Here is a 55,596-nt window from a genome sequence, read left to right on the forward strand (position 1 = left end):
GGACAAAAAAGAAGAGCCGCAAAAGCGGCTCTCAAGGTAAAACAGGGAGAAAAATCAGACCAATTCGCCAAGAGGAGGAACTGTCTGAGTCCAGAGCGAATCTGGATGGTCATAGTAATATGTCGTAAAGCTTAATATTCGGTTGACCATGCCTTAATCCTGGACTGCACCGCACAGATTTGTGCTGGTGCCAGGCGCCTGAAAGCAGGCTCTTTAGAAGCGGAAAAGGCTATCAGCCGCCTTGCGGCCGGAGGCCTTGGTGGCGATTTCCTCTTCCAGCCGGGCGATCTCGCCCTGGAGCAGGGTTACGCGGCTTTTCAGCTCGTCCACAGACAGCAGCGACAGGTCGCTGCCGATCTCGTGGGCGGACGGCTGCTTGGGACGATCATCGTCAAAAATGCTCATTTCGGCTCCTCCTTCCCTTTTCCGAGGGATCAGGTGCCGTAATTTACAGTTATATCGTCCTTTTTTGAAGTCTCGCCGCGTGCGAGCGCCATGCTCTCCGGCGTGATCATCTGCGCATTGGCTGATGGCATGGTCGTATAGGCGTCGCGATCACCCGCCGGCTTGGCGGCGCGGAGGCGGCTGCGGAAGATCGAATAGGCCGTGATCAGCACATGGGCGATCGCTGTGACGAAGAACAGCGAGTAGGGGCCGATGGAAGACATGACCGGGCCGCTCAGTGTCGGGCCGATGATGGTGCCGATGCCGTAGAGCAGAAGCAGCCCGCCCGAAACCTTGACGAAATCCTCCGGCGCGGCGAAGTCGTTGGCGTGGGCAACGGCGATCGGATAGAGCGTGTTGGCGACGGCGCCATAGACGACGACCATGCCGATGAGGAAGAAGGGGCTGCCGGGCTTCAGCAGGAAGAGCAACAGGCCATCGATCGCGGCGATCGCGGCCATGCCCGCCAGCACGTAACGGCGGTCGATGCGATCGGAAAGCCGGCCGGCCGGCAGCTGCATGACGGCGCCGGCAAAGATGGTCAAGCTCATCATCAGAGCGATATCGCTTTCCGAGAGGCCGGCATTGGCGCCGAAGACGGCGCCGAGCGTGCCGTATGCACCATTGGCGATGCCGACGAGCAGGATGCCGATCGAGGCAACGGGAGAGTTGCGGTAGAGCGCCTTCAGGTCGAGGCTGACTGCCTTCAGCGGCTGCGGCGAGGCGGCGGTCGACAGCGTCGTCGGCAGCATGGCGACACAGTAGCAGATGCCGCATATCATGAAGAGGATGGGCGTGTGGATGTCGGCAAAGGGCACCATCATCTGGCCGGCGACCGCGCCGATCAGGGTAATGCCGATATAGAGCGAGAAGATTGCGCCGCGGCTCTCGTTGGTGGCTCGCTCGTTGAGCCAGCTCTCGATGATCATCGACGTGCCGGCAGTGCAGAAGCCGGTCACGGCGCGCAGCGCCACCCACCAGACCGGGTCGACGATGATGCCGGTCAGAAGCGCGATGATGGCGATGACGGAGATGAAGCCCGAAAAGGCACGGACATGGCCGATGCGCCTGACCAGCTTCGGGGCCGTCAGGCAGCCGAGCACGAAGCCGGTGGCCCAGGTCGTGCCCAACAGACCGAGCGTCGTCGTCGCATAGCCTTCGGCCGTGCCGCGCACCGGCAGCAACAGGCTATGCAGGCCGTTTCCCGTAAACAGGAAGAGCGTGCCGAACAGCAGGGCCAATACGGGCAATATATTTCTCTTCATGCTCCCCACCTTCATGCGGCTCCGCTTGAGGAGCCGATAAGGCAGGAATCCCGACCTGCCTGATTTCGCTATTGATTGTGTCCCGGATTGCCGATATCGGCCTTTAGAAACAGTCTGTTGGCGCGGAAAAATGTCCGTCCTATGACAATTAGAGCATGATCGCGAAAGCAGTGCAGCGGTTTTTGGTCGCGGCTGTCCTCACTCTTGCATAAACGGGGAAAAATAGCGTGACAAAAGCCATAGCGGTGCTGCTCCTGCTCGCCATGGCGGTGCATATCATCAAGCCCCTGGGGCTGCCGGGCCTGAAGCGCAGGGCCGATTTCTGGAAGATCGCCATCTTCGCCTTTGCCATCTGGACGGTGGCATTGCTGATCAACGAGGCGTTTTAGCGTATTTCAGGCCGAGATTCTGGCGGCAGCCTCGCCATGCGCCGCTGCCTAAAGCTGGATCTCTCCACGCATGACAAAGACGCTGCTGCCCGACAGCAAGACTTCATTTACCGTGCCGGCAGATTTCCTGACATCGATGCCGATGATGCTGCGCCTTCCCATCTCCACGCCCTGCTCGATGGTGATTTTCACCTCGGCATCCCGCGCCGGCAGCAAGGCGGTCAAGTAGGCTCCGAGCGCAGCCGATGCGCTACCGGTCGCCGGGTCTTCGGTCACATTGTCCAGAGGCGCGAACATGCGGGCGCGGATGGACCATGGATTTTCAGGTGAGCGCACGTAGACAAAGAGCGAGAAGCCGGTCTTGTCTTCCTTATGCCTGGCTGCTGCCTGAGCAAAGATCGCGGCATTCGGGCATGCCATGCCGAGCGTTTGGAGGCTGTCCAGCTCCGCAAAGGCGAAGGGGAGGCCGACCGATGCGAAGGTCGGGGCATGGGTCCGGTGGAGGATCGAACCTGGGTCGATCTGCAAGCAGCCGGCAATCAGATCGTCGGCGATCGTCTCGCCGATTGTGAGGCGGCCCGGTGCGCGGATGCTTGCACCGGAAACATCGCCGCCATTGCGCAAAAGGCTTACCTCCACGAGCCCGGCATCCTCTTCGAAGACGAGGCGATCGCCGACCGGCTTCCCGAAAATCGCCGACTGTTGGCCAAGAGCGAAAGCGGTGCCGACATTGGGGTGGCCGGCAAAGGGGATCTCGGCCGTCGGCGTGAAGATGCGGACGCGTGCGGCGTGATCGGGATTGTCTGGCGGCAGCACGAAGGTCGTTTCCGAATAGCCGAACTCGGTGGCGATCTTCTGCATGGCGTCGCCGGTCAGGCCGCGCGCATCGGGGATGACGGCCAGCGGATTGCCGACGAAGCGCTCGGAGGTGAAGACGTCGACGGTGACAAAGGCAATGGTGTTCATGGCGGCTCCCGGCAGCTTCGATGGAACTGCCGGAATTTAGCCGTTGCACGCATAGGCCCGAAAGCGTGAACTTGTGTCGATGACAAGTTCACCGGAGCCGTTCCGGCACAATGCAGGATGGCTCTTCATCCGGAATTGTTTAGGAGAAAGGCCTTCTATCCTTCGTGCGGCAAGCTCGCCGCCCGCATGACGATCGTTTCAATTGTTCTGGAACTGTTTCAGCACGCTGGACCAGAGTTCGACCAACTCGGCGCTGCCGGTATCGCCCGGCTTCGCTCGTACGGCGGTGTGAACGAGAACCAGATGCGTTGTCGGATCGACGAGGATGCGCTGACCCGCCCGGCCATCCAGGAAAAACGTGCGGCGTGGACCGGGCATGAGCCAGGTCTGGTAGCCGTAGCCCCACGGGTTCGTCTCGTGATTGACCGCGAGGAACGAGCCTTGCTTGACCGGCTGCGTCGCGTCCAGCAGCCATTGGCGCGGGATGATCTGGCGGCCGTTCAAGGCACCGTCATGGGCGAGCAGCAAGCCAAAGCGGGCGTAGTCGCGGAGTGTTGCGCTGAAGCAGCAGTAGCCGACTTCCTGGCCTGTTCTGTCGACCTGCCAGTTCGCGCTGGCTTCCGCACCCATCGGCTGCCATATGCGGGTCTGGAGATAGTCCGACATCGACATATGGGTGGCGTGGGTCAATACGAGACTCAGCCCTTCCGTGTCGAGATTGCTATAGTGCCAGACCGTGTCGGGCGGGGCGACCCGCTTGTTGAACCGCGATACGGCCGTAATGGGGTCGAGCTTTTCCGGGCCGAGCAAGGAGTTGCTGAGCCGAACATTGTCGTCGGGATTGCCGAAATTTTCGGTGAAGGCAATGCCGGAGGCCATGTGCAGCAGCGCGCGGATCGGCGTGCTACCCATTTCGGTGCCTTTCAGCTCCGGCACATAGGTCTGCACGGTATCGTCAACGGAGTGAATGGCACCCTCGGAAATCGCAATCCCGATCATCATGCCGGTCAATGTCTTCGCCATGGATTGCGAGACGAGGCGGTCACGATCGGTGCGCCCATATTGATAGTGCTCGAACAGGATCGTGTCGTTGTGTGCGATCAGCAATCCCGTGGTGGGATTGGTATCGAGATATCTAGCCAGAGAGGCGGCTTCCTTGCCGAACGTAAACTTGACCGAAATCTCGGCTGCGGCGCGCAGCAGCGGCAGTGGGCGTTCGGCCGCAGCGATCGTATGCGTCGGGGCCAGCTGATCGGCGTGGCTGAAGTTACCGATCATGTTTTGCTGCTTGCCCATTGGTGGGTTTAGTGACGGGCCTGTGGGATAACCGAGTTTCTCACCATAAGCTTCGGCGTCCGGCCCGGTCGGAGAGAAGACGGGAACAGCTGCGTGCAACTGCTGGGCGTGAGCAATGCTTGCTTGAGCAACTAAGAATACAGTAAGAACGGCAACAAAACTACGCCAGGCAAGCATATGGCAACCCCTCTATTAGGCCCCTTTATTATTAGCGGGACAACCTAGTGCCGTGCTTTCGTAACATCTGTTTGACATGGTCTCATTTCCGATATCACAGCAAACCTATTCTTGTCATTGTGGCAGATGTGACTTGCTCTGTTCTGAACGTTCGGTTGGCTATTGCAGGAAAGCAAAAGAGCCCCGGTCAGATCGCGACCGGGGCTCTTTTTCATTGGAAGTGCTTGCTGATTTACTTGGCCGCCTGCAGAACGGCGACGCCCGGAAGGACCTTGCCTTCCATCCACTCAAGGAAAGCGCCGCCGGCCGTCGAGACATAGGTGAAGTCGTCGGCGACGCCGGCATGATTGAGCGCCGAGACCGTGTCGCCACCACCGGCGACCGAGGTCAGCTTGCCAGACTTCGTGCATTCGGCTGCATATTTGGCAACCGCGACGGTCGCGGCATCGAAGGGCGCGATTTCGAAGGCGCCGAGCGGACCGTTCCAGACGAGCGTTGTGGCGCGACCGATCCAGCTGTTGATCGCTTCGACCGATTTCGGGCCGACATCGAGCACCATGGCGTCGGCCGGGATGGTGTCGATCGCGACGACTTCGTTGTCGGCGCCGGCCTTGAATTCGCGGGCGACGACGCCGTCCTCAGGCAGAACGATCGCGCAGCCGGATGAAGCCGCCTCGATCATGATCTGCTTGGCGGTGTCGGCGAGATCATGTTCGCAGAGCGACTTGCCGACATTGGTGCCGCGCGCGGCGAGGAAGGTGTTGGCCATGCCGCCGCCGATGACAAGCGCGTCGACCTTTTTCACCAGGTTCATCAGAAGATCGATCTTGGTGGAAACCTTGGCGCCGCCGACGATGGCGACGACCGGGCGAACCGGATTGCCGAGGCCCTTTTCCAGGGCTTCGAGTTCCGCCTGCATGGTGCGGCCCGCATAGGCCGGCAAAAGCTGGGCGAGACCTTCGGTCGAGCAATGGGCGCGATGGGCGGCCGAGAAGGCGTCATTGACGTAGAGATCGCCATTGGCGGCGAGCGCCTTGGTGAAGGCTTCGTCGTTCTTTTCCTCGCCCTTGTGGAAGCGGGTGTTTTCAAGCAGCAGGATGTCGCCGTTGTTCATCTTGGCGACGGCGTCGGCGGCCGAAGCGCCGATGCAATCGGACGCGAAGAGAACGGCATGATCCAGAACTTCTTCCACGGCCGGGACGATGAGGCCGAGGGAGAGATCCGGGGAGGGGCCATCCTTCGGGCGGCCGAAATGGGCAAGCAGGATGACCTTGGCGCCCTTTTCCGACAGTTCGAGAATCGTCGGAGCGACGCGCTCGATGCGGGTCGCATCTGTGACTTTGCCATCCTTGACCGGCACGTTGAGGTCGACGCGAACGAGCACGCGCTTGCCGGTGATGTCGTTGAGATTGTCAAGGGTTTTGAAGGCTGCCATGGGAGGGTCCAATATTGTTGGTGGCGGAAAGTGCGCCGACCATACTACGGATGATCGGAGACGCAAGGCCAATCAGGCGTCGTTTTTTCCGGCAGTTGAATCGTTTGAAATGGCTTCATCAGCGCGTTCGCGGCGCTTGTGGAGATAGGCGCGGACGCTCTTCAAAATATCATGGAGATTGATGAAGATCGGCATGATGACGGGCGGCTCGACGGCTTCCAGCGACATGCCGACGGACTGGATGTGATCGTTTTCGTCGAGATCGCGGACGATGAGGATGATCTCACCCAAACGAATGCGATCCGCATAGTCGGCCTTGCCACCCAGGCGATGGCGCATCAGCTCGGCGATGGTGAGGCCCTTCTCCTGTTCGGTCAGCAGGCCAGGCCCATAGGCGGCATCGAGATCGGCGGCCGGGCGCAGCGGCGAGATCGAGAAGGCGCCGAAGAATTCGGCATCCTCGGGATCAACCGGTGCGCGGCTGGCGAAAAGGCGGTCGAGCAGGCGGGAATAATTGGGAGAGACGAAAAGGTAGACGATATCGTTTTCGCGCAGGCGTCCAGCATATTGATAGCGCATGGATTTGCCGTCGCGCACGATGAGCGACGGCGTTGCCCAGCGCGGGATGCGTTCGCCGCGAAGGACCGGGCTGTCTTTGACGACACGGTACGAGAGGAGCTCATGGTTGACGGTGCCGGGGAGGTCGACCTCGACCTTGTCGATCGCCCCCATGCGCGGGGGAACGATGAGGCCGAGCCTGCGCGCCATCGGCTTGATAGTCCATCCCTGGACGAGCAGCGACACCAGCACGACGATGAAGGCGACGTTGAAATAGGTCTGGCCTGACTGCAGGCCACCGAGGATCGGCATGATGGCAAGAAGAATGGAGACTGCGCCGCGCAGGCCGACCCAGGCGACGAAGCCGGTCTCGCGCTGGGTATAGTCGAAGGGCAGCAGGCAGAGCCAGACAGCGATCGGGCGGGCGATGAAAATCAGGAACAGCGCCAGCGCAACGGCGGGGATGGCGATTGCTGGAAATTCAGAGGGCGTGGCCAGCAGGCCAAGGACAAGGAACATGATGATCTGCGCCAGCCAGGTCATGCCGTCCTGAAAGCGCTTGATCGAGGCGGATGCCGGCAGCTTGCGATTACCGGCATAGATGCCGGCGACATAGACGGCCAGGAAGCCGCTGCCGCCGACAGCGCCGGTAAACGAGAAGACGAGGAGCGCCAGCGCCAGAACGAAGATCGGCGTCAGGCCGCGATCTGTTTCCAGACGGCTGACGATGAGGACGATCATCATGCCGCCGAGCAGGCCGAGAATGACGCCAAGCCCCATCTGCTGGACGAAGGTTGCGAGCATGGCGAGGTTGATGCCGGCATAGCCTTCGCCGCTTGCCAAAAGCTCGACCAGCGCCAGCGTCAGGAAGATCGCCATCGGGTCGTTGGTGCCGGATTCGACTTCCAGCGAGGAGCGTACCTTGTCACGGATATTGATGCCGCCGATGCGCAGCAGGAAGAAGACGGCGGCCGCATCCGTCGAGGCGACGATGGAGCCGAGAAGCAGGCCCTGCAGCCAGGTGAAGCCAAGCAGCCAGGTGGCGGCGAGCCCGAACAGCGCCGCCGTGACGATGACGCCGACGGAGGCGATGGTGATCGCGGGTGCTGCTGCAAGTTTGAAGGCCTGGATCGGCGTGCCGTAACCGGAATCGAAGAGGATGATGGCGAGTGCCAGAGAGCCAAGGATGTAGGCGAGATAATTGTTGGAGAATTCGATGCCGAGCCCGTCCGTGCCGGCGGCAAGGCCGATCATGAGGAAGAGCAGCAGCAAGGGAGCGCCGAAACGGAACGCAAGGAGGCTGGAGAAGGCTGCAATGAGAATAAGGACCGTGCTGATCAGCACGATGACGTAAAATGCCTCCACCTTGTCTTCCCCTTTCCGTGCGCCGCTGCTGGGGCCAAAGCCCGGAATGCCGGAAACCCCCAGTCTCCATCATGCCGCCGCGCCTGGCAAATTGGCAAACACGGAAATCGTTCGGAGGAGAGTTCAGACACCGAAACTCTTTCCGACGACTGTATCGTCATGGTGTGATGCGCACTGCCAGAACGGCAAAGCGGCGTGGAGTGCCCTGGGAGACGTCCAGCTCAAAATTTACTGGTAAATCTGGACCATAGCAGGGCAGAAGACGAAAAATATCGAAATGTTTTTAAGGCGATGCGGGGCCGTCGTAGCTCGCGTCACAGGGGTGATGGACGGGGCATTCTCCAAAATGACAATGCCGACGGCGCAGAAAACCGCACCGTCGGCATCAGGATAGATCCAGGCTCAGCCGTAATCAGATCAGCTTTGCGAAGGCAACGGCCGTGTCCGACATGCGGCTGGAGAAGCCCCACTCGTTGTCGTACCAGGAGAGGACGCGCACGAAGTTGCCTTCCATGACCTTGGTCTGGTCGGTCGCGAAGATCGACGAGTGGCTGTCATGGTTGAAGTCGCGGGAAACCAGCGGCTCGTCGGTGTAGCCGAGGATGCCCTTCAGCTTGCCGTTCGATGCAGCCTTGATGGCTTCGTTGATTTCGCCGACCGTCGTTGCCTTCTTGGAGACGAACTTGAAGTCGACGACCGAAACGTTCGGGGTGGGAACGCGGATCGACGTGCCGTCGAGCTTGCCCTTCAGGTGCGGCAGAACGAGGCCAACGGCCTTTGCAGCGCCCGTCGACGTCGGGATCATGGACAGGGCTGCGGCGCGGGCGCGGTACAGGTCCTTGTGCATGGTGTCGAGCGTCGGCTGGTCGCCGGTGTAGGAGTGGATCGTCGTCATGAAGCCGTGGTCGATGCCGACAGCGTCGTCGAGAACCTTCACGACCGGCACCAGGCAGTTCGTGGTGCAGGAGGCGTTGGAGATGACCAGATGCTCCTTGGTGAGCTGGTCATGGTTGACGCCGAAAACGACGGTCAGATCGGCGCCGTCAGCGGGAGCCGAAACGATGACGCGCTTGGCACCGGCCGTCAGGTGAGCGGCGGCCTTGTCGCGGGCGGTGAAGATGCCCGTGCATTCCATGGCGATGTCAACGCCGAGATCGCGGTGCGGCAGGGTTGCCGGGTCCTTGATCGCCGTGACCTTGATCGGCTTGCCGCCGCCAACGATGATCGTGTCGCCTTCGACCTTCACGTCGGCGGGGAACTTGCCGTGGATGGAATCGTAACGCAGCAGGTGGGCGTTGGTTTCGACCGGGCCGAGATCGTTGATGGCAACGACTTCGATGTCGGTGCGGCCGGATTCGACGATGGCGCGCAGAACGTTACGGCCGATACGGCCAAAGCCGTTGATGGCAACTTTTACAGTCATGAATGTCACTCCCTTTCACTCAGGGTGTTTATCTATTGGATTTGAGAGCGCTTGTCAGCGCCCTCAGGAAAGCTTTGCCTCGGCGGCGGCGACAACGGCTTCCGTCGTGATGCCGAAGTGCTTGTAGACGTCCTTGTAAGGAGCCGAAGCGCCGAAGCCCTTCATGCCGATGAAGGCGCCTTCCGGTCCGATGAAGGCATCCCAGCCTTCGCGAACGCCGGCTTCGACGGCAACCTTGACCGGCGAGTTGCCGATGACTTCCTTGCGGTAGGCGTCCGGCTGCTCGAAGAAGAGTTCGGTGCAGGGAACGGAAACGACGCGGGTGGAGATGCCCTTGCCTTCGAGAACCGTGCGGGCGGCAACGGCGAGTTCGACTTCGGAACCGGAAGCGAAGATCGTCACCTTGGCGTCGGCACTGCCGGCCAGCGTGTAGGCGCCCTGTTCGCAGAGGTTCTTCTCGCTGTACTCGGTACGGGCGGCCAAGAGGTTCTGACGGGTCAGTGCGAGGCCGGACGGACGGTTCGTCGTCTTGATGGCGATCTGCCAGCATTCGGCCGTTTCCGTAGCGTCCGCCGGGCGGAAGAGCTGGAAGTTCGGGATGGCGCGCAGGCTTGCGACCTGCTCGACCGGCTGGTGGGTCGGGCCGTCTTCGCCGACGCCGATGGAATCATGCGTCAGGACGTGGATGGCGCGGATGCCCATCAACGCAGCGAGGCGCAGCGGCGGACGGCAATAATCCGAGAAGATCAGGAAGCCGCCCGAGTAGGGGATGAGACCGCCGTGGAGCGCGATGCCGTTCATGGCAGCTGCCATGCCGTGCTCGCGGATGCCCCAGTGCATGTAACGGCCGGAGAAATCGGTCGGGGTGATCGACTTCATCTGGCTGGTCTTGGTGTTGTTCGACGGCGTCAGGTCGGCCGAGCCGCCGAGCGTTTCGGGAATGAAGCCGTTGATGACTTCGAGCGCGTCTTCCGATGCCTTGCGGGTTGCGACCGTCGGCTTGGTTTCAGCGAGCTTCTTCTTGTAGTCGCTGATGGCGGCATCGAAGCCGGCCGGCAGCTTGTGGTCGAAGCGGCGGGTGAACTCGGCCTTCTTGGCGGCGTCGGCTGCGGCAAGGCGACCTTCCCAAGCTTCGCGGGTGCCGACGGAACGTTCGCCGGCAGCACGCCATTCACCGAGGACGTCGTTCGGGATGACGAAGGGCTCGTAGGGCCAGTCGAGCGCGACGCGGGTTGCGGCAATTTCCTCGGCGCCGAGCGGCGAGCCGTGGACCTTGTGGGTGCCCTGCTTGTTCGGAGCGCCGAAGCCGATGATCGTCTTGCAGGCGATCAGCGTCGGGCGATCGGACTGATGAGCGGCTTCGATGGCGGCGCTGATGGCGGCCTGGTCGTGGCCGTCGACTTCGATCGTGTTCCAGTGAACCGCCTTGAAGCGCATGATCTGATCGGTCGAGTCCGAAAGCGAAACGGCGCCGTCGATGGTGATGGAGTTGTTGTCCCAGAACAGGATCAGCTTGTTGAGCTTGAGGTGACCGGCCAGCGCGATCGCTTCATGACTGATGCCTTCCATCAGGCAGCCGTCGCCGCACATGGCATAGATATGGTGATCCTGCAGCTCAGCGCCGAACTCTTCGCGCAGCTTGCGTTCCGCGATCGCCATGCCAACGGCATTGGCAATGCCCTGGCCGAGCGGGCCGGTGGTGGTTTCGATGCCCGTGGCGTGGCCATATTCCGGATGGCCTGCGGTCTTGGAACCGAGCTGGCGGAAGCGTGTCAGCTCTTCGACCGTCATGTCCGGATAGCCGGTGAGGTAGAGAACCGAGTAAAGCAGCATCGAGCCGTGGCCGGCGGAGAGGACAAAACGGTCACGGTCCGGCCAGAGCGGGTTCTTCGGATCGAAGCGCAGATATTTGCTAAAGAGAACGGTGGCGACATCAGCCATCCCCATCGGCAAACCGGGGTGACCGGAATTGGCCTTCTCGACAGCATCCATGGCAAGGAAACGGATCGCATTTGCCATCCGGTCGTTTTGTTCGCGAGAGATCATGGGTTTTTCCGCAATGTTCCGGGTTCGGGAGATGGCCGCACGCTTGGGAGGGAAGCCATCGGTTGAAAGGCGGGCAGAAGGGAGACAGACGGTCCTCTGAACTCCATTTTCAACGTCGCCTCAGACGGCTGAGACATAGCAGTTGGGGCGAGCAAGTCAATAAATCGAGGACCCAATCCGGGGCCGCTGCGGCAATTTTTTGACATTTGCCCGTTCACTTTTACAAAAGACGACAATCGTGCGACAAGGCCTGTGCAACCGATAAAGGCGGCATTCATCCACAGAATAGGGGGGGTGCCATATGACAGCCTTTATTGACGTGCTGTTGCCGAGTTGAATATTGTTGCGAAATCAGACAAGTGGCCGGATGTTTTGATTCGGGCCTTGCGCGGAGAAGCGAAGGGTATGACACCTTCAGGCAAAACGGTGGACGCGGCGCTCGCCCAATTGCGCCAGGCGCTTTCGACTTTGGAGAGTGCCGTTGACGGACGGTTCGAGCGGGAACGAGCACAGAGCGATATAGAAGGCGAGGTCCGAAGGGTTCATGCCGACCGGTCCCGTCTCGCCCAGGAATTGGACCAGGCCGAGTTCCGCGCGAACCGGCTCGAGGAGGTCAATCGTGAAGTGTCACGCCGGCTGGTTACGGCGATGGAAACCATAAGAGCCGTGCTGGACCGCTGATCCCTCGGGAGGCAGCCGTCGCAGTGCGGCAGTGATCGGAAAGTCGAATGGCACAAGTAACGGTAACGATCGATGGCAAAGCATACCGGATGGCCTGCGAAGAGGGTCAGGAAGACCACCTGACCGATCTTGCCAATCGTTTCGACCGCTATGTCATGCATTTGAAAAGCCAGTTCGGCGAGATCGGCGATCTCCGATTGACCGTGATGGCCGGCATCATGATCACAGACGAAGTGTCGGAGCTGACGCGGCGGGTCGCCGCGCTCGAAGCCGAGCTGGAATCTCTTACCAGCAGCCGGGATACGACGGTCGCGGCCAATGCCCGCGCCGAGGAGACACTCGCAAATGTCATCGACGAGGTGACGGCGCACATTCACGGCATCACCGAGAAGCTTCTGGCGCGGCCGGGCGTCGAGCAGGCTTGAGTTATTTCTGCGGAAGCCGGCAGCCGGCCTCTGGTGCGACGACGTAATCCGCTCTATATAGTTTTGGCGGTCTGCGCTTCCCGACAGGAACCACAATCCCTGGGGCCATACTCGATCCAAAGGGAGCTGTCCCTGACTAGGCCCGTGGGCCTGGACACACGGTGCCCACCTACGTTTGTAGGCACCCAGGATCGTAAACATCCATCGGTCGTCGTGGATCGCTCTTAAAATCTTCCTGGCTGATAGCCAAGGAAGGCGCCGCGCAGTTCTTTTGCCGCGCTGACGCCACTCCTCCTCCCCTTACACTTTCGATCGCAGATAAGCACCGCGCTCGAGCTCGGCCCGATTGGTCGCGCTGCGCAGCCGCAGCAGGTCCTTACGGGCGATGAGGCCGACGAGACGACCGGTCTGCGGTTCAACGACTGGGACGCGTCCCGTGTCGGCGTGGATCATGATGTCGGCGACCCGGCCGACAGTGTCCTCCGTGTGCGCGACCGGAAGAGACGTATCCGAGATCACGTCATAGAGCGATTGATCCATAAGACCCGGCTCGTTCTGCCAGCGCAGGGCGTCGGCGCGCGAGATCATGCCGACGAGGCGATCGTTCTCAGCCACGACGGGATAAAAGCGATGGGCATCCGGTCGCTCCGTCATCTGCGCCAGTGCTTCCGACAGGCGCATGGAGGCGGGCAGGGTGTCGACCTTGGCGATCATGATGTCGCGGGCGCGGGTCAGCTCGAACGGATCGATGCCATATTCTCGGGTGATGTGCTGGCCGCGACGGGCGATCTTTTCGGTCAGGATCGATCGTTTCAACAGCAGGACCGTGACGGCATAGGCTGCGACCGTTGCCGCCAGCAGGGGCACCAGAGCGCTCGTATCTCCGGTCAATTCGACGGCGAAGAAGGTGCCTGTCAGCGGCGCGCGCATCGTGCCGCCCATCATTGCCGCCATGCCGAGCATTGCCCAGAAGCCGGGATCGCCGGGCAGGACAAGACCGACCAGCCAGCCGAGCGCGCCGCCGAGGATCAGCAGCGGCGCGAGCACGCCGCCCGATGTGCCCGAGGACAGTGCCACCAGCCAGATGCCCGCCTTGACCAGCAGGATTGCCAGCACCGCGCCGACGGCGATGCGGCTGTGCAGGAGATCGGCGATGATGTCGTAACCCACACCGAGGGCGCGAGGCTCGATCAGGCCGCCGAGTCCGACGACGAGGCCGCCGAGGGCCGGCCACCACATCCAATGGATCGGCAGTTTCTCGAAGGCGTCTTCGATCTTGTAGAGCAGCGTCGTCAACAGGCCGGATTGCAGGCCCGAGATGATGCCGAGGCCGGCGGCGAGCAGAATGCCCCACCAGGAAAGCGCCATTTCGAAATGGGCGGGGAAGAGCGCGCCGCTGCCGATCAGCAACGGACGCCAGACGACCGAGACGCAGGCCGCGACGGCGACGGGGATGAAGCTGCGCGGTTTCCATTCGAACAGCAGCAGTTCGACGGCGAGCATGACGGCCGCGATCGGCGTGCCGAAGACTGCCGTCATGCCGGCTGCGGCGCCGGCGACGAGAAGGGTCTTTCTTTCGGCAGCACTGAGATGGAAGAGCTGCGCAAAGAGTGAGCCGATCGCGCCCCCGGTCATGATGATCGGACCTTCCGCACCGAAGGGGCCGCCGGAACCGATCGAGATTGCCGATGACAGGGGTTTCAGCACCGCCACCTTCGGCGACATGCGGCTGCCGCCGATCAGGATTGCCTCGATGGCTTCGGGAATGCCGTGGCCGCGGATTTTTTCCGAGCCGTAACGCGCCATCAGGCCGATGACGAGACCGCCGAGGATGGGAGCGACGACCATCCAGGGCGAGCGTGCCACCATGGCGAAGGACAGCGGCTCCGTGCTGATCTTGAACAGCCAGACGGCATTGCTGACGAGCGCGATGAGATTGATGAGCACCCAGGCGGCGAATGCACCGCCGGTGCCGACGACGAGCGCCATGGCAATCAACATCAGGACGCGCCTGTCCGTGGTGAAATCGCCATTGTCCTTGCGGGAGGCCCCGCCGGAGAAATCGTGACTGTGACTTTGTGAGGTGGGCGTGTCCTGCATTGGCGGCCTTCTGTGCCAGAGCGCTTTCGCTTTTCTTCGAACAGCGAAAGCGCTCAATCTTCCTGTTTCACGCATTCCGGACGGAAAACCGCTGCGCACGTTTCCTGGAAATGCTCTAAGCGCGCGACCATCTTTTAGCCGCTCTCCGCTTCGAGATGGCAAATATATCGTAATGCGATATAAATCAACTAGGACCGCGAATTGCGGCAATGAGGACGATTTGATGGTGCAAGGCGTGGACAAAACTCTTTCGCAGGCGGATTACGAGGCGCTGGCGACATTGCGCTACACGCTGCGCAAGTTCATGGATTTCAGCACCTCGGCCGCGCATGAGGCGGGCCTGCCGCCGCAGCAGCATCAGGCATTGCTGGCGATCAAAGGCAACGGCGCAGGAGAGGCGATGACGATCGGCATGCTCGCGGAAAAGCTGCTGATTGCGCCGCATACGGCAACGGAGCTTGTGGGACGGCTGATCGATGGCGGCTACGTCACCCGACACCCCGATCCCACGGACAAGCGCCGCCAGACGCTGCAATTGACGGAAAAGTCCGAAGAGGTGCTGCAAACGCTCAGCTCGATCCATCTGGTCGAAATCCGCGATATGGCGCCGCGGCTGATCAAGATCCTCACTCAGCTTCAAGCGGGCGTGCTGATCGAAGACTGAGCGCCGGCAAATTCTCATTCGCTCGATAGTATACGCGAAGAGCGGTGGCGTCGGTTCGCTGCTCCTCGCCGCCGCCTCAAGCTTCCAGATCCTTTTTCAGCTGATCGAGGATCGAGAGCGCATGGCCGGCATAGGCGCTGATCCAACGGTCGTGAATCTGTTTGATCGGCAAACTGTTCAGATGGTTCCAGCGTTCGCGGCCGTCCTTTTTGGCGATCACGAGATCGGCTTCTTCAAGCACTTTCAGATGCTGCATGACAGTGCAGCGATCCATGTCGGTGAAGGCCTCGCAGAGCATGCCGGTCGTGCGCGGCGCGTCCTTGAGCATGTCGAGGATTTCGCGTCGGCGACGATGCGCAAGGGCCTTGAAAATGAGGTCGCTGTCTGATTCGTTTGACATGTTATGTTTTTATAACATAATTAGACCGCCCGCAATGAAGCGATGGGGCCAAACCGACAACGGAGGAGATGCCATGACATTGAATGTTCGGATTTCAGGACGGATCGGTCGCAAGGTCGACGACGTCTTCGATGCGGTCGTCAATCCGAAGAAGCTTTCGAGCTATTTCACCACGGTTGGCGGCGCAAGCGCGCCGCTCGTCGCGGGAACGACGGTCATCTGGTGGAAGAATGCACCCGTCGAAGTCAATGAGGTGGAAGATAACAAGCGCATCGTCTTTCACTGGGACGGCGGCACCGGCGAGGATGGCATTCGCTACAAGACCAAGGTCGAGATGACGTTCGATGCCCTGGAGGATGGCGGTACGCTTGTCATCATCGAGGAAACCGGCTGGCGCGAGGACGAGGCCGGTCGCCGTGGCACCTATCTGAATTGCGAAGGGTGGACGCAGATGCTTTGCTGCATGAAGGCCTTCGTGGAATATGGGATTAATCTGCGCGAAGGGTTCTTCCTGAGTGAAATGCGCGGAGAGCCGGCGGAAGCGCCGGATCGCTGAACTCCCAAGAAGATGTGCCGAGCGTCATAAAGCTCTTCCCCGAATTGACCAATCTGCCGGTGGCCCGGCGCCGAGATGGGCGCCGGGCCAATCCGTTTGCCCATGCGCCTGACTGCTTCTTTTCCTTGACTTCAGCCGGCTCAGTCGAAGTGGGTCGAAAGGTCAGGTTGACGACGGCGGATGAAGATCTATCTTACGTTGTGGTTGCTCGGCAAATAATCGCCCCCGCCTGCGGTTCGAACGCGACGGCACGCCCGATGGAAGGCGTGGCCGGACTGATGACCGGGTGAAGAATTCCTGATAGAGGCGGCGTTCGAGCGGGGATTTGGAAGATCACTTTTGTGTGTGGATAAGCTTAAAAGCCGGGTGAATGACAAAATCCTTTAAATAATAACAGATTCATTGCTGGCGGAACGGGGCCTGCGCCAAAATTGCCTAAATTCAGAATGATGGGAGCGCGCGTCACAACGGGCTCATCGAAAGAAGTGTATACGGCTCCGCGAAGACGCGTCGTCGATGTTGCTGAATATCCGAACAGTCGGAACCGGCGAAGATCACTATAGACAGGTAGAGTATGTCGAGCCCAATCGATCTGGAAAATGCCGATGAAGAATTGGAAGAGCGTGGCGGTATCGTCGGTCTGCTGAACCGCTACCGCCCCCTGATCATCGGTCTTCTGACCATCGCCGTATTCTGCATTGCCGCCTATGCGATCTACGATCTCACCAACGAGGTGCGCTACGACGACGTCGTCCACGCCTTGACGACGACGAAGATCTCTTCGGTGCTGCTTGCGCTGTTGTTTACTGGGCTGAGCTTCGCTTCGCTGATCTACTACGACCAGAATGCGCTCGAATATATCGGCAAGCGCCTGCCGTTCCCGCATGTGGCGCTGACCTCCTTCAGCGCCTATGCGGTCGGCAACACGGCCGGCTTCGGCGCGCTCAGCGCCGGCGCGATCCGCTACCGCGCCTATACCCGGCTCGGCCTGTCGCCGGACGATATCACCCGCGTCATCGCTTTCGTCACGCTCGCCTTCGGTCTTGGCCTCGCCGCCGTCGGTGCCATCGCGCTTCTGGTCATCGCCGACGAGATCGGTCCGCTGATCAGCGTCGACGGATTGTGGCTGCGGCTGATCGCCATCGCCATTCTCGCGGCACTCGCTTTCGTTGTCTACGCCGGCCGCAACGGTCGCGAGGTGCGCATTGGGCCGGTCGCCGTCCGTCTGCCGGATTCGCGCACCTGGTCGCGGCAGTTCCTCGTCACCGCCTTCGATATCGCCGCCTCGGCCTCCGTGCTCTATGTGCTGTTGCCGGAAACCTCGATCGGATGGCCGGGCTTCTTTGCCATCTATGCAATTGCCGTCGGCCTCGGCGTGCTCAGCCACGTTCCGGCTGGCTTCGGCGTGTTTGAGACCATCATCATCGCCTGGCTCGGCAGCTCGGTGAATGAAGATGCCGTGCTCAGCTCGCTGGTTCTCTATCGCGTCATCTACAACGTCATCCCGCTTGTCATCGCCATCGCCGCGATTTCGGTGGCGGAGCTGCGCCGCTTCGTCGATCATCCCGTGGCCTCGAGCATGCGCCGCATCGGCGCGCGCGTCATGCCGCAGCTGCTGTCGGCCTTCGCATTGCTGCTCGGCATGATGCTGGTCTTCTCGAGCGTGACGCCGACGCCGGATCAGAACCTGATCGTGCTTTCCGGCTACCTGCCGCTGTCGCTCGTTGAAAGCGCGCATTTCCTGTCGAGCCTGCTCGGGCTTGCGATCATCGTGGGAGCGCGCGGTCTCAGCCAGCGTCTCGACGGCGCCTGGTGGGTGGCGATCTTCTCGGCGCTGCTGGCCCTGTTCCTCTCGTTGCTCAAGGCCATCGCCATTGTCGAGGCCGGGCTTCTGGCCTTCTTCGTCTTCAGCCTCGTCGTCAGCCGCCGCCTGTTCAAGCGGCCGGCCTCGTTGCTCAACCAGACGCTGACGGCCGGATGGCTGACCTCCATCGCCGTGATCTGCATCGGCGCCATCGTCGTGCTGCTCTTCGTCTATCGCGATGTCGGCTACAACAACCAGCTCTGGTGGCAGTTCGAATTCGCCGATGAAGCGCCGCGCGGCCTTCGCGCAGCGCTCGGCATCTGCATCGTCTCGGCGGCGATCGCGATCTTCAGCCTTCTGCGTCCGGCAACGAAACGACTGGAGCCGGTAACGGGCGATGCCGTGACGCGTGCCGTCGAAGTCGTCCGCAGCCAAGGCGTGGCAGACGCCAATCTGGTGCGCATGGGCGACAAGAACATCATGTTCTCGGAAAAGGGCGATGCCTTCATCATGTATGGCAAGCAGGGGCGCTCGTGGATTGCGCTCTTCGATCCGGTCGGCCCACGACACGAGCTGCCGGATCTGATCTGGCGTTTCGTCGAAACCGCGCGTGCGGCGGGTTGCCGTTCCGTGTTCTATCAGATCTCGCCGTCGCTTCTGTCCTATTGCGCCGATGCCGGTTTGCGTGCCTACAAGCTCGGTGAACTGGCCGTGGTCAACCTTGCCAATTTCGAGCTGAAAGGCGGCAAATGGGCCAACCTCAGGCAGACCGCGAGCCGCGCGGTTCGCGATGGACTAGAATTTGCCGTTATCGAGCCGCAAGATATACCCGAAGTCATGGATCAGCTTACCCATGTGTCCGACACGTGGCTTGCAGATCACAATGCCAAGGAAAAGAGCTTTTCGCTTGGCGCGTTCGACCTAGACTATGTGTGCTCGCAGCCGGTCGGTGTGTTGAAAAAGGATGGTAAGATCGTCGCTTTTGCGAATATTCTGATGACGGAGACCAAGGAGGAGGGGTCCGTCGACCTGATGCGTTTTTCGCCCGATGCCCCGAAGGGTTCGATGGATTTTCTGTTCGTGCAGATCCTCGAATACCTCAAAGGTCAGGGCTTTTTGCGTTTCAACCTTGGCATGGCACCGCTGTCGGGCATGTCGAGACGAGAATCGGCGCCGGTTTGGGACAGGGTCGGGGGGACTGTCTTCGAACACGGCGAGCGCTTCTATAACTTCAAGGGGCTTCGTGCCTTCAAATCCAAATTCCATCCCGAATGGCAGCCGCGCTATCTGGCTGTTTCGGGAGGTGTGAGTCCAATGATCGCGTTGATGGATGCCACATTCCTCATCGGGGGCGGACTAAAGGGGGTCGTGAGGAAATGATCTTGAAATACGCAATGTCATTGGTTTTCGCCGGCATGCTGTCGATGGGCCTGCTCGCCACGGGCGCGGCAAGGGCCGACGAAGACGATAGCAAATACGATCTGGGCATGATCCCGGCGCCGCATATCATGCGACCGCAGGGCAAGGTTTCGAATGAAGTCGTGCTGATTTCCGATCTCGCCGGTTGGGGCGACAAGGAGAAGGCGGTTGCCGACAAGCTCGTCGCCAACGGCTCGCTGGTCATCGGCATCGACTATCCGTCCTTTCTGGCGTCGCTCAACAAATACGACGTCAAGCAGAACGACGGCTGCATCTATATCGTCGCGGATCTGGAATCGCTCAGCCAGCAGGTGCAGCGCTCCTTTGCCGACAGCACCTATCAGCTTCCGATCATCGCGGGCGTCGGCGCGGGCGGCGCCATGGCGCTGACGATTGCGGCCCAGACGCCGGATGCGACCGTTGCCGGTACGCTCGCCGTCGATCCGACGGCAGGCATTGGGCTGAAGCAGGAACTCTGCACGCCGGCCGAAAAGAAGACCGATGGCGACATGGTGTCCTTCGGCCTGCAGGACGGCACCTTGCCGAACCCGATCCTCGTCACCTTCACCGCCAACGCGCCGAAGGACGGACGCGAGCATGTCGAGGAGCTCCAGAAGGATCATCCCGACGTCCAGGCAACGGATTCGGACAATACCGACACCTATGCGACGCTCGAGGCTTCGCTTGCGGATCTGATGAAGACGATCGACAGCTCCAAGTCGCCGCTCGGCCTGCCGGTCGACGTCATGGAGACGACGCCAACGGAGGACACGCTCGCCATCGTCTATTCCGGCGACGGCGGCTGGCGCGATATCGACAAAGAAGTCGGCAGCTATCTGCAGGATCAGGGCATTCCGGTCGTCGGCGTCGATTCACTGCATTATTTCTGGACCGAGAAGGACCCGCAGCAGACGGCAACGGACCTCGGACGGATCATCGACTTCTACACCAAGCGCTTCAAGGTCAAGCATGTGGTGTTGGTCGGCTACTCCTTCGGGGCCGATGTGCTGCCGGCGAGCTATAATCGCCTGCCGCAGGCTGCAAAGGACAAGATCGTGCAGATATCGCTGCTGTCGCTGTCGCAGAAGGTCGACTATGTGATCTCGGTCATGGGCTGGCTCGGCGCGACAAGCGAAGGGAAGGGCGGCGATCCCGTCACCGACCTCAAGTCGATCAATCCGAAGATGGTGCAGTGCGTCTATGGCAAGGATGACGACGAAGATGTCGCCTGCCCGCTGCTGAAGGGCACCGGTGCAGAAATCATCGCCATGGATGGCGGCCATCACTTCGACGACGATTACGAGGCGCTGGCGAACCATATCATCAATGGTCTGAAGAGCCGCCTCGGCGAGTGATTGATTGCAGCGCGCGGCAGAGGTCTCGCCGCGCGCTACCGCCTTCTTCCAATCGCGATCCCCCACCTTCATCCGGTTTGACGTTGCCGATCGCGCGGCTTTCGTGTGCCCTGCATCAGCATTCGTTTGCTTCTTGCGCCGCGTGCCGCTAGTCGGAAGAAACATCTATCGGGAGCCGGTTTCATGCCGTGCTTGCTCACCGTCCCATCCAGAAAGGTCCGTCCTTGTCCGCTGCATCGTCTTCCGCCTTCACCAAGATCTATTCCGGCTTCCTGTTCGACATGGACGGCACGATCATCAATTCGATCGCCGCAGCCGAGCGCGTCTGGGGCAACTGGGCGCGTGCCCAGGGTCTTGATGTCGAGAAGTTCATGCCGACCATGCATGGCAAGCGCGGCGTCGATACGATTGGCCAGTTGAATCTGCCTGGGGTCGATCCGATCGCGGAGGCGCTGAAGATCGAGCAGGCCGAGATTGCCGATGTCGAAGGTGTCGTCGCACTGCCGGGCGCCGTCGATTTCCTGGCGTCGCTGCCGCCGGAGCGCTGGGCGATCGTGACCTCGTCGCCCTACCGCCTGGCGCTGGCGCGGCTGGATGCTGCCGGAATTCCGGTGCCGCGCTTCATCGTGACAGCCGAGGACGTCAAGGTCGGCAAGCCTGATCCGCAGGGCTATATTCTCGGTGCACAGCGCCTCGGCCTCAGCCCTTCGGAATGCCTGGTGTTTGAAGACGTTATGGCCGGCGTCAAGGCGGGCGAGGCGGCCGGTGCCGATGTGGTGGTCATCACCGCCACGCATTCGCATCCGATCGAGACCAATCACACGACACTGCAGAATTATGAAAATGTTCGCGCGCATGTGGATGGCGACGGAAAATTGTCGATCATTCGCAAGGGCTGATCGCGCCGGCTCCTTGCTGCGACAGCCGCATGTCGCATTCGCGCTTTGCAATGCGCTGCCGGCTCATTATGTTTTCGTGATATCATAGATGTTTGCGAAGATCCGATGAGCCCTAGAGAGCTGAAAGCCCAATATCGCAAGGAGCGTCTTGCCGAGCGCGACGCGATCGCGCCGGAAGAGCGTATCGAGAAGGGGCTTGCCATGGCCGATCATGGCGATGCCATCGATGTCGAGCCGGGAGAGATCGTTTCCGGCTTTCTGCCGATCCGGTCCGAAGTGGACATAAGGCCGTTGATGGCCCGCTTGCGGGAGCGAGGCGCGCGGCTTTGCGTGCCCGTCATCGTCGACCGCAGCACGATCGTCTTTCGCGAACTTCTGCCCGGCGCCCCGCTTGTCTCCTCCGGTTTCGGTACGTCGGGACCGGGGCCCGATGCGGCCGTGCTCGATCCCGATGTCATGCTGGTGCCGCTTTCCGCTTTCGACAAAACGGGTCATCGCATCGGTTATGGAGCCGGCTATTATGACCGTGCGATCGACCGTTTGCACCAAAAAGGCTTGAATCCGCGGCTGATCGGCATTGCATTCGATTGCCAAGAAGTGCCATCAGTACCGGCTGAGCCGCATGATATCCGTCTTGACGCGATTTTGACCGAGAGCGGACTCAATTTCGTTTCGGAAGTGATTGGATAGGGAATGCGGCTGCTTTTTCTGGGTGACATGGTCGGCAAGACGGGACGGACTGCGGTATGGGATCGCCTGCCGGGGCTCGTGTCCGACCTGAAACTCGATTTCGTCATCGTCAACGGCGAGAATGCCGCCGGCGGCTTCGGCATCACCGAGGATATCTTCCTCGAAACCATCAATGCCGGCGCCGATGTGGTGACGACGGGCAACCATGTCTGGGACCAGAAGGAGGCCGTTGTCTTCTGCGAGCGCCACGACCAGTTCCTGCGTCCCGCCAACTATCCGGCCGGTACGCCCGGCCGCGGCTCCGGCATCTATTATGCCCGCAATGGTGCCCGCGTGCTTGTGGCCAACATCATGGGTCGCGTGTTCATGCATCCGGAGCTGGACGACCCCTTCAAGTCTGCCGAGGCCATTCTGGATGCCTGCCCGCTGAAAGAGCAGGCGGATGCGATCATCTTCGATTTTCATGCGGAAGCGACCAGCGAGAAGCAGTGCTTCGGCCATTTCGTCGATGGCCGCGCCAGCTTCGTCGTCGGCACGCATACGCATGTGCCGACCGCCGATGCACAGATCCTGAATGGGGGCACCGCTTATATGTCGGATGCCGGCATGTGCGGCGACTATGATTCCTCGCTCGGCATGGAAAAGGAAGAGCCGCTCAACCGGTTCATCTCGAAGATGCCGAAGGGACGGTTCGAGGCCGCTTCCGGCCCGGCGACCATCTGCGGCGTTGGTGTCGAGATTTCCGATGCGACGGGATTGGCCAAAAAGATCGCGCCGCTGCGGCTCGGCCCGCGCCTTGCGGAAACCATTCCGGATTTCTGGCGCTGATTGCTGCGCGCTAATTCATCGTTCTCATGGGATGACGTGATTGTGAGCAATCGCGTCTGAATGTCGCTGGACCTGTTTCGGGTCATGCCGCATCCTTTCGCCACTGTCTGGCTTGAGGGGATGGCATGATGCCGCGATTTCCTGTCCTTGCCGTATTCTTCCTGGCGATGATCTTTAGCTCGGGCGCAACGGATGCCCAACAAAAGCCGGTGCGTCCGCAGCCGAGCCAGTGTCAGGCGATCGCGCAGTCTCTGCCCAAGGCGACATTCGCCAGTTTTTCTCCCCTCGGCCCGACGCTTGCCAATGATCCCGTCAATGGCGACGTGAAAATCACTTTCCTCGGTCACGCCACGCTTTTCATTGAAACGCCCGGCGGCGTTTCCATCGCCACGGATTATAGCGGCGCCTATCCGCCGCCTTACACGCCCGAAGTTGTGACGATGAACAAGGCGCATCCAAGCCACTACACTTTGACACCCGATCCGGCGATCAAATATGTGCTGCATGGATGGAGCGATACGCCCGGAGAGCCGGCAAAGATCCGCATGACCGTCGGCGACACGCTGATCCGCAATGTCGTGACCGACATTCGCTCCTGGGGCGGCGGCATCGAGGCCAATGGCAATTCGATCTTCATCTTCGAGGTGGCGGGCCTCTGCATCGGCCATCTGGGACATCTGCATTTCGAGCTTACCGACCAGCAATATGCCGAGATCGGCCGGCTCGACGTGGTGATGGTGCCGGTCGATGGCGGCCTGACCATGGGGGCGGACAGCATGAGCCGCGTCGTCAAGCGGCTGCGTTCGTCGCTGATCCTGCCCATGCATCGCTGGGGACCGCCGATCGACCAGTTCCTGGCGCTTTTCGGTCCCGATTTCGATGTCGGCTATGCGCCGACGCCAAGTGTTACTGTGTCCGTGAAGACCTTGCCACGCAAGCCGCTGATCTATGTGCTCAAGGGGCTTTGACGATTTTCGTTGGGATATGCATCGCGCCTATCTATGCAACCTCCACTCGTCATGATTGATTGCGCTGTACCATTGGGGGAAGCGCATGAACCGAGTTCTTTTGACTGCAATAATGGCTGCGGCGCTATCGGGTTGTGTCTCTCCAAACCCGGTCAGCACGACATCCGATGGCTACCGCATCGAGAAATTCAGTCACGGATCGGTTTTCGTCGGCAAAAGCAGCGATCCGTTCACGCCCGGCACTTGGAGCGTCGACTGCCCGATCGACTCGATGACCGACAAGCGGGATTGCAGCATCTCCACCGTGCCGGGGGCGCCCCTTCGCATCCGCTACGGCAATTCGACCACGCCACAAAGCGTCTGTGTAACTGGGAGCGTGATCACCGCCTTGATGCGAGTCGACAATAACCCCCCGATTACCACCGACGGTAAGGGCTGCGTTCCGGCCAGCCAAATCATCGGCCAGCTCAAGACCGGCACCATCTTCCGGGCGAGATATGGCGTGATGACTGAAAGTCTTACCGATCCGAGGCCGATCCTCCGTGAGGGAACGGCTTCGCTCGAGGGATTGAACAAGGCCATGGAGACCGTTGCGGATATCCAGGCGGGAAGGCTTGCCGTCATGCCATAGGAATGGCGGCGGAAGGCTTCTGCCGCCGCCGTTACCCGGCTTTTTACTTGAATGAAGGCCGCTTCGCTCTTATAAGGCAGCCATTCCCAACAAAAGACGTGAACAGGGGTGCCATGGCTGGCCATTCACAGTTTAAAAACATCATGCACCGCAAGGGTCGTCAGGACTCGGTGCGTTCGAAAATGTTCTCGAAGCTGGCGCGCGAAATCACCGTCGCTGCCAAATCGGGCCTGCCCGACCCGACCATGAACGCAAGCCTGCGCCTGGCGATCCAGAACGCCAAGGCCCAGTCGATGCCGAAGGACAATATCGATCGCGCCATCAAGAAGGCGTCCGGTGCCGACACCGAGAATTACGACGCGATCCGCTACGAGGGTTACGGCCCCGGCGGCACGGCGATCATCGTCGAAGCGCTGACCGACAACCGCAACCGCACGGCTTCCAACGTCCGCTCGATCTTCACCAAGGCCGGCGGCGCGCTCGGCGAAACCGGTTCGGTGTCCTTCTCCTTCGATCACGTTGGCGAAATCACCTACAAGCCGACTGTTGGCGATGCCGACAAGGTCATGGAAGCAGCGATCGAAGCCGGCGCCGATGACGTCGAGAGCGATGAAGAAGGTCATGTGATCATCTGCGGTTTTGAATCCCTCGGCGAAGTTGCCAAGGCGCTCGAAGCTACACTCGGCGAAGCCGAGACGGTCAAGGCGATCTGGCGCGCGCAGAACAACGTGCCGGTCGACGAAGAAAAGGCGCAGTCGCTGCTGAAGCTCATCGACAATCTTGAAGACGATGACGACGTTCAGAATGTCTATTCGAACTTCGAAGTTTCGGAAGAGGTACTGGCCAAGCTCTCGGCCTGATCCTTCGTAGTTATCCAAGAAAGCCGGCCGCAGCGATGCGGCCGGCTTTCTGCGTTATGGGTTTGTCGCGCGGGTGAAATCGTCGCGGAAGGCGGAAAGGTCCGGTGCGGCGACATCAGAGACGGCCCAGAAGACCAGCCCGTCCACGTGCCATTCGACGAAATTATAGCCATCCTTCTCGGTATTGCTGCGAGTCTCCAACGTGGCGGGCCAAATGAAGAGATTGATGACATGGCCGTGCCGGCGGTAGATCAGCGCCGCCACTACGCGGCCGTCGAGGTAGTCCACCCGGCCGCCAACGAGAGGGAAGCCCTGTGCCGCCAGATCGACCACGGGCGGCGAGAAATCGATCTTGCCGTTGAACCAAGGCTTGACGGTGTGCTGATCGGAGGTCAGCACGTCGGTCAGATGATCGGCGAGCATCGAACGAACGTGGCTGGCAAGAAGCTGATCCTCGATCGACTGGCTCTGCTGCGGCACGTTCAGCACCAGCATGAGGCTTGCAGCCAGCACCGCGAGTGACGGCACGAAGCTCCAGTCACGGATGAAACGCAAGCCGCGGCGCCACGGGTTTCCCGCTTGGTTCGCGGCCGCCGTTGCGCGCCTCGTCATGGCCTGTTCCAGCGAAAGTGCCGCCCGCACGCGAGCATGGACGGCCTCCGGCGCTTGCCATTTCACGCCTTCGCGTGCGGACAGACGCTTGACCATCAGGGCATTCTCCATCTCGTTGGCGCATTCCGGGCAGGTTGCCAGATGCGCCTCGAAGCGGGCGGCATTGGCTGCGTCCAGTTCGCCGTCGATGAAACCGTGCAGCAGGTCAGCCCACTCGCCATGATCGTCTTGTTCCCCGCCGCTCATCGCGCCGCCTCTTTTCCTTCAAGGCTGCGCCAGATCTCGCCGAAATCGCGGCGGGCGCGGGCGAGGCGTGACATGACAGTGCCGATCGGCGCATCGATAATGTCGGCGATCTCCTTGTAGGAAAGATCCTCAAGTTCGCGCAGGACCAGGATCTCGCGCATGGCATCGGGCAGCATGTTGATGACCTCGCGCACGCGCTGCGTTTCCGACTTGCGGATAAAGGCTGCTTCCGGCGTATCCTCCTCGGAAGCAGGTTCGGCGGAGGGCGAACCTTCGTCCGTCTCCCGTTCGTCGGTCATCGGTTGTTCGTAGCGGGTCTTGCGACGTCCTTCCTGCAGCCAAGCATGGTAGCAATTGCGGACGATGGTAAATGTCCAGGCACGGGCATCGCCATCGCGAAAGCCGCCGAAGCCACGGTAGGCGCGCAGATATGCCTCCTGCACGATATCCTGTGCGGCATCGGCATCCCGGCTCAGGAAGCGCGCGAAATTATAGGCGGCGTCGAGATGCGGGAGGATCGTATGCTGGAAGCGACGCATGGTCTCATCGGGCGATGAGATTGCATGCTGCAGCGGTGCAGCTTTGGCCGAGGGCTCCGCCACCGTCATCAGGAGGATGCGTTTGATGGCTTTCGGCGCCGCGATGGCTGCCCGCAGGCGAGCCAGAAGCCGCGCCAGCCGGCGTATTGCGGTGTCCTGCGGCCAGCGCCATGTCCATGCCTGGAGCGGGTCACTGAGCGTCATCGAAGTCATCATTCGGGCGTCTGTCATCGTGATCCCCGCAAAACGCCGATGTCGACTGTAAGCTTCGGATAGGGCGCTTGCAATGTTGTCTGAGAAGCTAGATCGCGCACGTGCGAGTTTTATTCCCGATCGCATGCAAAAAAATCGCCGATACCAGATGTCGAAGTCTGTGATGTCACCGCTTTAATCCATCTCGATAGAATAATTCCATATATATCAATGGCTTGATAAAAATCTCCCTCTGATGGGGAATAAGCGCCCATCGCCGTCGATCTTCTTCCTCAGTGGATGGCCGCTATCGCTTGCGACCTCCGCCTGGCCCGAAAGCCATAACCCTGAGGAGATATTGCGATGTTTGATATGACCCGCCGCACCGTTCTCGGCACGGCTGTAGCTGCGGCAGCCTTCGGTCTGTCGTCGAAGCTCGAATTCATCCCGCAAGCCTTTGCCGCCACCCCGCTGGAGCCAACGGTCGGTTTCGACAAATACAAGGTCGGTTCGATCGAGGTCACGGCCATTTATGACGGCATCTGGCGCAAGCCCCACGATCCGGCCTTCATCAAGAATGCTTCCGTCGAAGACACCAAGGACGCGCTTTCCAAGGCCGGCCTTACCACGGACTTCATGCCCATTCCGCTGACCGTCGTCGTTCTCGATATCGGCGGCCGCAAGATCATGATGGATGCCGGCTCGGGTGTCGGGCAGTGGCAAACCAATGCCACGCATCTGCCGGCCAACATGGCCGCCGCCGGTATCGACTACAAGAAGATCGATACGATCATGATCTCGCATTTCCATCCCGACCATGTCTGGGGCCTGATGGAAAAGGGAACGAACGCGGCAATCTTCCCGAATGCCGAACTGATCGTCAACGCTGCCGAATACAATTGGTGGACCGATCCCGGCCGTGTCGACAAGCTGGCGGAAGGCCGCAAGGAAGCCGGCCGGCGCATTGCCTCCGTCTTCCCGACGTGGAAGAACTGGAAGCTGGTCGAGGATAATGCCGAAGTGGCGCCCGGCGTGCATATGCTGGCCGCCTATGGCCATACGCCGGGGCACTCGGTCTTCCTCATCGATGGCGGCAGCGAGCAGCTGATGGTCTCGGCCGACATCATGTATGTGCCGGCGCTGCTTGCCCCCCATCCGGAATGGGAAGGCACTTACGATCAGGACGGCCCGATGGCCGTCACCACCCGCCGCAGGCTGATCGATCGCGTCATTGCCGACAAGATCAGGATCTGCGGATCGCATTTCCCGTTCCCAGGCTCCGGCACCTTCGTCAAGGACGGCAATGCCTACGGCTTTACCCCCACCATCCAGGCCTGAGCGGCCAAAACAGGAGCAAGTACCATGTTCAGACATGCCATTTTCGGGATCGCCGGCCTGTGCGCCGTCGCCATCCTGCCCGCCGCGACAGCAGGCGTTGCCTTCGCCGTCGACAACATGGAATCGACTGACGCGCCGGACCTCACCTCGGTTCGCGCCAAGATCGATGCGAAGGATTATGCCGGTGCGCTCGCCGAGCTTCGCGATATCGCAGAGGAGCACCAGCAGGCCGATGTCTATAATCTGATGGGCTTCACCCTGCGCAAGACCGGCGATTTCAAGACCTCGCTCACCTACTACACCAAGGCCCTGGAACTGCAGCCCGATCACAAGGGCGCGCACGAATATCTCGGCGAACTCTATGTCGAGACCGGCGACATGCCCAAGGCCCGGGAGCAGCTGGCAACGCTTGCCAAGCTTTGCCCGGCAGGCTGCGAGGAGCTTGAAGACCTGACCAAGGCGATCGCCGCAAAGGGCAACAACTAGCTCGCGGCTTCAACCGATCCGGCGGCATTTCCATTCGATCAAGTCGGTGAGATGCCGCCGGACAGCCTGCGGATATTAATGGGAAGGAGATAGGCCATGGAATTCGAAACGGAGAATGCCGTTCTCGTCAACTTGGCAGACATGGCCCTGTTGTTCGGCCGCCTGCTGCTGTCGTTGCTCTTTCTGGAGGAGGGCATCGAACTTGCCAGTAATTTCGATGGTGCGCTGGAGGCCATGGCCAAGCTCGGCGTCGCTGCGCCCATAGCAACCGCCACCATTCTGCTGCAGCTTTCAGCCGGGCTTGCGATTGCAATCGGGTTGATGACGCGATTGGCAGCATTTGGCCTCGGCCTGTTCTGCCTGTTGACGGCGACGCTCTTTCACACGAACTTCGCCAGCCACAACGAGTTGCTGCATTTCGAGAAGGATCTGGCGATCGCGGGCGGGATGTTCGTGCTGATCGTTGCCGGCGGCGGAAAGCTCTCGGCGGATATGGTCGTCCGCCGTCATTGGAAGACGAGGCTCGTGGCTTGAGCCCGTCGATCGTCCGGTGAGCTCACGCAAAGTGGGCTCACCGGAAACTTTTCCGTAAAGGTCAGGCGGCTTTCTTGAAGCTTGGAAGCGTCGCGAAGAGTTCCACCGACTTCAGCCGCGCCTCGATATTGTGGACCGGCATCGAAATGATGACTTCGTCGGCCCCGGTGTCCTTGATGAATTGCGAGAGCTTCGTCTCCGCCGTGGCGGGAGAGCCGACCACGGCATAACGCAGCGTATTTTCCACGTTCAGCTTTTCCATCGGCGTCCAGAAATCGTCCATGCGCTCAAGCGGGCGCGGGAAGGGGCCGCGCACGTTTCGCCGCAGGTTGACGAATTGCTGCTGTGCCGAGGTGAAGTGGTACTGCGCTTCCTTGTCCGTTTCCGCGACCGCGCCCATGACGCCGACCATGACATAGGGTTTTTCCAGTGTGGCCGAAGCGGTGAAGCGGTCGCGATAGATGGCGATGGCGTCCATCAGGGATTCCGGCGCAAAATGCGAGGCGAAGGCGTAGGGCAGGCCGAGCATGGCGGCGAGATGGGCGCTGTAGAGGCTCGAGCCGAGCAGCCAGATGGGTATGCTGGAGCCATGGCCGGGAACGGCGAGGATAATCTGGCCCTCATCGGCCGGGCTCAGAAGATGTTGCAGCTCGACGATATCTTGCGGGAAGCTTTGCGCTCCGGCGTCGATGTTGCGGCGCAGGGCCTGCGCCGTACGCATGTCGGTGCCTGGCGCACGGCCAAGGCCTAGATCGACACGGCCGGGAAACAGGGCTTCCAGCGTCCCGAACTGCTCGGCGATGACGAGTGGCGAATGGTTCGGCAGCATGACGCCGCCCGAACCTATGCGGATGCGGGAGGTGGCAGCGCCGACATGGCCGATGACGACGGATGTTGCAGCACTCGCAATCCCGGGCATGCCGTGATGCTCGGCGAGCCAGAACCTGTTGTAGCCAAGTTCTTCCGCCTTCTGCGCCATGCGCTTCGAGCTTTCGAAGGATTGGCTGATGGTGCTGCCTTCGGCAACGGGCGAAAGATCGAGGATGGAAAAGGGAACCATGGCAAGAAACCTGCGTGGTTGAAGGGAGGGTTGCTCCCACATGTAGGAGCGCCGTCCGCGCATTCCAAACCCCATGCCGCAATTTCGTCACGATGTTTTTCGTGCGGCCTCAGTGATCGCAAACTGTGTCTTGTTTTTGTTTTGTTCACATTTTGCTGGCACATGTCAGGGCTGAAAGATAGGTTGGCTTATGCAGAATACGATTCGCATCATCGGTATCGATCCGGGCCTGCGCCGTACCGGTTGGGGCATCATCGACACGCTCGGCAACTCCCTGCGTTTCGTCGCGTCGGGAACCGTGACGTCGGATGGTGACATGGATCTCGCATCCCGCCTTTGCCAGCTGCATGACGGGCTTGCCGAGGTCGTTCACAGCTATCAGCCAGACGAGGCCGCCGTCGAGCAGACTTTCGTCAACAAGGATGCCGTGGCGACGTTGAAGCTCGGCCAGGCGCGTGGTGTCGTCATGCTGGTGCCGGCGCGCGCCGGCCTGCCGGTGTCGGAATATGCGCCGAATGCGGTCAAGAAGGCAGTCATCGGCGTCGGCCACGGCGAGAAACAGCAGATCCACATGATGCTGAAGATCCTGATGCCCAAGGTCGAGTTCAAGGGCAATGATGCGGCCGATGCGCTCGCCATTGCCGTCTGCCATGCCCATAACCGCGGCGCCAGCCGGCTACGGCAGGCGGCATTGGCAGGATAGTTTGTTCTTGACTTGTTCTTGTGGTAATGATAATTCTTACTCCAGGATCGGAGAGTAAGAATGCGTGTGACATCCAAAGGGCAGGTGACCATTCCCCGCGACTTGCGCGAATTGGCTGGCATAGAGCTCAACAGTGAAGTCATATTTTCCGTCGAGGATGGAAAGCTGGTTGTTTCGCCCAAGAACGGTAAGCGGGAAATGGAAGATCGGCAGCGGCTCGATCGGTTCATGGCCACTCTCAAGCGTTTGGAAGGCACCGGCGATCAGGATATCGACGCCGACGCGTTGATGTCGATGACCCGTGACCGGTGAACATGGTCACCATCGTCGACACGAATGTGCTGGTTGATTTGGCGATCTCAAATTCAGCTTGGCATGGCTGGTCCAGCGGACAGGTTCTTTCCGCTTTCAAGCGAGGACCGGTCGTCATCAACCCCATTATCTATGCGGAATTCTCGGTGCGTTACAGCAGTGTGGACCAGGTGGACGAACTGTTGCCGCAAAGCGAATTTCGTCGCGAAAGCCTGCCTTGGTCCGCTGCATTTGCCGCTGCCGCGGCTTTCAAGATTTATCGCCAGAGTGGTGGGGGACGCGAGCGTATTCTTCCCGACTTTCTGATCGGTGCGCATGCCGCTATTCGCGGTTACTCGATATTGACACGAGATTCCAAAGGCTATCGGTCCTATTTCCCGACTGTTGACCTCATTTCCCCCGAAACCCATCCCTGACGGACTTTATCCATGATCGGCAAGCTGAAAGGCACAATAGAAGAGATCGGCGAAGACTATGTGCTCGTGGACGTGCATGGCGTCTGCTATGTCGCCTATTGCTCGGCCCGAACATTGTCGAAGCTCGGCTCCGTCGGCGAGGCCTGCATTCTCTTTATCGAGACCTATGTGCGCGAGGATCAGATCCGGCTTTTCGGTTTCATGACGGCGCTGGAACGCGAATGGTTCAACATCGTGCAGACGGTGCAGGGCGTGGGCGCCAAGGTGGCGCTGGCGCTGCTGTCGACGCTGACGCCGGCCGAGCTTGCCAATGCGATCGCCCTGCAGGATCGCGCCGCCGTTTCGCGGGCGCCCGGCGTCGGCCCGAAGGTTGCGATGCGCATCGTGACGGAACTCAAGAACAAGGCTCCGGCCTTTGCCGGAGATGCTGCCAATATCGGGCTCAAGCAGGAATTGGGGGATGGGGTTGCGGCCGCGCCGGTTGCCGATGCCGTCTCGGCGCTCAGCAATCTCGGCTATTCGCGCGATCAGGCCGCCAATGCCGTTGCCGCTGCCCTGAAAGCCGCCGGCGAGGGCGCCGACAGTGCCAAGCTGATCCGCCTCGGCCTCAAGGAACTCTCGCGGTGAGGCTTTGCACCTTCCGCAATCCTTACTATTGTCGCAAAGTCGAGAGATCGAGCTTCTGCGCCTCTTCGCCAAAGAATGTTTTCGACGCGGCAGATGTGATACTGCCTTCGGCGCGGAAGCTGCGAAACGCATACCGGGAATGGAACCTCTGACATGAGTGAAGCCGCACGTCTGATATCGCCGGAAAAGCGGGGCGAAGATATCGATGCGACGCTCAGGCCGCAATCGCTGGACGAGTTCACCGGCCAGGCGGAAGCGCGTGCCAATCTGAAGGTCTTCATCGAAGCGGCCAAGGGACGCGGCGAGGCGCTTGACCATGTGTTGTTCGTTGGGCCTCCCGGCCTCGGCAAGACGACGCTGGCGCAGATCATGGCCAAGGAGCTCGGGGTCAATTTCCGCTCGACCTCCGGCCCGGTCATCGCCAAGGCGGGCGATCTTGCGGCGCTGCTGACCAATCTTGAAGAGCGCGACGTGCTCTTCATCGACGAAATCCATCGTCTCAACCCGGCCGTCGAAGAAATCCTCTATCCGGCGATGGAGGACTTCCAGCTCGATCTCATCATCGGCGAGGGGCCGGCGGCGCGTTCGGTCAAGATCGATCTTGCCAAGTTCACGCTGGTTGCCGCGACGACCCGTCTCGGCCTGCTGACGACGCCGTTGCGCGATCGCTTCGGCATTCCCGTGCGGCTGAGCTTCTACACGGTCGAGGAACTGGAACTGATCGTCCGGCGCGGTGCCAGGCTGATGGGTCTCGGTATGACTGATGAGGGCGCGCGCGAGATTGCGCGCCGGGCCCGCGGCACGCCGCGCATCGCCGGCCGGCTGCTGCGCCGCGTGCGCGATTTCGCCGAGGTCGCCAAGGTCGAGGCTGTGACCCGGGAGATTGCCGACGAGGCGCTAACGAGGCTTCTCGTCGACAATGTCGGCTTCGACCAGCTCGACAAACGCTACCTCAACATGATCGCCGTCAACTTCGGTGGCGGGCCTGTCGGCATCGAAACGATCGCCGCCGGCCTTTCCGAACCGCGCGATGCGATCGAAGACATTATCGAACCCTATATGATCCAGCAGGGCTTCATTCAAAGGACGCCGCGCGGCCGTGTCTTGACTGCTATCGCCTGGAAGCATCTGGGCCTGCAGCCGCCCAAGGACCTGGAGGCCGCCCAGTTCCGGCTGTTCCAGGAGGGGGACTGAATGCTCGGCCGTCGTGCCTTTCTGAAGCTTTTCGGCGGCAGCGTTTTCGGTTTGATGGCTCTCGGGGGATATGCCCTCGGATATGAGCCGGTTATCCGTCTGGATGTGACCCGTTACGGGTTGACGCCGCCTGGATGGACGCCCGGGCTGAAGCTCAGGATCGTGGCGCTTGCGGATTTCCACGCCTGCGAACCCTGGATGACGGCCGAGCGTATCGGTTCGATCTGCGCTCATGCCAATGAGCTCGGCGGCGATATCATCTTGCTGCTGGGTGACTACACGTCGGGAACCAGTCTCGTTACCGGTCGTGTCGATCATCGCATTTGGGCGGCGGAGCTTGCGAAGCTGAAGGCGCCGCTTGGCGTTCATGCCATTCTCGGCAATCATGATTGGTGGCACGATGCGACGGCCCAGAGAACCGGCCACGGACCGACCTTCAGCCATCGCGCCTTGTCGGCCGTCGGTATCGAAGTCTATTCCAATCGGGCGGCGCGCCTGGAAAAGGAGGGCCAAGGGTTCTGGCTCGCCGGCGTCGAGGATCAGCTCGCCCTGCGGCGGAGCATACGCTGGAAGCGACCCTATACGAAAGGGCTCGACGATCTCGGGGGTACGCTGGCGCAGGTCACGGATAATGCGCCGGTCATTCTTCTCGCCCATGAGCCGGATATCTTCCCCGCCGTCCCGTCGCGGGTATCGCTCACCCTGTCCGGACATACGCATGGTGGGCAGGTAAGGATCTTCGGCTGGTCGCCCTATTCGCCGTCCCGCTATGGTGACCGATATGTCTATGGCCATATCGTCGAGGAGGAGCGCCACATCATCGTATCGGGTGGCCTCGGATGCTCCATCGCGCCGGTCCGCCTCGGCGTTCCGCCGGAGATCGTCGTCATCGACGTGGGATAGGGGATCATGCGGAAACGTAAGCTCATCAGATTGAACGCAGGTAGTTCGCGCTTCCAGATGCGTGTTGCGGGTCTTGGATTTCGCGACGGATATGTCCTGGTGCATCGTGCAACGCATGAAAGCTTCTGGACCTTTCCCGGCGGCCGGGCTGAGATCGGCGAGACCTCGGAAGAGACCTTGCGACGGGAGATGATGGAAGAGCTCGGCATTGACGTCACGGTCGGCCGTCTGCTGTGGTCAGTGGAGAATTTCTTCCATTACGAGCAGATGGACTGGCATGAACTCGGCCTCTACTATCTGATGGATACTCCGGTCGACTTTCCTTTCGATCCCGATGAGATCGTGCATCGCGTCCAGGACGGCGACAACGACCTGGAATTCAAATGGGTGCGGGCGACGCGAGCGGCGCTGGTCGCGCTCGACATCCCGCCCTATTTCATTGCCGAGGAAATCGAAAACCTGCCGCCGGCGTCGCGTCATCTCGTCTGGCGGGATGGCGATCTCGACAAGCCCTAGGGGGATTTGATGGCCGATTTCGATCCGGTTCGCAGCTTTCGCAAGCTCGCCTATAACAATGCCCTGGCGAATGTCCGGCTGTATCGGGCCTGCGCGGCGCTGAAGTCCGGCGAATTCGAGGCGAAGCGGGTGAGCTTCTTTCCGTCGATCAAGGCGACCCTCAATCACATCCTGACGGTGGACTGGTTCTATGTCGATGCGCTCGAAGGCGGCACGCTGGGCCTGAAAGCCTTCGAGGTCGATGAGCCGTATGACCGGCTGGATGTATTGAGCCGGGAGCAGGCGGATGTCGATCGACGGCTGGTCGCCTTCTGCGAGGAGTTGGCGCCCCAGACCGCCATGAGGGTCGTCGATATCCAGCGCAGCGGCCGTATACAGCGGGAGAGGGCGGACGACGTGCTGAACCATCTGTTTCAGCATCAGACGCATCATCGCGGGCAGGTGCATGCCATGCTCGCCGGAACCAGTGTTGCACCGCCGCAGCTCGACGAGTTCATCGTTGCCGATGATGCGCGCTTCAGGGGCGAGGAGTTGCGTGCGCTCGGTTGGGATGAAACGAAGCTGATGCGCTGATGCCGGATTGCTGCGGCATTGTCCTCGCCAGGGTTTCGATAGTCCGCTGCAGACGTTCCTTTCCGCCGCCTTGCCATCCGAGCGCGCGGATCTTCGACGTATTCATGGCGCTGACGGTACTGTGTGGCGCGGGTGCGGGCAGCGTGTTGGGACAGCTTGTTGCGCTCTGAAGATGCTTCAGGATCTCGTGCGTATCGGTCAGTATGTCCGATAGATTGAAGGCTTCGCCGTCGATGCGGCCGGCTTCCGTTTCCAGCAGAAGACGAACCGCGTGGCCGAGGTCACGGCCGTGAACTTCGGTTCCCGCACGGGACGCAACCGCCTTGCCGTTCAGATAGTCTTCGAACAGCCCGTCCCATTTATTGGGCCGCAGGTCGCCGTAGACGCCCGTCGCCCTCAGGCTCGCAGTTGCGAAGCCGGGTGCCGACAGGGAAAAGAGGGCATGCTCCGCGTCGCGCTTCACTTCGCCGTAGAGCGTATTCGGTTTCGGCTTCATGGCCTCCGTCAGGTGTTCTCCGGCAATCCCTTCGCCATAGACGGCGCGGGAGGAAAGAAAGATGCAGCGGCGAATGCCGGCCTTTCTGGCCGTCTCGAACAACTTGACCGTGCCGTCGAGATTAAGCCGGCGAAAGCCTTCCGGGTCGTTGCCTTCGCCGCCGCGATATTTGCCGGGGATGTGGCTGAAGGCTGCATGCACGAAGAAATAGGCGTCGTCGAAAGCGCAGCTCTGGTTTTTCGCTGGATCGAGGCTCAGAGGCACGAAGGAAACGGGTTGCGAGAAGAAGCCGCCCGGCGGCGGACTGCGTCCGCCGATCGCAACCTTGTATCCGGCAGATAGCAGCGTGTCGGCGATGTATCGGCCGACGAGACCTGTTCCGCCTGATATCAGCACTTTCATGCCGCCGCTCTCGGATTCGCGAGCGTGGCGATATCGGGCATGTTCCGGCCGGTGTGGAAACTCTGCCAAAGCTCGATCAGCGGCCTCAACTGTTCGGCCTTGGGATGGTTTTCCTCCCAGGGCTTCTCATACTGATAATGCACGATCGACACGCTGTCCCAGTTCCAGAGCTCGGGCATGCTGAACCAGACATATTGCAGCATGTTCATGAACACAGGCAGCCCGTGCCAGTCCGGGAAGAATGCCTCGAGGAAAGTCTGATCCGTGCGTCGCCAGAAAACATCGGGGCGATCAAGGTGCTCCAGCATGTGCTGAAAGGTCGCAAGCGATGGCTTGGCGACGAAGACGCCGGAATTTAGCCGATGGAAATCGGCAAGGCTTTCATAGACGTTCGGCGCGGCGGAGAATTCCGGATAGTCGAAGAGCCGGTCGACATTGCGCAGAACCAGCGCATCGGCATCGATGAAGACGCAGGTGTCGTATTCGATCAGCTGCCAGAGCCGCAGCTTGCAGAAGTTGTCGAGCGGCGTATGGAAGGACGGCTTGCGGCCCTTGGTGAAGGGCGCGCTCGCATGGAGATTGCCACGGTCATGCCGCTCATTGAAGGCTTCTGACAGGGGGAGATGCTCGACCTCGATCAATCGGCAGTCGAGCGCCGCCAACGGGGCGAGGTCGTCTTCATCGACGCCTGCCGTATGCAGCACGACGATATCGGCCTTCGTGCCGCTTTGGGCTATCGAACGGGCCAGCGCCAATGCACCCATGGCATAGTCGGCATTCGTGACGAGGGTCACGAATGCCTGTCTGGCGTGAGGGCGGGTTTGCGAACGCAACCCCTGCAGCATTTCGCTTCCGGGCATCATGACACGGACTTCAACCTCTTGCCTTCTGGATCATGGTTGACCGTCGCGGCGAGGTCCTTGGTCCAGGCGGAAACGGCCGGAACGCGCGAGCGATCAACGCGGTAAGCATATTTCTTGGCGACGTCGACGATCTCGCCGAGCAGACCGGTTTCGAGCGTGATCGGCGCCAGTCCGAGGCCGAGGAACTTGTCGTTCTTGACGATCAGCTCGTTCTCGGGAGCTTCCTTGCGCGGATTGGGCAGGCGGACGACTTCCGCGCCGCTCATCTTGGCGATCATATCGGCGAGATCGCGCACGCGATGCGTTTCCGTCATCTGGTTGAAGATCTCGACGCGGGCGCCGCGGGCCGGCGGGTTCTTCAGCGCCAGTTCGATGCAGCGCACGGAATCCTGGATATGGATGAAGGCGCGGGTCTGGCCGCCGGTGCCGTGCACGGTCAGGGGATAGCCGATCGCCGCCTGGATGAGGAAGCGGTTGAGCACCGTGCCATAGTCGCCGTCATAGTCGAAGCGGTTGATCAGCTGAGTGTGCCGCCGCGTCTGTTCCGTATGGGTGCCCCAGACGATGCCCTGATGCAGGTCGGTGATTCTGAGCCCGTCATTCTTGGCATAGAACTGAAAAAGCAGCTGATCGAGGCATTTCGTCATGTGGTAGATCGAGCCGGGATTGGCGGGATAGAGGATCTCCTGGCTCACCGTGCGGCCGTCCGTCGTCTCGATGCCGACGGGCAGATAGCCCTCGGGAATGGCAGCCCCGATGGTCGAATAGCCGTAAACGCCCATGGTGCCGAGATGCACCAGATGCGCGTCGAGATTGAGGTCTACCAGCGCATTCAAAAGATTATGCGTGGCGTTGACGTTGTTGTTGACCGTGTAGTTCTTGTGGCGGTCGCTCTTCATCGAATAGGGGGCGGCGCGCTGCTCGGCGAAATGCACGATGGCATCGGGACGATGCTCGGCTAGCCACTTCTTGAGAAGCTCGTAGTCCTTGGCGAGGTCAATGAGATTGAAGTGGATGCGGCGACCGGTTTCGGCGTGCCAGATGCGGGTGCGTTCCTGGATCGAATCCATCGGCGTTAGCGATTGGACGCCCAGCTCCGTATCGATCCATCGGCGCGAGAGATTGTCGAGGATATGGACCTCATGACCAGCGTCGGAGAGATGTAGCGAGGTGGGCCAACCGATGAATCCGTCTCCGCCCATTACCGCTATTTTCATGAGATGCTTCCTTCTGCGCCAATCCGCGATCCGGCACCATTCCGGATAGTCGGAGTTTATGACAATTGTTCAAAGCTTGCTTGATGGCAGAACTTCGGCCAAAGAGGTGCCGGACATTCAAGGAGATGCGGCAACGATGAACAGCCCCTTTCTGATAGCTGGGGAACTGGAAGCCGGAAGCCACCGGCTGATGCAGCGAGTCTACTATGAGGATACGGATTTTTCCGGCCTCGTCTATCACGCGCGCTACCTGCACTTCCTTGAACGCGGGCGCACGGACTATCTGCGCTGTCTCGGCGTGGAACAGCGCGAACTCCTGAATGCCGACGAGGAGGGGCTGGTTTTCGTCGTTCACCGGATGGAGATCGATTTCAAGGGACCGGCACGCATGGACGACGTGCTGACGATCCGCACCGTCACCGAAAAGGCCGGCGGCGCCAAGATGGTGCTGTCCCAGGAGATACGCCGCGACGATAGTTTGCTGATCGCCGCCAAGGTCATCATTGCCGTGATCAACGCCAAGGGCAGGCCGCGGCGGCTGCCGGAAAAGCTCGCCGCGCAGATGCTCGCCGCATCGGAATCGGCCGGCTAGCAAGGCGTTTCGGGCGCCCGACGGTGGCGTTGACGGGCAAAGATACCATCATTTGCCTGCTGGCGCTTGCAATAACTTGAGTTTTATGTGAAGGAATTCGCCGCGCAAGCTTTGTCTGCGTTTGCCGCCGGTTTCGTCCGGTCAGTTCTTCCCTGGAGCTAGAATAGTCTTCCCTTGCCGTTAAATCCTTCATGGTTCGACGCTAACATTCTTTTAACCATAATAGTGTCTTACTGCTTTCGTCGGAGTTTGTGCGGTGCACGCCTTCCTTTGACCAAATTTGACGGCAAGAAGGCAATTGTAAGCTTGGAAGGCTTGACCAGGGCGTTCAGCGGCGGCTGCCAAACAATTCTTGTGAGATCACTTTTAGCCGCCCGGTCTAGCGCCGGGCGTTTGGATTCGGGGATTTTGGATCAATGGAACAAGTAGCATTGGCAGCGGCCACCACACCGGACATCACCCTCTGGTCGCTTTTCATGCAGGCGGGCCTGGTGGTCAAGCTCGTCATGATCGGCCTGCTGGCAGCGTCCGTATGGACCTGGGCGATCGTCATCGACAAATATCTGAGCTACGCGCGGGCGCGCCGGCAGTTCGATCACTTCGAGCAGGTCTTCTGGTCTGGCCAGTCGCTCGAAGAACTCTATCGCACGCTTTCGGAGCGTAACAACACCGGCCTCAGCGCCATCTTCGTCGCCGCCATGCGCGAGTGGAAGAAGTCCTTCGAGCGCGGCGCCCGTTCGCCCATCGGCCTGCAGATGCGTATCGACCGCGCCATGGACGTGACGCTGGCGCGCGAATCGGAGCACCTGGTCGCCCGTCTCGGCTCGCTTGCGACAATCGGTTCGGCCGGTCCGTTCATCGGTCTCTTCGGTACGGTCGTCGGTATCATGACCTCGTTCCAGGCAATCGCCGGTTCGAAGTCGACGAACCTCGCCGTCGTCGCGCCGGGTATCGCCGAAGCGCTGCTCGCGACCGCGATCGGTCTGGTTGCCGCTATTCCCGCGGTTATCGCCTACAACAAGTTCTCGGCCGATGCCGGCAAGCTCTCGGGTCGCATGGAAGGCTTCGCGGACGAATTCTCCGCCATTCTTTCGCGCCAGATCGATGAGAAGCTGCAGCCGCGTCAGGCTGCACAGTAAGTCGCGGACAGAACCGGAGTATTCACATGGGAATGTCTGTTGGAGGCAATGGTGGCGGCGGTGGCCGCCGTGGCGGTCGTCGTGGCGGAGGCCGTGGCGGCCCGATTTCCGAAATCAACGTGACGCCGCTCGTCGACGTCATGCTCGTGCTGCTCATCATCTTCATGGTGGCGGCGCCGATGATGACCTCGGGTGTGCCGATCGACCTGCCGCAAACGCAGGCGGGGGCATTGAACGCCCAGACGCAGCCCATCACCATCTCGATCAAGGCCGACGGCCAGGTGTTCCTGCAGGAAACGCAGATCGACGTCGCCGAAATCGCCGCCAAGCTGCAGGCGATCGCGACCACGGGCTACAACGAGCGTATTTTCGTGCGTGGCGACGGCAAGGCGCCCTATGGCGTGATCGCCGACGTCATGTCGCGTATCCAGGAAGCCGGCTACAAGAATATCGGCCTGGTTACGCAGCAGATAACGGACCACTGACGAGTCGACATGAAGCGCAGTCTCGCCACTTCTGCTGTCTTTCACATCCTGGTGCTGATCGGTGCCATGGTGACGCTGAGTGCGCCGGCGCCGCTTGAGACGCCGGAAAGCACGGCGATGGATGTCGACATCGTCACGGCGGATCAGCTGCAGCAGGGTGAAAAGAAGGCGCCGGTGACGGATCACGTCTCGCGCAAGCAGACCACCAAGCAGGATCAGGTCGCCGACGCCCAGAACGTCGGCGAGAACAAGGTGGATATCAAGAACCCGGTCATCCCCACGCAGCGGCCGGAAAGTGATACTGCGGTATTGGCGCCGAAGAAAGTTGATGCGCCGGTTCCGCAGGACGATCCTAGGCCGAATGACGTCAAGACGATCGAGCAGAAGGATACTGAAGCCGCACCGAAGGAAGTGGCTGCCATTCCGCAGCAGAAGCCGGACGTGACGCCGACACCGAAGCCGGACGTTACGCCGCCGACACCGAAAGCCGATGCGACGCCAACCCCGCCGCCGACGCAGCAGCCGACCCAGCAGGCTGAAATCCAGGTGCCGAACAATGTTCCCGTGCCCGATGTGAAGCCGACGCCGCCGAAGGCAGCCGAGCAGAAGCCGGAAGTCAAGCCGACGCCGAAGCCGGATGTGAAGGTGGCGGACGCCAAGCCGACGGACAAGACGACGACGCAGAGCACGAGCAAGACCACCTCGGCCGACGACGGCAAGAAAGACGCCGACAAGAAGCGCCAATCTCCCAAAGGCTCCAACAAGGGGCTGGATGATGGCCTTGCCGATCAGATCGCCAACGAGCTGAACAATACGTCGTCGAAGGGCGGCGCGAAGCGGTCGACCCAGCAGGCTTCCGCGGGCGCCGATACACAGGTCAACAACCGCGGTGGCATGAAATCGCTTGGCGGCGGCAAGCTCAGCCAGAGCCAGCAAGACGGCTTGCGCGATCTGATTGCCAAATACTGGAATTTGGTGCCCGGCCTGGAAGGCGCCGACTCTGTCCGTATCAAGGTGCAGTTTCGTCTCGACAAGTCCGGGCAGATCGTCGGTGAGCCACAGGCGACGACGAGCGGTGGACCGGCCTCGACGCAGGCTGCCATGCAGAGCGCCGCGATACGCGCTGTGCAGCGCGCTCAGTCCGATTACCTGAAAATCCTGCCCGCGGACAAATACGATGACTGGCAGGAAGTCGTCGTCAACTTCAGCGCAGCGGATCTGGGGATGTGATGCGGGAAGTGCAGCTTTCGACAAACCACTGTCCTCGCATTGGCCTGAGCTTGCTTGTGGCCTTGGGGGTAATGTTGGCTGGTTCCGTGCCGGGTTGGGCTGCGAATGCCGCCGGCGAGAATGCCCTAAGACGGACTGCCGGTGAAGACATTCGCAAGAGCGTCATCGTGAACTGGCTTCGGCCTGCCGATCAGACTGACTTGAAAGAGGTCCACGTTCAAATCCGATTTGCGCTTGATCGTGCCGGAGAGATCGTTGGCAAGCCGAAAGTGACAATGACTGGCGGTCCTCAAAAGACTCAAAGGGCTGTCGCGGCAAGTGCGATGCGAGCCGTGCTTAGGGCTGCCCCGTTCAAAAATCTGCCGATGGATCAATATGACGTCTGGAAAGAAGTAATCATCAACTTCGAAGCGGGCGATCTCGGGCATTAATGCTGAAAGGCTTGACACATATGATCAGAAAATCCTTCGTTCGTCTCCTGCTGGTGCTGGCAGGCCTGACGGCAGCCCTCGCGAGCCCGGCCTATGCCGTGGTCGAGATCAATATCAACAAGGGCAATGTCCAGCCCATGCCGATCGCCATCACCGACCTTTTGTCGAATGATACGCTCGGCCAGCAGATTTCGGGCGTGATCGCCGCCGACCTGCAGCGCTCCGGATTGTTCGCGCCGATCAACAAGCAGGCCTTCATCGAGAAGATCACCAATCCGGACTCGACCCCGCGCTTCCAGGACTGGACCTCGATCAATGCGCAGGCGCTGGTCACCGGCCGCGTGACGCAGGAAGGTGGCCGCCTTCGCGCCGAATTCCGCTTGTGGGATACGTTCGGCAACAGCCAGATGATCGGCCAGCAATTCTATGCCCAGCCGGATAACTGGCGTCGTGTGGCGCACATCATTGCCGACGCGATCTACCAGAAGATCACCGGCGAAAAGGGTTATTTCGATACCCGTGTCGTGTTCGTCTCCGAAAGCGGCCCGAAGACGGCCCGCAAGACGCAGCTCGGCATCATGGATCAGGACGGCGCCAACGTACGCATGCTGACGGACGGCAGCGACCTCGTGCTGACGCCGCGCTTCTCGCCCAACCGGCAGGAAGTGACCTACATGTCCTTCGCCAACCAGCAGCCGCGCGTCTATCTGCTGCAGCTGCAGACGGGCCAGCGCGAACTGGTGGGCAACTTCCCCGGCATGACCTTTTCGCCGCGCTTCTCGCCGGATGGCCAGCGCGTCATCATGAGCCTGCAGCAGGAAGGCAACGCCAACATCTACACGATGGACCTGCGCTCGCGCACCACGACGCGCCTGACGTCGACGGCCGCGATCGATACCTCGCCGTCCTATTCGCCCGATGGCACGCAGGTCGCCTTCGAAAGCGACCGCGGTGGCCAGCCGCAGATCTATATTATGAATGCCGACGGCTCGAACCAGCGTCGCATCTCGTTCGGCAATGGTTCCTACTCCACGCCGGTCTGGTCGCCGCGCGGCGATTTGATCGCCTTCACCAAACGCGCCGGCGGCAATTTCTCCATCGGCGTCATGAAGCCGGACGGCTCCGGCGAGCGGGTCTTGACCTCCGGCTCTTACGCCGAGGGTCCGACCTGGGCGCCGAACGGCCGCGTCATCATGTTCTTCCGCCAGCCTTCCGCTGCGAGCGGACCGCAAATTTACTCGATCGACCTGACCGGCTATAACGAGCAGAAGATCCCGACGCCGGGCTTCGCTTCGGACCCCGCCTGGTCGCCGCTTCTCGAGTAATGAAGGGCTCGCCACGTTATCGCCGCAAAGTCCTGTGACTGGACCGTTTCCGGACAATTTTAGGACATCATTAACCATACTTGTTGGAATCGGATTAACCGAACCCGGTTACAGTCTGGCAACCCTGATAGAGACTTAAGGAGAGACCGGCCATGAGCCGCATCGCAACCCCGGCCGTTGGCCATATGCAGAACCTCGCCCGCAACCCGATCATGATCGCGCTTTTCGTCGGCCTTTCTCTGGCCGGCTGCGCCTCCAAGAAGGGTCTGCCGAACGATGCCAACGGTCTCGGCCTGAACGGTGCCGGCAATGCGACTCCGGGTTCGCCGCAGGACTTCACGGTCAATGTCGGCGACCGCGTCTTCTTCGTTGTCGATAGTTCCTCCATCAGCTCCGAGGCAGCACAGACGCTTGACCGCCAGGCCCAGTGGCTCGCTCGCTATCCGAACTATTCCATCACGGTCGAAGGTCATGCCGACGAGACCGGCACGCGCGAATATAACCTCGCTCTCGGCGCTCGCCGCGCCGCAGCAGCGAAAAGCTACCTCGCTTCGCGCGGCGTTCCGGCCAACCGCATGAAGACGATTTCCTACGGCAAGGAACGCCCGGTCGCGACCTGCGACAACGAATCCTGCTGGTCTCAGAACCGCCGCGCTGTCACCGTGCTCAACGGCGCCGGCTCCTGATAGTCGAAGAAAGATCGATCGAAATATAAAAGGCGGCCCCCGAGCCGCCTTTACTTTTTTGACCACACTTTGGCCGAACTCCGTTGCTTTTTGAGAGCAATTGTAAAAATCTCCTGTTCGAGCCCACCGGCCCGAAGAATCAATAGGACAGGAAGATCCATATGAGAAAACTTGTCGTGGCGAGCATGCTTTGTCTCGCTGCCGTCATCGGTAGCGAGCGCGATGCTTCTGCCTTGTCATTGTTTGGAATCCATCTCGGAGGCCGCGATGCCTCCGCGCAGTCGGCTTCCGGCAATTCCCAAAGACAAGCACAATACGGCCAGGCACCGGTCATCAATGTCCAGAACAGCGATGCCGAAGTTCGCCTGCAGCAGCTTGAGGACCAGATGCGCCAGCTAAACGGCCGCGTCGAGGAAATGAGCTACCAGCTTTTGCAGATGCAGGAACAGATCCGCAAGACGCAGGAAGACAACGAATTCCGCTTCCAGCAGCTCGAAAAGCGCGGCGGCGGTACGGCTGCTCCGGCTGCGGGCGGCACGATGAAGAAGAGCGAGGCCGATGTGCCCGCGCAGAGCGGCAGCGGCGGCCAGCAGGATGATATCGCCGGCGTCATCAGCGATTCGCAGAATGGCAGCGCTCCTTCGCCGCGTGGCGCCGGAGCGGGCAAGCCGCCGAGCGAGCTGGGTTCGATCCAGTTCGACCAGAGCGGCGATCAGGTTGGCTCCTCGATGACGGGGGCCAACAACGGTTCGGGCGCGCCGCCGAGCACGGGTTCGGGCTCGCAGACGGCCTCGCTCGGTAACGAGAACGATCAATACAAGGCGGCCTACGGCCACGTCCTGTCCGGCGACTACAGTGTCGCCGAACAGGAGTTCCGCCAGTATCTCGACAGCTATCCGAGCAGCTCGCGGGCTGCGGACGCGAATTTCTGGCTCGGCGAAGCGCTCTATTCGCAGGGCAAGTACAACGAAGCCGCCAAGACCTTCCTGAATGCGCATCAGAAGTACAGCACGTCCGAGAAGGCACCCGAGATGCTGCTGAAGCTCGGCATGTCGCTTGCCGCTCTCGATAACAAGGATACGGCTTGCGCCACGCTGCGCGAGGTCACCAAGCGCTACCCCAAGGCCTCCAAGGCCGTGACCGGCAAGGTCGCGAGCGAAGAGAAGCGGCTTGCCTGCTGATTGCCATGTCCACTGACGCTGTGACAGACAGTGCCACAGCCCTTATGCCTGATGCCGCAGCAAGCGAATTTCTGCACTCCCTAGAAAAGCCAGCTCATGTTCTCGTCGCCATTTCGGGCGGCAGCGACTCCACCGGGCTCCTGATTGCCCTTGCCGAGCGGCTGAAATCCCATCCTCACGAAAATATTACCCTGACCGCTGCGACCATCGACCATGGATTGCGCGCGGCATCCGCCGATGAAGCTCGCGAGGTCGCCGCACTCTGCGCTTTGCACGGCATTTCCCATTTCGTCCGTCGCTGGGAGGGTCAAAAGCCCGAGACCGGAATCATGGCTGCCGCACGGGAAGCGCGCTACACGCTGCTTGCGGACTTGGCCTCCAGCATCGCGGCCGATGTGATCGTAACCGCCCATACGCTCGACGATCAGCGCGAGACGATGGTCATGCGCGGCAAGCGCCGGCTTGATGATGGCGCCGGCACCGGTATTGCCGACGCGGTCCTGTTCGATCGACGCATCTGGGTCGTCAGGCCGTTTCTCGCCTGCCGGCGGGCGGATATCAGGGCATATCTCAAGACGCGTGGCGTATCCTGGCTCGACGATCCGAGCAATGAAGATAGGAAATACGAGCGCGTGCGCACGCGCATGGACCTCGCGAGGGAGCCCGCGGCGGAAACACCGGTAGACGGCGGCGCCGATCGCGCGGCGCTTTCCGGCAGGGCGGCTGCATGGCTGGACGAGCATGTCGCAATCCATGCGAATGCGCTCTGCGTCATCGGCCGGTCTGGCCTTTCTGCGGATGAGGCAGTCGTTGCCTATGCTTTGTCCTATCTTGCCGCCGTCTTCGGGGGGAGGAACTACGGGCTGGCGCGGGCGCAGCTGGACCATGTTCTCGCTTTTGTGAACGGCGCAAGCCACGGTCGTCGTACGGCCGGCGGCGTGGTTTTCGATCTGCGTCGCGATGCGCTTTATCTGATGCGGGAGAGCCGCAACATCGCTGACGTTTCGGTCTTGCCGGGCGAAAAGGGCAACTGGGATGGCCGCTTCGAAATTGAGAACTCAGGGTCTGCCCCGGTTCGTGTCAGTGCCTGGGGAGCGGCAAATGCGACGATTTTGCCGGCGAATCTACCGGGAGGCGTGACGCAGCGCGCCGGGGCGGCGATGCCGTCGATCGCGGTGGAGGGAGGGGAGGAGGCTGCAATCGTCGTGCTTCGGCCCCATCTTGCGCCCTTCGACCGCTTTTTGACACGATTCGACCTCACATTTGCCGATCGTCTGTCTGTCGCTTTTGGGCGTGAAGCCTATAGGCGTCTGCCGCTTTCGGCCCTATAGACGGAAAAAACATGCGCTGACGCGGTTTGCCTTGGCAACGGCTTGGCGCAACCCTATGTTAGGGATCAAGTAATGCCGTCGCTTTGCGGCGGAAGTTTCAGTGCTGGGGAGTTCGATGAACCCTAATTTTCGTAATTTCGCTCTGTGGGCAATCATAGCTCTGCTATTGATTGCCTTGTTCAGCATGTTCCAGAACGCGCCGGCACAAACAGGCTCCAGGGAAATACCGTATTCGCAGTTCCTCCGGGAAGTTGATTCCGGCCGGGTGCGTGACGTAACCGTCACGGGCAACCGCGTCGTCGGCAGCTATGTCGAAAACGGCACTCCCTTCCAGACCTATGCCCCGGTCATCGATGACAGCCTGCTTGAGCGCCTGCAGACCAAGAATGTCAACATCGTCGCCCGTCCGGAATCGGATGGTTCCTCGAGCTTCCTGAGCTATCTCGGCACGCTGCTGCCGATGCTCCTGATCCTTGGCGTCTGGTTGTTCTTCATGCGGCAGATGCAGGGCGGCTCGCGCGGCGCGATGGGCTTTGGCAAGTCCAAGGCCAAGCTTCTGACGGAAGCGCACGGCCGCGTCACCTTCGAGGACGTCGCCGGTGTCGACGAGGCCAAGCAGGATCTGGAGGAGATCGTTGAATTCCTGCGCGATCCGCAGAAGTTCCAGCGTCTCGGCGGACGTATCCCGCGCGGCGTTCTGCTTGTTGGCCCTCCGGGTACGGGTAAGACGCTTCTGGCCCGCGCCATCGCCGGCGAAGCTAACGTGCCGTTCTTTACCATTTCCGGTTCCGACTTCGTCGAAATGTTCGTCGGTGTCGGTGCAAGCCGTGTCCGCGACATGTTCGAGCAGGCGAAGAAGAATGCGCCCTGCATCATCTTCATCGACGAAATCGATGCCGTCGGCCGCCATCGTGGCGCCGGTCTCGGTGGCGGTAACGACGAGCGCGAACAGACGCTCAACCAGTTGCTGGTCGAGATGGACGGCTTCGAGGCCAATGAAGGCATCATCCTGATTGCTGCGACGAACCGTCCCGACGTCCTCGATCCCGCGCTGCTGCGTCCGGGCCGTTTCGACCGTCAGGTCGTGGTTCCGAACCCGGATATCGTCGGCCGCGAGCGCATCCTCAAGGTTCATGCCCGTAACGTGCCGCTGGCGCCGAATGTCGACCTCAAAACGCTCGCACGCGGTACGCCCGGCTTCTCCGGTGCCGATCTGATGAACCTCGTCAACGAAGCCGCCCTCATGGCCGCACGCCGCAACAAGCGCCTGGTGACCATGCAGGAGTTCGAGGACGCCAAGGACAAGATCATGATGGGCGCCGAGCGCCGCTCTTCGGCCATGACCGAAGCGGAAAAGAAGCTCACCGCCTATCACGAAGCCGGCCATGCGATCACGGCCCTCAAGGTTGCCGTCGCGGATCCGCTGCACAAGGCGACGATCATTCCGCGCGGTCGCGCGCTCGGCATGGTCATGCAGCTGCCGGAAGGCGACCGTTACTCCATGAGCTATACGTGGATGGTGTCGCGTCTCTGCATCATGATGGGTGGCCGTGTTGCCGAAGAACTGACTTTCGGTAAGGAGAACATCACTTCCGGCGCATCTTCGGATATCGAGCAGGCCACCAAGCTTGCCCGCGCCATGGTCACGCAATGGGGCTTCTCCGACCAGCTTGGTCAGGTCGCCTACGGCGAGAATCAGCAGGAAGTATTCCTTGGCCACTCGGTCTCGCAGTCGAAGAACGTGTCCGAGGCGACCGCGCAGACGATCGACACCGAAGTCCGCCGTCTGATCGACCAGGCCTACAAGCAGGCCAAGGATATCCTCACGGAACATCACGATGGCTTCGTGGCGATCGCCGAAGGCCTGCTCGAATACGAGACGCTGACGGGCGAAGAGATCAAGGCTCTCCTTCGCGGTGAGAAGCCGGCTCGTGATCTCGGCGACGACACGCCTCCGAGCCGTGGTTCGGCCGTGCCGAAGACCGGCGCGAAGAAGGACGGTTCGCTCGGCGCCAAGGGTGATGAACCCGAAGGCGGTTTCGAACCGCAGCCGCGCTAAATGCGTTAGGCGTTCAAACCTTAAGGTTGAAAGGCCAGTCACCGTTTCGGGTGGCTGGCCTTTTGCTTTGGGGACGACAAAGGGAGGTACTGCTTCCGATGTTGATTGCGCCCGATGGCAACTGCCGCGTGGGGCGAAGTAATGCGGACGCGGTAGGCTGTGAATTGGACTATTGTCCGTCTCGACCTGATGCAGTTTTTTAGTGCTTATTAATGGTAACGCGTTGTAATAGGCGTTCTCGGTAATTTAAGTGCCGAGTTTTACAATCTGTGGCATGAGCCACATCACCGATGTTCGCAGTGTCGCTGGTTTCGGAGCGGCGATATCGGTGCCGCTGCATGTCTCGCGAAGATGCAGCAACGACAGGAGTGCACATGAAACGTCGCTATTTCGGAACTGACGGAATTCGCGGTCAATCGAACATCTTTCCGATGACGCCGGATCTGGCCATGCGCGTGGGTATCGCTGCGGGTACGATCTTCCAGCGAGGCAGTCATCGACATCGCGTCGTCATTGGAAAGGACACGCGTCTTTCCGGCTATATGCTGGAAAATGCGATGGTGGCGGGCTTTACCGCTGCCGGTGTCGATGCCTTCGTTCTCGGCCCGATCCCGACGCCGGCCGTCGCCATGCTGACACGTTCGCTGCGTGCCGATATCGGCGTGATGATCTCCGCCTCGCACAATCCCTATCAGGACAACGGCATCAAGCTTTTCGGCCCGGATGGTTACAAACTTTCCGACGATCTCGAAATGAGGATCGAGGACATGCTCGACAGGGACATGTCCGAGCATCTGGCCAAGGCCGAGAATATCGGCCGGGCCAAGCGTATCGACGGTGTTCATGACCGCTATATCGAGCATGCCAAGCGCACGCTGCCGCGCGATGTCACGCTGCAGGGGCTACGGATCGCCATCGACTGCGCCAACGGCGCGGCCTATAAGGTGGCGCCAGCTGCTCTTTGGGAGCTCGGCGCCGATGTCGTAACCATCGGCAACGAGCCGAACGGTACGAACATCAATCTGAATTGCGGCTCCACCAGCCCCGTCGCCCTGCAGAAAAAGGTGGATGAGGTGCGCGCCGATATCGGCATCGCACTGGATGGCGATGCCGACCGCGTCATCATCGTCGATGAAACCGGCACGATCATCGATGGCGACCAGCTTATGGCTGTCATCGCCGAGAGCTGGGCCGAGAGCCACACGCTGCGCGGCAACGGCATCGTCGCAACGGTCATGTCCAACCTCGGCCTGGAACGCTTCCTGGACGCGCGCGGCATGTCGCTTGCCCGAACGGCTGTCGGCGACCGCTATGTCGTCGAGCACATGCGTCAGAACAATTTCAATGTCGGCGGCGAGCAGTCGGGTCATATAGTACTCTCCGACTACGGCACGACGGGCGACGGCCTCGTGGCCGCGCTGCAGATCCTTGCTGCGGTGAAGCGCACAGGCAAGCCGGTCAGCGAAGTCTGTCGCCGTTTCGAGCCGGTACCGCAGCTGCTGCGCAATGTCCGCATTTCAGGCGGCAAGCCGCTGGAGGACATTCATGTGCTTCAGGCGATTGCCGATGCGGAAAGCGAGCTTTCCCGCAACGGCCGCCTGGTAATCCGCCCTTCCGGCACGGAACCTCTGATCCGCGTCATGGCGGAAGGTGACGATCGCGGCCAGATCGAGCGCATCGTCGGAGGGTTGATCGACGTGATTTCAAGCGTGCGTTCGGCCGCCTGAAAAGATCGAGAGAAGTAATAACGGATATATACTATGGCCGTCCTGCCGGGCGGCCATGTTACTTTCGGGGGCTGGCTGATGTAGCCGTCTACTGAAACATTTCTCCGGGGTAGGCGCCCCAGAGCTTATTCTGCCTGATATAGCCTCTTGCGGAATGTTCGCTGACGGAAACGCGGCACCAGGTGCCGGTGCAGGACTGGAGCGAGACCAGCACGCGCGGCTGCAGTTCTGCAAGTGCCCTTGCGGCCGGATCGGGATCGGCGCGCAGCATGGCATTCTTCGTGAGCCAAGGGGCAATCACGGCCGTGCGCGTTCCGGAAAGCAGGGCGCTGTGCATCCAGCCGGTGACTCCCGTATCGTCGCGGACCTGTCGCCAATGACCGAATTCATCGATGATTTCCATGGGAAGGCCGGGTTTCATGTAGATCCATTTGGTCGCGTAGATGGTCGAGGGTCCGACGCGCATGCGCGCCTTATGAGCTCTGAGCGACACATAGCGGGGGATCGGCAGGCCCGTTTCGCGCCCCTTGTTCCACGCCGTGGCAGCATCCGCGATCGGCTTTACCGGCATCGTGCCTGCCAGGGCGGCGGGGCTCAGGAAGATGAAGGCAATGCCCAGGCCGGCCCATATTGTTCGACGGTAAGTCAACGACTTCCTCCTGAGTTATCTCCCGGCCGCCGTACTGTAACGGTTCGATTCTTGCCAATTGGTTTAAAAAGTCTCTCGTCCGCGCGTCTATGGATTTCGCGGCTTTATGCAGAAAGGAATATCCTAGTAATCGTATCTCATTCTCTTTGTTTATAAATTTATGTTTTCTAATATATAAAATAAAGTATAACCTCTGAATAAACACGGTAAATATTCGTAGTTAATCAGGTTTTAACTCCTTTTCACCATTATCGCTGTCATGTCTTTTCGATTGGCAAGCATTTGCTGTGCCATGGGCAAGAAATTTGGAGCCAAAGCCATGATGAAATCCGTGATCGGGGCACTTGCCACTTTGCTTGTCGGCACGTCGGCCTTTTCCGCTGATCTTTACACACCGGAGCCGGTCCAGCCGGCGCCGGAAGTGACCGTCGCCCAATCGAGCGGCTGGTATCTGCGCGGCGACGTCGGCTACGCCTTCACGAACCTGCGTGGCGCCAACTATTTCCAGGGCTCCAACTCCAGCCTGGTCGATTTCAACAGCGCCAAGCTCGATGGCAACGTCAATCTTGGTGCCGGTGTCGGTTATCAGATCAACAATTACCTGCGCACGGATTTGACGTTCGACTATCTCTTCAACTCCGACTTCAAGGGCTCGACGAAGGGCGACTGCGGCGGCTGCGGTCCGGGTTATACGGCCGTGCCGGCGACCTCGCGCGACCTGGCCTCAATGAGGGCCTATAGCTTGCTCGCCAACGTCTACGTTGATCTCGGCACCTACAGCATCTTCACACCCTACGTCGGTGGCGGTCTCGGCGGCACCTACGTCAAGTGGAGCAATCTTAAGAACACGTCCTGCTCCGACGCCAATCCGGATTCTTGCGATGGATCGGTTTCGCATAACGGCCGCGGCAGCTGGCGCTTCACCTATGCTCTGATGGCCGGTACGTCCATCGATCTGACCTGCAACCTGAAGGCTGATGTGGGCTATCGTTATCGCCATATCCAGGGTGGTGACATGTTCGGTTATGCCGAGAATGGCGGCCCGGGTTACGACAAGGGCATCAATCTGAACGAGGCCCGTATCGGCGCTCGCTACACGTTCGGCGGCTGCCAGACCGCAAGCTACATGCCGCCGGCCGATATCCCGGTCCAGCCGCCGGTCTACAAGTAAGCAATATCTATCCAAGCTATTGAAAAGCCGTCCGGTTTCTGCCGGGCGGCTTTTGTATTTTGCCCATTCCGTTAAGCAATTCTCCGTCGCTTTAAAGCTTCATTAACCATGAATTCCCTATGGTTAACGAAACGAGAATGGCGGCTTCCCGCCTGGCATCTTCCTTTCGGAGAGCGCGAGGCAGCGGCAGGTCAGCCTATTCGGCGCGCGGGCGTCAGCCCGAGGATGGAAGGCGAGGGGTAATGATCCGATTTGACGCTTTGGCGCTGGCCGCAGCGATGGCAGGCGCATCGGCAGGCACTGCCCTTGCGGCAGATGCTGCACCGCCGGAAATCAAGATGCCGGAAGTCAGCGTCAAGGATGCCAGGGGATGGTATGTGCGCGGCGACGTCGGCTATGCGGTTAACGCCAGCCGCGGCGACACGACATTTCGCGCCTATGATCCGGCCGGTGGCGATTATAGTTCGAACGGCTTTGATTCGACCCGCTTCGGTGGCGATTTTTCCGGCGGCCTCGGTGTGGGCTACCAATTCAACGATCTCTTTCGTGCTGATGTCACCGGCGATCTCTTCAGCGGTGATTTCAATGGCCGTATTTCCGGCGATTCGCCCTGCTCCGGCGGGGCCGGCGGTACGGGATGCTCCACAAAGGCGCATTCGTCCTTCCGCGCCGGCAGTCTGATGGTCAACGGCTATGTCGATCTCGGGACGCTTGCCGGTTTCACGCCTTATGTCGGGGCCGGCCTGGGCGCCACGCGGGTTTCCTGGAGCAACGTCAATGCCATTGGCTCCTGTGTCGACGGCGCTGTGGGTTGCGGCGGCGCTGCTTCGGTCAGCGCGCGCTATCCCGGCGATAGCGACTGGCGGATGACCTATGCCTTGATGGCGGGTGTCGCCTATGAGGTGGCTCCCAATATCAAGGTCGATCTCGGCTATCGCTTCTCCCATATCGCAGGCGGCGACATGTTCGATGATTCGGCTGCGGGTGCTGGCGGTGCGGCGGGTCGCGATGGCGCGCTGTCGCGCCATGAAATTCGCGTGGGCTTGCGGATCACCACCTGGTAGCGCGCAACGATTACGGGGTCGTCAGCACGTAGGCGATGCGCCGAAAGAAATCCAGGGTTCGGAAGAGGTGGGCGGGTAGGCGCCGCCAGCCAGCGGATTTCGCGGCACGATAGTCGCGCCGCCAGCCGACCATGGTCGTTCTCTGCAGCTGGCTGAAGCCGGCAACATTCGTGCGCGTGCTGACGATGGATAGACGCATGTCCCAGCCGCGCTCCACGGCGACATCCCAGGGCAGCGACATGACCTTCAACGATTTCACGATCTTTTTGGCGCCGTTGCGCGTCACGAGATAGCACGCCGTCGAGCCCTGCGGTCCGAAGAGGCAGCGGCCGACAATGTCTCCCTTGCTGCTGCGCGTCATGGTGCGGAAGCCATTCCAGCGATGATTGACGAGCTTGATCAGATCGGCCTGAGGGGCGGCGTCCTTCGCCGCCATGGCGCGTGCGAGGAAATCGATATCCAAGGCGACATCATCTTCGATGACGACAGCCATTTCGTCGTCGCTCGCCAGAAACCGGTGCAGCGCCAGCAAATGGCTGCGATAGCAGCCATATTCACCGGGCAGGATGGTGCGGCCATGCCTGAGCCGGAAGCGATCGTGATCCACGTCGATCCATTGGTCGCGCGGGATGAGGGCGCCGTCGATGCCATCGATCCGCTCGAAACGAAAGCCGAACTCATCGCTCTGGCGGCGGATTTCAGCGAGCCTTTCCGCCGCACGGTCAATGTTGATGAGATAGACCGGCATGGTCTGTGCGGGCGTAAAAGAGGTTTCGGCGAGCGCAGTTAGAGACATCGAGCACACTTGTTATTGTCATCGGCGCAAATCAGCGGGCGCCGAGCCTTATATGCTTACGGATCGGCACAGAAACCAGCTTTTGTGAGGCCAATTTTGCCGCGATTCCATTGTGCGTGCCTTGCATCCCATCAAAATATTCGCACGACTTCGTGATGGCGGGGCATCCGCAATTTTTGCCATTGCGCTTGGCTGCGGCTTCCAATATATCCGGCGGCGGGACACCCTTCCCCAACGAAGGGCTTTCTATCTGAGAGGATAGCATCATGACTAAGCTCGCCAAGCCGGACATCCGTCCGGACAATACCCATTTCTCTTCTGGCCCCTGCTCGAAGCGCCCCGGTTGGACGCTCGATGCTCTTTCTGACGCGGCCCTTGGCCGTTCGCACCGCGCGAAGGTCGGCAAGGCAAAGCTGAAGCAGGCCATTGATCTTACCCGCGAAATTCTGGAAGTGCCGGCGGATTACCGCATCGGCATCGTCCCGGCTTCCGACACTGGCGCTGTTGAAATGGCCCTATGGTCGCTGCTCGGCGAACGTGGCGTCGACATGCTCGCCTGGGAAAGCTTCGGCGCGGGCTGGGTGACAGACGTCGTCAAGCAGCTGAAGCTCAAGGACGTCCGCAAGCTTGAAGCCGGCTACGGCGAGCTGCCCGATCTTTCCGCCGTCGATTTCGACCGCGACGTGGTCTTCACCTGGAACGGCACGACCTCCGGCGTGCGCGTGCCGAATGCCGATTTCATCCCGGCCGACCGCAAGGGCCTGACGATCTGCGACGCCACTTCGGCCGCCTTTGCTCAGAACCTCGATTTTGCCAAGCTCGACGTCGTCACCTTCTCCTGGCAGAAGGTTCTGGGT

General features: G+C 60.6%; 56 protein-coding genes and 1 other RNA gene (1 of these 57 running past the window's edge). 39 read left to right on the top strand and 18 right to left on the bottom strand.

The features are described 5' to 3' along the window. Nucleotides 1-213: 213 nt before the first annotated feature. The gene (locus BJ928_RS11560) at nt 214-405 is read right to left on the bottom strand and encodes a DUF1192 domain-containing protein (protein WP_047629087.1); all 192 of its coding nucleotides are present in this window, start codon (nt 403-405) and stop codon (nt 214-216) included. A 29-nt stretch (nt 406-434) separates the two neighbouring features. Next, a complete protein-coding gene (locus BJ928_RS11565; RefSeq protein WP_047629088.1) occupies nt 435-1,709 on the bottom strand; it encodes an MFS transporter in 1,275 nt (424 codons plus the stop codon). 227 nt (nt 1,710-1,936) lie between these two features. Here BJ928_RS11565 and BJ928_RS38785 point away from each other — a divergent pair, with 227 nt between their 5' ends. Then, nucleotides 1,937-2,098: a hypothetical protein gene (locus tag BJ928_RS38785; RefSeq protein ID WP_183079395.1), complete on the top strand. Its 162-nt coding sequence runs from the start codon at nt 1,937-1,939 to the stop codon at nt 2,096-2,098. A 48-nt stretch (nt 2,099-2,146) separates the two neighbouring features. On the opposite strand, the gene BJ928_RS11570 is transcribed toward BJ928_RS38785, so the two are convergent. The 6 genes from BJ928_RS11570 to tkt form a co-directional block, all read right to left on the bottom strand. Continuing rightward, nucleotides 2,147-3,064 (bottom strand): PhzF family phenazine biosynthesis protein, encoded by a 918-nt coding sequence (locus tag BJ928_RS11570; protein WP_047629089.1) that lies wholly within the window; start codon nt 3,062-3,064, stop codon nt 2,147-2,149. Between the two features lie 198 nt (nt 3,065-3,262). Continuing rightward, nucleotides 3,263-4,342, bottom strand: coding sequence for a serine hydrolase (locus BJ928_RS11575; RefSeq protein ID WP_245432285.1), 1,080 nt, complete (start codon nt 4,340-4,342; stop codon nt 3,263-3,265). 427 nt (nt 4,343-4,769) lie between these two features. Then, complete coding sequence (locus BJ928_RS11580; RefSeq protein ID WP_047629091.1) at nt 4,770-5,972, bottom strand: phosphoglycerate kinase; 1,203 nt, start codon at nt 5,970-5,972, stop codon at nt 4,770-4,772. Between the two features lie 72 nt (nt 5,973-6,044). Beyond that, complete coding sequence (locus BJ928_RS11585; RefSeq protein ID WP_047629092.1) at nt 6,045-7,895, bottom strand: potassium/proton antiporter; 1,851 nt, start codon at nt 7,893-7,895, stop codon at nt 6,045-6,047. A gap of 412 nt (nt 7,896-8,307) precedes the next feature. Next, nucleotides 8,308-9,318, bottom strand: a complete 1,011-nt coding sequence (gene gap, locus BJ928_RS11590; protein ID WP_047629093.1) for a type I glyceraldehyde-3-phosphate dehydrogenase — start codon at nt 9,316-9,318, stop codon at nt 8,308-8,310. A gap of 63 nt (nt 9,319-9,381) precedes the next feature. Continuing rightward, the gene (tkt, locus tag BJ928_RS11595) at nt 9,382-11,364 is read right to left on the bottom strand and encodes a transketolase (protein WP_047629094.1); all 1,983 of its coding nucleotides are present in this window, start codon (nt 11,362-11,364) and stop codon (nt 9,382-9,384) included. 405 nt (nt 11,365-11,769) lie between these two features. Here tkt and BJ928_RS11600 point away from each other — a divergent pair, with 405 nt between their 5' ends. The 3 genes from BJ928_RS11600 to ssrS all read left to right on the top strand — a co-directional run bounded on the left by BJ928_RS11600 (nt 11,770) and on the right by ssrS (nt 12,694). Further along, the gene (locus BJ928_RS11600) at nt 11,770-12,045 is read left to right on the top strand and encodes a DUF4164 domain-containing protein (RefSeq protein ID WP_015341018.1); all 276 of its coding nucleotides are present in this window, start codon (nt 11,770-11,772) and stop codon (nt 12,043-12,045) included. Nucleotides 12,046-12,092: 47 nt separating this feature from the next. Next, nucleotides 12,093-12,470 (top strand): cell division protein ZapA, encoded by a 378-nt coding sequence (locus tag BJ928_RS11605; RefSeq protein WP_047629095.1) that lies wholly within the window; start codon nt 12,093-12,095, stop codon nt 12,468-12,470. A gap of 65 nt (nt 12,471-12,535) precedes the next feature. Beyond that, a non-coding RNA gene (gene ssrS / locus BJ928_RS11610) (6S RNA) lies at nt 12,536-12,694 on the top strand. Between the two features lie 76 nt (nt 12,695-12,770). Here ssrS and BJ928_RS11615 read toward each other — a convergent pair. Next, entirely contained in the window at nt 12,771-14,570 is a 1,800-nt protein-coding gene (locus tag BJ928_RS11615) for a chloride channel protein (RefSeq protein ID WP_047629096.1), read from the bottom strand. A 223-nt stretch (nt 14,571-14,793) separates the two neighbouring features. On the opposite strand from BJ928_RS11615, the gene BJ928_RS11620 reads away from it, so the two are divergent. Then, nucleotides 14,794-15,234, top strand: coding sequence for a helix-turn-helix domain-containing protein (locus BJ928_RS11620; RefSeq protein WP_047629097.1), 441 nt, complete (start codon nt 14,794-14,796; stop codon nt 15,232-15,234). Between the two features lie 76 nt (nt 15,235-15,310). Here the strand turns inward: BJ928_RS11620 and BJ928_RS11625 are convergent, their stop codons facing one another. After that, a complete protein-coding gene (locus BJ928_RS11625) occupies nt 15,311-15,634 on the bottom strand; it encodes a helix-turn-helix domain-containing protein (protein WP_047629098.1) in 324 nt (107 codons plus the stop codon). 73 nt (nt 15,635-15,707) lie between these two features. On the opposite strand from BJ928_RS11625, the gene BJ928_RS11630 reads away from it, so the two are divergent. The 9 genes from BJ928_RS11630 to BJ928_RS11670 all read left to right on the top strand — a co-directional run bounded on the left by BJ928_RS11630 (nt 15,708) and on the right by BJ928_RS11670 (nt 25,644). Next, on the top strand, nt 15,708-16,190 hold the full coding sequence (locus tag BJ928_RS11630) for an SRPBCC domain-containing protein (protein ID WP_047629099.1): 483 nt from the start codon (nt 15,708-15,710) through the stop codon (nt 16,188-16,190). A gap of 574 nt (nt 16,191-16,764) precedes the next feature. Continuing rightward, nucleotides 16,765-19,374 carry a bifunctional lysylphosphatidylglycerol flippase/synthetase MprF gene (mprF, locus tag BJ928_RS11635; protein ID WP_047629100.1) on the top strand — a complete coding sequence of 870 codons (2,610 nt, stop codon included), beginning with the start codon at nt 16,765-16,767 and terminating at the stop codon, nt 19,372-19,374. Between the two features lie 35 nt (nt 19,375-19,409). Beyond that, complete coding sequence (locus BJ928_RS11640) at nt 19,410-20,768, top strand: AcvB/VirJ family lysyl-phosphatidylglycerol hydrolase (RefSeq protein ID WP_245432292.1); 1,359 nt, start codon at nt 19,410-19,412, stop codon at nt 20,766-20,768. A 224-nt stretch (nt 20,769-20,992) separates the two neighbouring features. Then, nucleotides 20,993-21,667: an HAD family hydrolase gene (locus BJ928_RS11645; RefSeq protein ID WP_047629517.1), complete on the top strand. Its 675-nt coding sequence runs from the start codon at nt 20,993-20,995 to the stop codon at nt 21,665-21,667. Nucleotides 21,668-21,772: 105 nt separating this feature from the next. Continuing rightward, nucleotides 21,773-22,357: a 5-formyltetrahydrofolate cyclo-ligase gene (locus tag BJ928_RS11650; RefSeq protein ID WP_047629102.1), complete on the top strand. Its 585-nt coding sequence runs from the start codon at nt 21,773-21,775 to the stop codon at nt 22,355-22,357. Between the two features lie 3 nt (nt 22,358-22,360). Further along, a complete protein-coding gene (locus BJ928_RS11655; protein WP_047629103.1) occupies nt 22,361-23,185 on the top strand; it encodes a TIGR00282 family metallophosphoesterase in 825 nt (274 codons plus the stop codon). Nucleotides 23,186-23,310: 125 nt separating this feature from the next. Then, on the top strand, nt 23,311-24,153 hold the full coding sequence (locus tag BJ928_RS11660) for an MBL fold metallo-hydrolase (protein ID WP_047629104.1): 843 nt from the start codon (nt 23,311-23,313) through the stop codon (nt 24,151-24,153). A gap of 85 nt (nt 24,154-24,238) precedes the next feature. Continuing rightward, nucleotides 24,239-24,784: a hypothetical protein gene (locus BJ928_RS11665; protein WP_147413899.1), complete on the top strand. Its 546-nt coding sequence runs from the start codon at nt 24,239-24,241 to the stop codon at nt 24,782-24,784. Nucleotides 24,785-24,897: 113 nt separating this feature from the next. Continuing rightward, the gene (locus BJ928_RS11670; RefSeq protein WP_047629106.1) at nt 24,898-25,644 is read left to right on the top strand and encodes a YebC/PmpR family DNA-binding transcriptional regulator; all 747 of its coding nucleotides are present in this window, start codon (nt 24,898-24,900) and stop codon (nt 25,642-25,644) included. Nucleotides 25,645-25,698: 54 nt separating this feature from the next. On the opposite strand, the gene BJ928_RS11675 is transcribed toward BJ928_RS11670, so the two are convergent. Continuing rightward, nucleotides 25,699-26,502 (bottom strand): anti-sigma factor, encoded by an 804-nt coding sequence (locus BJ928_RS11675; protein WP_047629107.1) that lies wholly within the window; start codon nt 26,500-26,502, stop codon nt 25,699-25,701. Continuing rightward, nucleotides 26,499-27,254, bottom strand: coding sequence for a sigma-70 family RNA polymerase sigma factor (locus BJ928_RS11680; RefSeq protein WP_047629519.1), 756 nt, complete (start codon nt 27,252-27,254; stop codon nt 26,499-26,501). Before BJ928_RS11680 ends, BJ928_RS11675 begins: the two co-directional genes overlap by 4 nt. A gap of 342 nt (nt 27,255-27,596) precedes the next feature. On the opposite strand from BJ928_RS11680, the gene BJ928_RS11685 reads away from it, so the two are divergent. From BJ928_RS11685 to BJ928_RS11695, 3 genes are all read left to right on the top strand, one after another. Next, nucleotides 27,597-28,571 carry an MBL fold metallo-hydrolase gene (locus BJ928_RS11685; protein ID WP_047629108.1) on the top strand — a complete coding sequence of 325 codons (975 nt, stop codon included), beginning with the start codon at nt 27,597-27,599 and terminating at the stop codon, nt 28,569-28,571. 24 nt (nt 28,572-28,595) lie between these two features. Further along, entirely contained in the window at nt 28,596-29,057 is a 462-nt protein-coding gene (locus BJ928_RS11690; RefSeq protein WP_047629109.1) for a tetratricopeptide repeat protein, read from the top strand. Between the two features lie 96 nt (nt 29,058-29,153). Then, a complete protein-coding gene (locus BJ928_RS11695) occupies nt 29,154-29,591 on the top strand; it encodes a DoxX family protein (RefSeq protein WP_052227508.1) in 438 nt (145 codons plus the stop codon). Nucleotides 29,592-29,652: 61 nt separating this feature from the next. Here the strand turns inward: BJ928_RS11695 and BJ928_RS11700 are convergent, their stop codons facing one another. Next, on the bottom strand, nt 29,653-30,651 hold the full coding sequence (locus BJ928_RS11700; protein WP_047629110.1) for an LLM class flavin-dependent oxidoreductase: 999 nt from the start codon (nt 30,649-30,651) through the stop codon (nt 29,653-29,655). Between the two features lie 190 nt (nt 30,652-30,841). On the opposite strand from BJ928_RS11700, the gene ruvC reads away from it, so the two are divergent. The 8 genes from ruvC (at nt 30,842) to BJ928_RS11740 (ending at nt 35,895) form a co-directional block, all read left to right on the top strand. Further along, complete coding sequence (gene ruvC / locus BJ928_RS11705; protein WP_004117339.1) at nt 30,842-31,354, top strand: crossover junction endodeoxyribonuclease RuvC; 513 nt, start codon at nt 30,842-30,844, stop codon at nt 31,352-31,354. A 60-nt stretch (nt 31,355-31,414) separates the two neighbouring features. Next, nucleotides 31,415-31,666, top strand: coding sequence for an AbrB/MazE/SpoVT family DNA-binding domain-containing protein (locus BJ928_RS11710; RefSeq protein ID WP_047629111.1), 252 nt, complete (start codon nt 31,415-31,417; stop codon nt 31,664-31,666). Between the two features lie 2 nt (nt 31,667-31,668). Beyond that, nucleotides 31,669-32,082, top strand: coding sequence for a type II toxin-antitoxin system VapC family toxin (locus tag BJ928_RS11715; protein WP_047629112.1), 414 nt, complete (start codon nt 31,669-31,671; stop codon nt 32,080-32,082). Nucleotides 32,083-32,094: 12 nt separating this feature from the next. Then, nucleotides 32,095-32,709, top strand: coding sequence for a Holliday junction branch migration protein RuvA (ruvA, locus tag BJ928_RS11720; protein ID WP_047629113.1), 615 nt, complete (start codon nt 32,095-32,097; stop codon nt 32,707-32,709). A gap of 153 nt (nt 32,710-32,862) precedes the next feature. Further along, a complete protein-coding gene (gene ruvB / locus BJ928_RS11725; protein ID WP_047629114.1) occupies nt 32,863-33,903 on the top strand; it encodes a Holliday junction branch migration DNA helicase RuvB in 1,041 nt (346 codons plus the stop codon). Beyond that, complete coding sequence (locus tag BJ928_RS11730; RefSeq protein ID WP_047629115.1) at nt 33,904-34,806, top strand: metallophosphoesterase; 903 nt, start codon at nt 33,904-33,906, stop codon at nt 34,804-34,806. Nucleotides 34,807-34,812: 6 nt separating this feature from the next. Continuing rightward, nucleotides 34,813-35,322, top strand: coding sequence for an NUDIX hydrolase (locus BJ928_RS11735; RefSeq protein ID WP_183079396.1), 510 nt, complete (start codon nt 34,813-34,815; stop codon nt 35,320-35,322). 9 nt (nt 35,323-35,331) lie between these two features. Then, entirely contained in the window at nt 35,332-35,895 is a 564-nt protein-coding gene (locus tag BJ928_RS11740; RefSeq protein WP_047629116.1) for a DinB family protein, read from the top strand. Here BJ928_RS11740 and BJ928_RS11745 read toward each other — a convergent pair. The 3 genes from BJ928_RS11745 to BJ928_RS11755 are packed head-to-tail and all read right to left on the bottom strand — an operon-like array spanning nt 35,840 to nt 38,873. Then, complete coding sequence (locus BJ928_RS11745; RefSeq protein WP_047629117.1) at nt 35,840-36,793, bottom strand: NAD(P)-dependent oxidoreductase; 954 nt, start codon at nt 36,791-36,793, stop codon at nt 35,840-35,842. The genes BJ928_RS11740 and BJ928_RS11745 overlap by 56 nt on opposite strands. After that, nucleotides 36,790-37,653, bottom strand: coding sequence for a glycosyltransferase (locus tag BJ928_RS11750; RefSeq protein ID WP_245432293.1), 864 nt, complete (start codon nt 37,651-37,653; stop codon nt 36,790-36,792). Before BJ928_RS11750 ends, BJ928_RS11745 begins: the two co-directional genes overlap by 4 nt. Continuing rightward, nucleotides 37,653-38,873 carry an NAD-dependent epimerase/dehydratase family protein gene (locus tag BJ928_RS11755; protein ID WP_047629118.1) on the bottom strand — a complete coding sequence of 407 codons (1,221 nt, stop codon included), beginning with the start codon at nt 38,871-38,873 and terminating at the stop codon, nt 37,653-37,655. Before BJ928_RS11755 ends, BJ928_RS11750 begins: the two co-directional genes overlap by 1 nt. Nucleotides 38,874-39,009: 136 nt before the next feature. Here BJ928_RS11755 and ybgC point away from each other — a divergent pair, with 136 nt between their 5' ends. The 11 genes from ybgC to glmM all read left to right on the top strand — a co-directional run bounded on the left by ybgC (nt 39,010) and on the right by glmM (nt 51,059). Next, nucleotides 39,010-39,465, top strand: a complete 456-nt coding sequence (gene ybgC, locus BJ928_RS11760) for a tol-pal system-associated acyl-CoA thioesterase (RefSeq protein WP_047629528.1) — start codon at nt 39,010-39,012, stop codon at nt 39,463-39,465. A 416-nt stretch (nt 39,466-39,881) separates the two neighbouring features. After that, complete coding sequence (gene tolQ, locus BJ928_RS11765) at nt 39,882-40,604, top strand: protein TolQ (protein ID WP_047629119.1); 723 nt, start codon at nt 39,882-39,884, stop codon at nt 40,602-40,604. A gap of 26 nt (nt 40,605-40,630) precedes the next feature. After that, on the top strand, nt 40,631-41,089 hold the full coding sequence (tolR, locus tag BJ928_RS11770) for a protein TolR (RefSeq protein WP_047629120.1): 459 nt from the start codon (nt 40,631-40,633) through the stop codon (nt 41,087-41,089). A 9-nt stretch (nt 41,090-41,098) separates the two neighbouring features. Beyond that, nucleotides 41,099-42,319: a hypothetical protein gene (locus BJ928_RS11775; protein WP_047629121.1), complete on the top strand. Its 1,221-nt coding sequence runs from the start codon at nt 41,099-41,101 to the stop codon at nt 42,317-42,319. Continuing rightward, nucleotides 42,319-42,750 carry a hypothetical protein gene (locus tag BJ928_RS11780; protein WP_047629122.1) on the top strand — a complete coding sequence of 144 codons (432 nt, stop codon included), beginning with the start codon at nt 42,319-42,321 and terminating at the stop codon, nt 42,748-42,750. Before BJ928_RS11775 ends, BJ928_RS11780 begins: the two co-directional genes overlap by 1 nt. Nucleotides 42,751-42,770: 20 nt before the next feature. After that, nucleotides 42,771-44,075, top strand: a complete 1,305-nt coding sequence (tolB, locus tag BJ928_RS11785) for a Tol-Pal system beta propeller repeat protein TolB (protein ID WP_047629530.1) — start codon at nt 42,771-42,773, stop codon at nt 44,073-44,075. 152 nt (nt 44,076-44,227) lie between these two features. After that, nucleotides 44,228-44,761, top strand: coding sequence for a peptidoglycan-associated lipoprotein Pal (pal, locus tag BJ928_RS11790; RefSeq protein ID WP_047629123.1), 534 nt, complete (start codon nt 44,228-44,230; stop codon nt 44,759-44,761). Nucleotides 44,762-44,922: 161 nt separating this feature from the next. Then, on the top strand, nt 44,923-45,942 hold the full coding sequence (ybgF, locus tag BJ928_RS11795; RefSeq protein ID WP_047629124.1) for a tol-pal system protein YbgF: 1,020 nt from the start codon (nt 44,923-44,925) through the stop codon (nt 45,940-45,942). Nucleotides 45,943-45,947: 5 nt separating this feature from the next. Further along, on the top strand, nt 45,948-47,273 hold the full coding sequence (tilS, locus tag BJ928_RS11800; protein WP_047629125.1) for a tRNA lysidine(34) synthetase TilS: 1,326 nt from the start codon (nt 45,948-45,950) through the stop codon (nt 47,271-47,273). Between the two features lie 115 nt (nt 47,274-47,388). Continuing rightward, nucleotides 47,389-49,332, top strand: coding sequence for an ATP-dependent zinc metalloprotease FtsH (gene ftsH, locus BJ928_RS11805; protein WP_047629126.1), 1,944 nt, complete (start codon nt 47,389-47,391; stop codon nt 49,330-49,332). A gap of 374 nt (nt 49,333-49,706) precedes the next feature. Continuing rightward, a complete protein-coding gene (gene glmM, locus BJ928_RS11810; RefSeq protein WP_047629127.1) occupies nt 49,707-51,059 on the top strand; it encodes a phosphoglucosamine mutase in 1,353 nt (450 codons plus the stop codon). An 88-nt stretch (nt 51,060-51,147) separates the two neighbouring features. Here the strand turns inward: glmM and BJ928_RS11815 are convergent, their stop codons facing one another. Next, on the bottom strand, nt 51,148-51,708 hold the full coding sequence (locus BJ928_RS11815; RefSeq protein ID WP_047629129.1) for an SH3 domain-containing protein: 561 nt from the start codon (nt 51,706-51,708) through the stop codon (nt 51,148-51,150). A 319-nt stretch (nt 51,709-52,027) separates the two neighbouring features. Here BJ928_RS11815 and BJ928_RS11820 point away from each other — a divergent pair, with 319 nt between their 5' ends. Beyond that, the gene (locus BJ928_RS11820; RefSeq protein ID WP_047629532.1) at nt 52,028-52,879 is read left to right on the top strand and encodes an outer membrane protein; all 852 of its coding nucleotides are present in this window, start codon (nt 52,028-52,030) and stop codon (nt 52,877-52,879) included. A gap of 242 nt (nt 52,880-53,121) precedes the next feature. Next, nucleotides 53,122-53,943, top strand: a complete 822-nt coding sequence (locus tag BJ928_RS11825; protein ID WP_047629130.1) for an outer membrane protein — start codon at nt 53,122-53,124, stop codon at nt 53,941-53,943. A 10-nt stretch (nt 53,944-53,953) separates the two neighbouring features. On the opposite strand, the gene BJ928_RS11830 is transcribed toward BJ928_RS11825, so the two are convergent. Beyond that, nucleotides 53,954-54,739 carry a glycosyltransferase family 25 protein gene (locus BJ928_RS11830; RefSeq protein ID WP_052227509.1) on the bottom strand — a complete coding sequence of 262 codons (786 nt, stop codon included), beginning with the start codon at nt 54,737-54,739 and terminating at the stop codon, nt 53,954-53,956. A gap of 266 nt (nt 54,740-55,005) precedes the next feature. Between BJ928_RS11830 and BJ928_RS11840 the strand changes: the two genes are divergently transcribed. Beyond that, nucleotides 55,006-55,596 carry the 5' portion of a phosphoserine transaminase gene (locus tag BJ928_RS11840; protein ID WP_047629133.1) on the top strand. The gene runs 588 nt beyond the window's last position, so only the first 591 of its 1,179 coding nucleotides appear in the window; its start codon is at nt 55,006-55,008; its stop codon lies off the right edge, out of view.

The organism is Rhizobium sp. WW_1, from assembly GCF_003610155.1.
GTDB lineage: Bacteria > Pseudomonadota > Alphaproteobacteria > Rhizobiales > Rhizobiaceae > Rhizobium > Rhizobium tropici_A.

Bases quoted from the DNA above. Each gene is read 5' to 3' on its own strand.
- BJ928_RS11560 (WP_047629087.1), bottom strand. From the start codon at position 405: ATGAGCATTTTTGACGATGATCGTCCCAAGCAGCCGTCCGCCCACGAG.
- BJ928_RS11565 (WP_047629088.1), bottom strand. From the start codon at position 1,709: ATGAAGAGAAATATATTGCCCGTATTGGCCCTGCTGTTCGGCACGCTC.
- BJ928_RS11570 (WP_047629089.1), bottom strand. From the start codon at position 3,064: ATGAACACCATTGCCTTTGTCACCGTCGACGTCTTCACCTCCGAGCGC.
- BJ928_RS11575 (WP_245432285.1), bottom strand. From the start codon at position 4,342: ATGATCGGTAACTTCAGCCACGCCGATCAGCTGGCCCCGACGCATACG.
- BJ928_RS11580 (WP_047629091.1), bottom strand. From the start codon at position 5,972: ATGGCAGCCTTCAAAACCCTTGACAATCTCAACGACATCACCGGCAAG.
- gap (WP_047629093.1), bottom strand. From the start codon at position 9,318: ATGACTGTAAAAGTTGCCATCAACGGCTTTGGCCGTATCGGCCGTAAC.
- tkt (WP_047629094.1), bottom strand. From the start codon at position 11,364: ATGATCTCTCGCGAACAAAACGACCGGATGGCAAATGCGATCCGTTTC.
- BJ928_RS11600 (WP_015341018.1), top strand. From the start codon at position 11,770: ATGACACCTTCAGGCAAAACGGTGGACGCGGCGCTCGCCCAATTGCGC.
- BJ928_RS11605 (WP_047629095.1), top strand. From the start codon at position 12,093: ATGGCACAAGTAACGGTAACGATCGATGGCAAAGCATACCGGATGGCC.
- BJ928_RS11615 (WP_047629096.1), bottom strand. From the start codon at position 14,570: ATGCAGGACACGCCCACCTCACAAAGTCACAGTCACGATTTCTCCGGC.
- BJ928_RS11620 (WP_047629097.1), top strand. From the start codon at position 14,794: ATGGTGCAAGGCGTGGACAAAACTCTTTCGCAGGCGGATTACGAGGCG.
- BJ928_RS11625 (WP_047629098.1), bottom strand. From the start codon at position 15,634: ATGTCAAACGAATCAGACAGCGACCTCATTTTCAAGGCCCTTGCGCAT.
- BJ928_RS11630 (WP_047629099.1), top strand. From the start codon at position 15,708: ATGACATTGAATGTTCGGATTTCAGGACGGATCGGTCGCAAGGTCGAC.
- mprF (WP_047629100.1), top strand. From the start codon at position 16,765: ATGTCGAGCCCAATCGATCTGGAAAATGCCGATGAAGAATTGGAAGAG.
- BJ928_RS11640 (WP_245432292.1), top strand. From the start codon at position 19,410: ATGCTGTCGATGGGCCTGCTCGCCACGGGCGCGGCAAGGGCCGACGAA.
- BJ928_RS11650 (WP_047629102.1), top strand. From the start codon at position 21,773: ATGAGCCCTAGAGAGCTGAAAGCCCAATATCGCAAGGAGCGTCTTGCC.
- BJ928_RS11655 (WP_047629103.1), top strand. From the start codon at position 22,361: ATGCGGCTGCTTTTTCTGGGTGACATGGTCGGCAAGACGGGACGGACT.
- BJ928_RS11660 (WP_047629104.1), top strand. From the start codon at position 23,311: ATGATGCCGCGATTTCCTGTCCTTGCCGTATTCTTCCTGGCGATGATC.
- BJ928_RS11665 (WP_147413899.1), top strand. From the start codon at position 24,239: ATGAACCGAGTTCTTTTGACTGCAATAATGGCTGCGGCGCTATCGGGT.
- BJ928_RS11670 (WP_047629106.1), top strand. From the start codon at position 24,898: ATGGCTGGCCATTCACAGTTTAAAAACATCATGCACCGCAAGGGTCGT.
- BJ928_RS11675 (WP_047629107.1), bottom strand. From the start codon at position 26,502: ATGAGCGGCGGGGAACAAGACGATCATGGCGAGTGGGCTGACCTGCTG.
- BJ928_RS11680 (WP_047629519.1), bottom strand. From the start codon at position 27,254: ATGACTTCGATGACGCTCAGTGACCCGCTCCAGGCATGGACATGGCGC.
- BJ928_RS11685 (WP_047629108.1), top strand. From the start codon at position 27,597: ATGTTTGATATGACCCGCCGCACCGTTCTCGGCACGGCTGTAGCTGCG.
- BJ928_RS11690 (WP_047629109.1), top strand. From the start codon at position 28,596: ATGTTCAGACATGCCATTTTCGGGATCGCCGGCCTGTGCGCCGTCGCC.
- BJ928_RS11695 (WP_052227508.1), top strand. From the start codon at position 29,154: ATGGAATTCGAAACGGAGAATGCCGTTCTCGTCAACTTGGCAGACATG.
- BJ928_RS11700 (WP_047629110.1), bottom strand. From the start codon at position 30,651: ATGGTTCCCTTTTCCATCCTCGATCTTTCGCCCGTTGCCGAAGGCAGC.
- ruvC (WP_004117339.1), top strand. From the start codon at position 30,842: ATGCAGAATACGATTCGCATCATCGGTATCGATCCGGGCCTGCGCCGT.
- BJ928_RS11710 (WP_047629111.1), top strand. From the start codon at position 31,415: ATGCGTGTGACATCCAAAGGGCAGGTGACCATTCCCCGCGACTTGCGC.
- BJ928_RS11715 (WP_047629112.1), top strand. From the start codon at position 31,669: ATGGTCACCATCGTCGACACGAATGTGCTGGTTGATTTGGCGATCTCA.
- ruvA (WP_047629113.1), top strand. From the start codon at position 32,095: ATGATCGGCAAGCTGAAAGGCACAATAGAAGAGATCGGCGAAGACTAT.
- ruvB (WP_047629114.1), top strand. From the start codon at position 32,863: ATGAGTGAAGCCGCACGTCTGATATCGCCGGAAAAGCGGGGCGAAGAT.
- BJ928_RS11730 (WP_047629115.1), top strand. From the start codon at position 33,904: ATGCTCGGCCGTCGTGCCTTTCTGAAGCTTTTCGGCGGCAGCGTTTTC.
- BJ928_RS11735 (WP_183079396.1), top strand. From the start codon at position 34,813: ATGCGGAAACGTAAGCTCATCAGATTGAACGCAGGTAGTTCGCGCTTC.
- BJ928_RS11740 (WP_047629116.1), top strand. From the start codon at position 35,332: ATGGCCGATTTCGATCCGGTTCGCAGCTTTCGCAAGCTCGCCTATAAC.
- BJ928_RS11745 (WP_047629117.1), bottom strand. From the start codon at position 36,793: ATGAAAGTGCTGATATCAGGCGGAACAGGTCTCGTCGGCCGATACATC.
- BJ928_RS11750 (WP_245432293.1), bottom strand. From the start codon at position 37,653: ATGCCCGGAAGCGAAATGCTGCAGGGGTTGCGTTCGCAAACCCGCCCT.
- BJ928_RS11755 (WP_047629118.1), bottom strand. From the start codon at position 38,873: ATGAAAATAGCGGTAATGGGCGGAGACGGATTCATCGGTTGGCCCACC.
- ybgC (WP_047629528.1), top strand. From the start codon at position 39,010: ATGAACAGCCCCTTTCTGATAGCTGGGGAACTGGAAGCCGGAAGCCAC.
- tolQ (WP_047629119.1), top strand. From the start codon at position 39,882: ATGGAACAAGTAGCATTGGCAGCGGCCACCACACCGGACATCACCCTC.
- tolR (WP_047629120.1), top strand. From the start codon at position 40,631: ATGGGAATGTCTGTTGGAGGCAATGGTGGCGGCGGTGGCCGCCGTGGC.
- BJ928_RS11775 (WP_047629121.1), top strand. From the start codon at position 41,099: ATGAAGCGCAGTCTCGCCACTTCTGCTGTCTTTCACATCCTGGTGCTG.
- BJ928_RS11780 (WP_047629122.1), top strand. From the start codon at position 42,319: ATGCGGGAAGTGCAGCTTTCGACAAACCACTGTCCTCGCATTGGCCTG.
- tolB (WP_047629530.1), top strand. From the start codon at position 42,771: ATGATCAGAAAATCCTTCGTTCGTCTCCTGCTGGTGCTGGCAGGCCTG.
- pal (WP_047629123.1), top strand. From the start codon at position 44,228: ATGAGCCGCATCGCAACCCCGGCCGTTGGCCATATGCAGAACCTCGCC.
- ybgF (WP_047629124.1), top strand. From the start codon at position 44,923: ATGAGAAAACTTGTCGTGGCGAGCATGCTTTGTCTCGCTGCCGTCATC.
- tilS (WP_047629125.1), top strand. From the start codon at position 45,948: ATGTCCACTGACGCTGTGACAGACAGTGCCACAGCCCTTATGCCTGAT.
- ftsH (WP_047629126.1), top strand. From the start codon at position 47,389: ATGAACCCTAATTTTCGTAATTTCGCTCTGTGGGCAATCATAGCTCTG.
- glmM (WP_047629127.1), top strand. From the start codon at position 49,707: ATGAAACGTCGCTATTTCGGAACTGACGGAATTCGCGGTCAATCGAAC.
- BJ928_RS11820 (WP_047629532.1), top strand. From the start codon at position 52,028: ATGATGAAATCCGTGATCGGGGCACTTGCCACTTTGCTTGTCGGCACG.
- BJ928_RS11825 (WP_047629130.1), top strand. From the start codon at position 53,122: ATGATCCGATTTGACGCTTTGGCGCTGGCCGCAGCGATGGCAGGCGCA.
- BJ928_RS11830 (WP_052227509.1), bottom strand. From the start codon at position 54,739: ATGTCTCTAACTGCGCTCGCCGAAACCTCTTTTACGCCCGCACAGACC.